This window comes from Polynucleobacter sp. MWH-Adler-W8 (genome assembly GCF_001889925.1).
GTDB lineage: Bacteria > Pseudomonadota > Gammaproteobacteria > Burkholderiales > Burkholderiaceae > Polynucleobacter.
In genome coordinates, this window is sequence record NZ_LZFI01000001.1 from 98,995 (window position 1) to 152,236 (window position 53,242).

The 53,242-nt window shown below is 45.9% G+C and carries 73 protein-coding genes (1 of these 73 cut by a window edge); 62 read left to right on the forward strand and 11 right to left on the reverse strand.

The features are described from left to right. Positions 1 to 104: 104 nt before the first annotated feature. The 31 genes from rpsJ to dsbD all read left to right on the forward strand — a co-directional run bounded on the left by rpsJ (position 105) and on the right by dsbD (position 16,517). The gene (gene rpsJ / locus AOC28_RS00495; protein ID WP_011901899.1) at positions 105 to 416 is read left to right on the forward strand and encodes a 30S ribosomal protein S10; all 312 of its coding nucleotides are present in this window, start codon (positions 105 to 107) and stop codon (positions 414 to 416) included. Positions 417 to 613: 197 nt separating this feature from the next. After that, on the forward strand, positions 614 to 1,270 hold the full coding sequence (rplC, locus tag AOC28_RS00500) for a 50S ribosomal protein L3 (protein ID WP_072582122.1): 657 nt from the start codon (positions 614 to 616) through the stop codon (positions 1,268 to 1,270). Positions 1,271 to 1,281: 11 nt separating this feature from the next. Continuing rightward, positions 1,282 to 1,902 (forward strand): 50S ribosomal protein L4, encoded by a 621-nt coding sequence (gene rplD, locus AOC28_RS00505; protein WP_011901901.1) that lies wholly within the window; start codon positions 1,282 to 1,284, stop codon positions 1,900 to 1,902. Beyond that, complete coding sequence (gene rplW, locus AOC28_RS00510; RefSeq protein WP_072582065.1) at positions 1,899 to 2,213, forward strand: 50S ribosomal protein L23; 315 nt, start codon at positions 1,899 to 1,901, stop codon at positions 2,211 to 2,213. Before rplD ends, rplW begins: the two co-directional genes overlap by 4 nt. 2 nt (positions 2,214 to 2,215) lie before the next feature. Further along, positions 2,216 to 3,046 carry a 50S ribosomal protein L2 gene (gene rplB / locus AOC28_RS00515; RefSeq protein WP_072582066.1) on the forward strand — a complete coding sequence of 277 codons (831 nt, stop codon included), beginning with the start codon at positions 2,216 to 2,218 and terminating at the stop codon, positions 3,044 to 3,046. A 20-nt stretch (positions 3,047 to 3,066) separates the two neighbouring features. Continuing rightward, positions 3,067 to 3,345, forward strand: coding sequence for a 30S ribosomal protein S19 (rpsS, locus tag AOC28_RS00520; protein WP_046329379.1), 279 nt, complete (start codon positions 3,067 to 3,069; stop codon positions 3,343 to 3,345). 7 nt (positions 3,346 to 3,352) lie between these two features. Then, on the forward strand, positions 3,353 to 3,685 hold the full coding sequence (rplV, locus tag AOC28_RS00525; protein WP_202816811.1) for a 50S ribosomal protein L22: 333 nt from the start codon (positions 3,353 to 3,355) through the stop codon (positions 3,683 to 3,685). 8 nt (positions 3,686 to 3,693) lie between these two features. After that, positions 3,694 to 4,521: a 30S ribosomal protein S3 gene (gene rpsC / locus AOC28_RS00530; RefSeq protein ID WP_072582068.1), complete on the forward strand. Its 828-nt coding sequence runs from the start codon at positions 3,694 to 3,696 to the stop codon at positions 4,519 to 4,521. Positions 4,522 to 4,523: 2 nt separating this feature from the next. Further along, complete coding sequence (gene rplP, locus AOC28_RS00535; RefSeq protein WP_011901907.1) at positions 4,524 to 4,937, forward strand: 50S ribosomal protein L16; 414 nt, start codon at positions 4,524 to 4,526, stop codon at positions 4,935 to 4,937. Positions 4,938 to 4,951: 14 nt separating this feature from the next. Next, a complete protein-coding gene (gene rpmC / locus AOC28_RS00540) occupies positions 4,952 to 5,146 on the forward strand; it encodes a 50S ribosomal protein L29 (protein ID WP_068320118.1) in 195 nt (64 codons plus the stop codon). Between the two features lie 12 nt (positions 5,147 to 5,158). Further along, positions 5,159 to 5,428, forward strand: a complete 270-nt coding sequence (gene rpsQ, locus AOC28_RS00545; RefSeq protein WP_011901909.1) for a 30S ribosomal protein S17 — start codon at positions 5,159 to 5,161, stop codon at positions 5,426 to 5,428. A gap of 183 nt (positions 5,429 to 5,611) precedes the next feature. Next, the gene (gene rplN / locus AOC28_RS00550; RefSeq protein ID WP_072582069.1) at positions 5,612 to 5,980 is read left to right on the forward strand and encodes a 50S ribosomal protein L14; all 369 of its coding nucleotides are present in this window, start codon (positions 5,612 to 5,614) and stop codon (positions 5,978 to 5,980) included. 9 nt (positions 5,981 to 5,989) lie between these two features. Beyond that, positions 5,990 to 6,298 (forward strand): 50S ribosomal protein L24, encoded by a 309-nt coding sequence (rplX, locus tag AOC28_RS00555; protein WP_011901911.1) that lies wholly within the window; start codon positions 5,990 to 5,992, stop codon positions 6,296 to 6,298. Positions 6,299 to 6,314: 16 nt separating this feature from the next. Further along, the gene (rplE, locus tag AOC28_RS00560; RefSeq protein WP_046329383.1) at positions 6,315 to 6,857 is read left to right on the forward strand and encodes a 50S ribosomal protein L5; all 543 of its coding nucleotides are present in this window, start codon (positions 6,315 to 6,317) and stop codon (positions 6,855 to 6,857) included. Positions 6,858 to 6,866: 9 nt separating this feature from the next. Further along, positions 6,867 to 7,172, forward strand: coding sequence for a 30S ribosomal protein S14 (gene rpsN, locus AOC28_RS00565; RefSeq protein ID WP_011901913.1), 306 nt, complete (start codon positions 6,867 to 6,869; stop codon positions 7,170 to 7,172). Positions 7,173 to 7,196: 24 nt separating this feature from the next. Continuing rightward, positions 7,197 to 7,592 carry a 30S ribosomal protein S8 gene (gene rpsH, locus AOC28_RS00570; protein WP_011901914.1) on the forward strand — a complete coding sequence of 132 codons (396 nt, stop codon included), beginning with the start codon at positions 7,197 to 7,199 and terminating at the stop codon, positions 7,590 to 7,592. A 10-nt stretch (positions 7,593 to 7,602) separates the two neighbouring features. Then, complete coding sequence (gene rplF, locus AOC28_RS00575; RefSeq protein ID WP_071464447.1) at positions 7,603 to 8,136, forward strand: 50S ribosomal protein L6; 534 nt, start codon at positions 7,603 to 7,605, stop codon at positions 8,134 to 8,136. Between the two features lie 13 nt (positions 8,137 to 8,149). Next, positions 8,150 to 8,503 carry a 50S ribosomal protein L18 gene (rplR, locus tag AOC28_RS00580; protein WP_046329386.1) on the forward strand — a complete coding sequence of 118 codons (354 nt, stop codon included), beginning with the start codon at positions 8,150 to 8,152 and terminating at the stop codon, positions 8,501 to 8,503. An 18-nt stretch (positions 8,504 to 8,521) separates the two neighbouring features. Further along, positions 8,522 to 9,040: a 30S ribosomal protein S5 gene (gene rpsE, locus AOC28_RS00585; RefSeq protein WP_011901917.1), complete on the forward strand. Its 519-nt coding sequence runs from the start codon at positions 8,522 to 8,524 to the stop codon at positions 9,038 to 9,040. Between the two features lie 23 nt (positions 9,041 to 9,063). Further along, the gene (rpmD, locus tag AOC28_RS00590) at positions 9,064 to 9,252 is read left to right on the forward strand and encodes a 50S ribosomal protein L30 (RefSeq protein WP_046329387.1); all 189 of its coding nucleotides are present in this window, start codon (positions 9,064 to 9,066) and stop codon (positions 9,250 to 9,252) included. Between the two features lie 27 nt (positions 9,253 to 9,279). Next, the gene (gene rplO / locus AOC28_RS00595; protein ID WP_071464448.1) at positions 9,280 to 9,720 is read left to right on the forward strand and encodes a 50S ribosomal protein L15; all 441 of its coding nucleotides are present in this window, start codon (positions 9,280 to 9,282) and stop codon (positions 9,718 to 9,720) included. A gap of 17 nt (positions 9,721 to 9,737) precedes the next feature. Next, the gene (gene secY / locus AOC28_RS00600; RefSeq protein ID WP_072582070.1) at positions 9,738 to 11,075 is read left to right on the forward strand and encodes a preprotein translocase subunit SecY; all 1,338 of its coding nucleotides are present in this window, start codon (positions 9,738 to 9,740) and stop codon (positions 11,073 to 11,075) included. A 4-nt stretch (positions 11,076 to 11,079) separates the two neighbouring features. Next, entirely contained in the window at positions 11,080 to 11,298 is a 219-nt protein-coding gene (gene infA / locus AOC28_RS00605; protein WP_068320132.1) for a translation initiation factor IF-1, read from the forward strand. Positions 11,299 to 11,333: 35 nt separating this feature from the next. Next, positions 11,334 to 11,450, forward strand: a complete 117-nt coding sequence (gene rpmJ / locus AOC28_RS00610) for a 50S ribosomal protein L36 (protein WP_012357167.1) — start codon at positions 11,334 to 11,336, stop codon at positions 11,448 to 11,450. A gap of 24 nt (positions 11,451 to 11,474) precedes the next feature. Then, positions 11,475 to 11,840, forward strand: coding sequence for a 30S ribosomal protein S13 (rpsM, locus tag AOC28_RS00615; protein ID WP_071464450.1), 366 nt, complete (start codon positions 11,475 to 11,477; stop codon positions 11,838 to 11,840). A gap of 18 nt (positions 11,841 to 11,858) precedes the next feature. After that, complete coding sequence (rpsK, locus tag AOC28_RS00620) at positions 11,859 to 12,266, forward strand: 30S ribosomal protein S11 (protein WP_011901923.1); 408 nt, start codon at positions 11,859 to 11,861, stop codon at positions 12,264 to 12,266. Positions 12,267 to 12,384: 118 nt separating this feature from the next. Further along, positions 12,385 to 13,008: a 30S ribosomal protein S4 gene (gene rpsD, locus AOC28_RS00625; protein WP_072582071.1), complete on the forward strand. Its 624-nt coding sequence runs from the start codon at positions 12,385 to 12,387 to the stop codon at positions 13,006 to 13,008. 23 nt (positions 13,009 to 13,031) lie between these two features. After that, entirely contained in the window at positions 13,032 to 14,012 is a 981-nt protein-coding gene (gene rpoA / locus AOC28_RS00630) for a DNA-directed RNA polymerase subunit alpha (RefSeq protein WP_072582072.1), read from the forward strand. Between the two features lie 16 nt (positions 14,013 to 14,028). Continuing rightward, positions 14,029 to 14,421 carry a 50S ribosomal protein L17 gene (rplQ, locus tag AOC28_RS00635; protein ID WP_072582073.1) on the forward strand — a complete coding sequence of 131 codons (393 nt, stop codon included), beginning with the start codon at positions 14,029 to 14,031 and terminating at the stop codon, positions 14,419 to 14,421. Positions 14,422 to 14,490: 69 nt separating this feature from the next. Beyond that, complete coding sequence (gene cutA / locus AOC28_RS00640) at positions 14,491 to 14,841, forward strand: divalent-cation tolerance protein CutA (RefSeq protein ID WP_072582074.1); 351 nt, start codon at positions 14,491 to 14,493, stop codon at positions 14,839 to 14,841. Then, positions 14,838 to 16,517: a protein-disulfide reductase DsbD gene (dsbD, locus tag AOC28_RS00645; protein WP_072582075.1), complete on the forward strand. Its 1,680-nt coding sequence runs from the start codon at positions 14,838 to 14,840 to the stop codon at positions 16,515 to 16,517. Before cutA ends, dsbD begins: the two co-directional genes overlap by 4 nt. A 17-nt stretch (positions 16,518 to 16,534) precedes the next feature. On the opposite strand, the gene hemB is transcribed toward dsbD, so the two are convergent. Both hemB and yihA read right to left on the reverse strand, forming a co-directional pair. Continuing rightward, positions 16,535 to 17,569 (reverse strand): porphobilinogen synthase, encoded by a 1,035-nt coding sequence (hemB, locus tag AOC28_RS00650; RefSeq protein WP_072582076.1) that lies wholly within the window; start codon positions 17,567 to 17,569, stop codon positions 16,535 to 16,537. Continuing rightward, complete coding sequence (yihA, locus tag AOC28_RS00655) at positions 17,547 to 18,212, reverse strand: ribosome biogenesis GTP-binding protein YihA/YsxC (RefSeq protein WP_072582077.1); 666 nt, start codon at positions 18,210 to 18,212, stop codon at positions 17,547 to 17,549. Before yihA ends, hemB begins: the two co-directional genes overlap by 23 nt. Positions 18,213 to 18,326: 114 nt before the next feature. Between yihA and AOC28_RS00660 the strand changes: the two genes are divergently transcribed. Further along, positions 18,327 to 19,052, forward strand: coding sequence for a c-type cytochrome (locus AOC28_RS00660; protein WP_083564188.1), 726 nt, complete (start codon positions 18,327 to 18,329; stop codon positions 19,050 to 19,052). 74 nt (positions 19,053 to 19,126) lie between these two features. On the opposite strand, the gene lysA is transcribed toward AOC28_RS00660, so the two are convergent. Beyond that, positions 19,127 to 20,425 carry a diaminopimelate decarboxylase gene (lysA, locus tag AOC28_RS00665; RefSeq protein WP_072582078.1) on the reverse strand — a complete coding sequence of 433 codons (1,299 nt, stop codon included), beginning with the start codon at positions 20,423 to 20,425 and terminating at the stop codon, positions 19,127 to 19,129. Beyond that, the gene (locus tag AOC28_RS11630; protein ID WP_072582079.1) at positions 20,425 to 20,616 is read right to left on the reverse strand and encodes a lipoprotein; all 192 of its coding nucleotides are present in this window, start codon (positions 20,614 to 20,616) and stop codon (positions 20,425 to 20,427) included. The genes lysA and AOC28_RS11630 overlap by 1 nt, the downstream gene beginning before the upstream one ends. Before the next feature lie 47 nt (positions 20,617 to 20,663). On the opposite strand from AOC28_RS11630, the gene cyaY reads away from it, so the two are divergent. Beyond that, positions 20,664 to 21,041, forward strand: coding sequence for an iron donor protein CyaY (gene cyaY / locus AOC28_RS00675; protein ID WP_083564192.1), 378 nt, complete (start codon positions 20,664 to 20,666; stop codon positions 21,039 to 21,041). On the opposite strand, the gene aroB is transcribed toward cyaY, so the two are convergent. From aroB to AOC28_RS00695, 4 genes are all read right to left on the reverse strand, one after another. Then, entirely contained in the window at positions 21,038 to 22,120 is a 1,083-nt protein-coding gene (aroB, locus tag AOC28_RS00680) for a 3-dehydroquinate synthase (protein ID WP_237767701.1), read from the reverse strand. The genes cyaY and aroB overlap by 4 nt on opposite strands. A gap of 16 nt (positions 22,121 to 22,136) precedes the next feature. Next, positions 22,137 to 22,661 carry a shikimate kinase gene (locus AOC28_RS00685; RefSeq protein ID WP_072582081.1) on the reverse strand — a complete coding sequence of 175 codons (525 nt, stop codon included), beginning with the start codon at positions 22,659 to 22,661 and terminating at the stop codon, positions 22,137 to 22,139. Positions 22,662 to 22,673: 12 nt separating this feature from the next. Beyond that, positions 22,674 to 23,675, reverse strand: a complete 1,002-nt coding sequence (locus AOC28_RS00690; protein ID WP_237767699.1) for a secretin and TonB N-terminal domain-containing protein — start codon at positions 23,673 to 23,675, stop codon at positions 22,674 to 22,676. Between the two features lie 116 nt (positions 23,676 to 23,791). Next, positions 23,792 to 24,520 (reverse strand): hypothetical protein, encoded by a 729-nt coding sequence (locus AOC28_RS00695; protein WP_072582082.1) that lies wholly within the window; start codon positions 24,518 to 24,520, stop codon positions 23,792 to 23,794. 105 nt (positions 24,521 to 24,625) lie between these two features. On the opposite strand from AOC28_RS00695, the gene AOC28_RS00700 reads away from it, so the two are divergent. From AOC28_RS00700 to hisD, 16 genes are all read left to right on the forward strand, one after another. Further along, complete coding sequence (locus tag AOC28_RS00700; RefSeq protein ID WP_072582083.1) at positions 24,626 to 26,962, forward strand: penicillin-binding protein 1A; 2,337 nt, start codon at positions 24,626 to 24,628, stop codon at positions 26,960 to 26,962. A 12-nt stretch (positions 26,963 to 26,974) separates the two neighbouring features. Then, the gene (locus AOC28_RS00705) at positions 26,975 to 27,679 is read left to right on the forward strand and encodes a transposase (RefSeq protein ID WP_072582084.1); all 705 of its coding nucleotides are present in this window, start codon (positions 26,975 to 26,977) and stop codon (positions 27,677 to 27,679) included. A gap of 194 nt (positions 27,680 to 27,873) precedes the next feature. Beyond that, positions 27,874 to 32,619 (forward strand): glutamate synthase-related protein, encoded by a 4,746-nt coding sequence (locus tag AOC28_RS00710; RefSeq protein ID WP_072582085.1) that lies wholly within the window; start codon positions 27,874 to 27,876, stop codon positions 32,617 to 32,619. A 47-nt stretch (positions 32,620 to 32,666) separates the two neighbouring features. Further along, positions 32,667 to 34,130, forward strand: a complete 1,464-nt coding sequence (locus AOC28_RS00715) for a glutamate synthase subunit beta (RefSeq protein WP_072582086.1) — start codon at positions 32,667 to 32,669, stop codon at positions 34,128 to 34,130. 10 nt (positions 34,131 to 34,140) lie between these two features. Next, positions 34,141 to 34,995 (forward strand): ABC transporter ATP-binding protein, encoded by an 855-nt coding sequence (locus tag AOC28_RS00720; protein ID WP_072582087.1) that lies wholly within the window; start codon positions 34,141 to 34,143, stop codon positions 34,993 to 34,995. Further along, the gene (mlaE, locus tag AOC28_RS00725; protein WP_072582088.1) at positions 34,992 to 35,780 is read left to right on the forward strand and encodes a lipid asymmetry maintenance ABC transporter permease subunit MlaE; all 789 of its coding nucleotides are present in this window, start codon (positions 34,992 to 34,994) and stop codon (positions 35,778 to 35,780) included. The genes AOC28_RS00720 and mlaE overlap by 4 nt, the downstream gene beginning before the upstream one ends. Before the next feature lie 21 nt (positions 35,781 to 35,801). After that, a complete protein-coding gene (gene mlaD / locus AOC28_RS00730) occupies positions 35,802 to 36,284 on the forward strand; it encodes an outer membrane lipid asymmetry maintenance protein MlaD (RefSeq protein WP_072582089.1) in 483 nt (160 codons plus the stop codon). Then, positions 36,281 to 37,033, forward strand: coding sequence for a VacJ family lipoprotein (locus AOC28_RS00735; protein WP_072582090.1), 753 nt, complete (start codon positions 36,281 to 36,283; stop codon positions 37,031 to 37,033). The genes mlaD and AOC28_RS00735 overlap by 4 nt, the downstream gene beginning before the upstream one ends. 53 nt (positions 37,034 to 37,086) lie before the next feature. After that, on the forward strand, positions 37,087 to 37,728 hold the full coding sequence (locus AOC28_RS00740) for an ABC transporter substrate-binding protein (RefSeq protein WP_072582091.1): 642 nt from the start codon (positions 37,087 to 37,089) through the stop codon (positions 37,726 to 37,728). Positions 37,729 to 37,746: 18 nt separating this feature from the next. Further along, complete coding sequence (locus tag AOC28_RS00745) at positions 37,747 to 38,004, forward strand: STAS domain-containing protein (protein WP_072582092.1); 258 nt, start codon at positions 37,747 to 37,749, stop codon at positions 38,002 to 38,004. Positions 38,005 to 38,009: 5 nt separating this feature from the next. After that, positions 38,010 to 38,762, forward strand: a complete 753-nt coding sequence (locus tag AOC28_RS00750; protein ID WP_072582126.1) for an ABC transporter ATP-binding protein — start codon at positions 38,010 to 38,012, stop codon at positions 38,760 to 38,762. After that, positions 38,759 to 39,547, forward strand: a complete 789-nt coding sequence (locus AOC28_RS00755) for an ABC transporter permease (RefSeq protein ID WP_072582093.1) — start codon at positions 38,759 to 38,761, stop codon at positions 39,545 to 39,547. Before AOC28_RS00750 ends, AOC28_RS00755 begins: the two co-directional genes overlap by 4 nt. 33 nt (positions 39,548 to 39,580) lie before the next feature. Next, positions 39,581 to 39,829, forward strand: a complete 249-nt coding sequence (locus tag AOC28_RS00760) for a BolA family protein (protein WP_072582094.1) — start codon at positions 39,581 to 39,583, stop codon at positions 39,827 to 39,829. Positions 39,830 to 39,885: 56 nt separating this feature from the next. After that, a complete protein-coding gene (gene murA / locus AOC28_RS00765; RefSeq protein WP_072582095.1) occupies positions 39,886 to 41,160 on the forward strand; it encodes a UDP-N-acetylglucosamine 1-carboxyvinyltransferase in 1,275 nt (424 codons plus the stop codon). 20 nt (positions 41,161 to 41,180) lie between these two features. After that, positions 41,181 to 41,807 carry an ATP phosphoribosyltransferase gene (gene hisG, locus AOC28_RS00770; protein ID WP_072582096.1) on the forward strand — a complete coding sequence of 209 codons (627 nt, stop codon included), beginning with the start codon at positions 41,181 to 41,183 and terminating at the stop codon, positions 41,805 to 41,807. A gap of 27 nt (positions 41,808 to 41,834) precedes the next feature. After that, positions 41,835 to 43,157 carry a histidinol dehydrogenase gene (gene hisD / locus AOC28_RS00775; RefSeq protein ID WP_072582097.1) on the forward strand — a complete coding sequence of 441 codons (1,323 nt, stop codon included), beginning with the start codon at positions 41,835 to 41,837 and terminating at the stop codon, positions 43,155 to 43,157. Between the two features lie 35 nt (positions 43,158 to 43,192). Here the strand turns inward: hisD and hisC are convergent, their stop codons facing one another. Next, positions 43,193 to 44,260: a histidinol-phosphate transaminase gene (hisC, locus tag AOC28_RS00780; protein ID WP_072582098.1), complete on the reverse strand. Its 1,068-nt coding sequence runs from the start codon at positions 44,258 to 44,260 to the stop codon at positions 43,193 to 43,195. Between the two features lie 116 nt (positions 44,261 to 44,376). Between hisC and hisB the strand changes: the two genes are divergently transcribed. The 4 genes from hisB (at position 44,377) to hisF (ending at position 47,220) form a co-directional block, all read left to right on the forward strand. After that, on the forward strand, positions 44,377 to 44,964 hold the full coding sequence (hisB, locus tag AOC28_RS00785) for an imidazoleglycerol-phosphate dehydratase HisB (RefSeq protein ID WP_072582099.1): 588 nt from the start codon (positions 44,377 to 44,379) through the stop codon (positions 44,962 to 44,964). 61 nt (positions 44,965 to 45,025) lie between these two features. Further along, positions 45,026 to 45,682 carry an imidazole glycerol phosphate synthase subunit HisH gene (gene hisH, locus AOC28_RS00790; protein ID WP_072582100.1) on the forward strand — a complete coding sequence of 219 codons (657 nt, stop codon included), beginning with the start codon at positions 45,026 to 45,028 and terminating at the stop codon, positions 45,680 to 45,682. 18 nt (positions 45,683 to 45,700) lie between these two features. Beyond that, a complete protein-coding gene (hisA, locus tag AOC28_RS00795; RefSeq protein WP_072582101.1) occupies positions 45,701 to 46,462 on the forward strand; it encodes a 1-(5-phosphoribosyl)-5-[(5-phosphoribosylamino)methylideneamino]imidazole-4-carboxamide isomerase in 762 nt (253 codons plus the stop codon). Then, positions 46,462 to 47,220, forward strand: coding sequence for an imidazole glycerol phosphate synthase subunit HisF (gene hisF, locus AOC28_RS00800; RefSeq protein ID WP_072582102.1), 759 nt, complete (start codon positions 46,462 to 46,464; stop codon positions 47,218 to 47,220). Before hisA ends, hisF begins: the two co-directional genes overlap by 1 nt. 9 nt (positions 47,221 to 47,229) lie before the next feature. Here hisF and AOC28_RS00805 read toward each other — a convergent pair whose 3' ends face one another. Next, positions 47,230 to 47,622: a type II toxin-antitoxin system HicB family antitoxin gene (locus AOC28_RS00805; RefSeq protein WP_072582127.1), complete on the reverse strand. Its 393-nt coding sequence runs from the start codon at positions 47,620 to 47,622 to the stop codon at positions 47,230 to 47,232. 149 nt (positions 47,623 to 47,771) lie between these two features. Here AOC28_RS00805 and hisI point away from each other — a divergent pair, with 149 nt between their 5' ends. The 8 genes from hisI (at position 47,772) to tatC (ending at position 51,305) form a co-directional block, all read left to right on the forward strand. Further along, a complete protein-coding gene (gene hisI, locus AOC28_RS00810; protein WP_072582103.1) occupies positions 47,772 to 48,161 on the forward strand; it encodes a phosphoribosyl-AMP cyclohydrolase in 390 nt (129 codons plus the stop codon). An 86-nt stretch (positions 48,162 to 48,247) separates the two neighbouring features. Further along, positions 48,248 to 48,508, forward strand: a complete 261-nt coding sequence (vapB, locus tag AOC28_RS00815) for a type II toxin-antitoxin system VapB family antitoxin (RefSeq protein ID WP_192846838.1) — start codon at positions 48,248 to 48,250, stop codon at positions 48,506 to 48,508. 8 nt (positions 48,509 to 48,516) lie between these two features. Beyond that, a complete protein-coding gene (locus AOC28_RS00820) occupies positions 48,517 to 48,903 on the forward strand; it encodes a type II toxin-antitoxin system VapC family toxin (RefSeq protein ID WP_237767700.1) in 387 nt (128 codons plus the stop codon). Between the two features lie 16 nt (positions 48,904 to 48,919). After that, on the forward strand, positions 48,920 to 49,321 hold the full coding sequence (locus tag AOC28_RS00825) for a phosphoribosyl-ATP diphosphatase (RefSeq protein WP_072582106.1): 402 nt from the start codon (positions 48,920 to 48,922) through the stop codon (positions 49,319 to 49,321). Positions 49,322 to 49,345: 24 nt separating this feature from the next. Continuing rightward, positions 49,346 to 49,702: a histidine triad nucleotide-binding protein gene (locus AOC28_RS00830; RefSeq protein ID WP_072582107.1), complete on the forward strand. Its 357-nt coding sequence runs from the start codon at positions 49,346 to 49,348 to the stop codon at positions 49,700 to 49,702. 16 nt (positions 49,703 to 49,718) lie between these two features. Next, on the forward strand, positions 49,719 to 49,940 hold the full coding sequence (gene tatA / locus AOC28_RS00835; protein WP_072582108.1) for a Sec-independent protein translocase subunit TatA: 222 nt from the start codon (positions 49,719 to 49,721) through the stop codon (positions 49,938 to 49,940). Positions 49,941 to 49,997: 57 nt separating this feature from the next. Beyond that, positions 49,998 to 50,474: a Sec-independent protein translocase protein TatB gene (gene tatB, locus AOC28_RS00840; protein WP_072582109.1), complete on the forward strand. Its 477-nt coding sequence runs from the start codon at positions 49,998 to 50,000 to the stop codon at positions 50,472 to 50,474. A 39-nt stretch (positions 50,475 to 50,513) separates the two neighbouring features. Next, on the forward strand, positions 50,514 to 51,305 hold the full coding sequence (gene tatC, locus AOC28_RS00845; RefSeq protein WP_072582110.1) for a twin-arginine translocase subunit TatC: 792 nt from the start codon (positions 50,514 to 50,516) through the stop codon (positions 51,303 to 51,305). Here tatC and AOC28_RS00850 read toward each other — a convergent pair. Continuing rightward, positions 51,281 to 52,738 carry a sel1 repeat family protein gene (locus tag AOC28_RS00850; protein ID WP_072582111.1) on the reverse strand — a complete coding sequence of 486 codons (1,458 nt, stop codon included), beginning with the start codon at positions 52,736 to 52,738 and terminating at the stop codon, positions 51,281 to 51,283. The two genes, tatC and AOC28_RS00850, sit on opposite strands and share 25 nt — an antisense overlap. A 208-nt stretch (positions 52,739 to 52,946) precedes the next feature. On the opposite strand from AOC28_RS00850, the gene AOC28_RS00855 reads away from it, so the two are divergent. After that, a protein-coding gene (locus tag AOC28_RS00855) for a porin (protein WP_072582112.1) crosses the window boundary here: on the forward strand, positions 52,947 to 53,242 show its start. The gene runs 1,033 nt beyond the window's last position; 296 of the gene's 1,329 nt are visible here — the first part of the coding sequence; the start codon lies at positions 52,947 to 52,949; its stop codon lies beyond the right edge, outside the window.

Genomic DNA, 53,242 nt, shown 5'->3' on the forward strand with positions numbered 1-53,242 from the left:
AAAAATATTTAGCGGTTTGCTAACCGGTGACATCAGTGCTGCTGATGTCACCGAGCTCTTTAGATGTATAACGTGGCAGCACCACAACGCTCTTTGGAATTAATATGCAAAACCAAAAAATTCGTATTCGCCTTAAAGCATTTGATTACCGTTTAATCGACCAGTCTGCAGCTGAAATCGTTGATACAGCTAAGCGTACTGGTGCAGTTGTTAAGGGTCCAGTACCTTTGCCAACCCGTATTGAGCGTTTTGATATCTTGCGTTCACCACACGTGAACAAGACATCCCGTGATCAGTTAGAGATCCGCACCCATCTCCGTTTGATGGATATCGTTGATCCTACAGAGAAAACTGTAGATGCTTTGATGAAATTAGACCTCCCAGCAGGTGTGGACGTCGAAATTAAGTTGCAATAATTTGTTGTTTCCGGTCTTTTTGCTTGTCAAGACTGGGTTTTCGGGATAGAATCTAAGGCTTCGCTCAATTATTTGGGTGAAAATCTTAGTTTTATCAGCACTAAAAACGTTGTAAGTTATTGATTTAGAAGTACTTTTACTTGTAAATCACTTAAATTAATTTTGCCGACCAATCGAAGTCGGCGTGGAGCATGAATATGAGCTTAGGCTTAATCGGCCGCAAGGTCGGCATGACCCGTCTATTTACGGACGAAGGGGATTCAATCCCTGTGACCGTAATTGACGTGAGCGACAACAGAATCGCTCAAATCAAGACCCAGGCAACTGATGGCTATGATGCTATCCAGTTAGCACATGGCACACGTAGAGCTACTCGCGTTACTAAGGCAATGGCTGGTCACTTCGCCAAAGCTGGTGTGATGGCAGGTAACGGCCTCAACGAATTCCAATTAGACGCAGCAAAAATCGCAGAAATGACGCCAGGACAAGTAATTCCTGCTGACACTGCATTTACTGCTGGTCAAAAAGTGGACGTTCAGGGCGTGTCTATCGGTAAGGGCTACGCAGGTACCATCAAGCGTTATCACTTCGCTTCTGGTCGTGCATCCCACGGTAACTCACGTTCACATAACGTACCAGGCTCAATCGGTATGGCGCAAGATCCAGGTCGTGTTTTCCCTGGTAAGCGTATGACCGGTCACTTGGGTGACGTTACACGTACAGTTCAAAATTTAGTCATCGCACGCATTGATTCAGAACGTAATCTGATCATGGTTAAAGGCGCTATTCCAGGTGCCCCAGGCGGTAAAGTTATTGTTACTCCAGCGGTTAAAACACCGTTGAAGAAGAAATAAGGAGAGCGAATATGGAACTTAAGCTTCTCCAAGACAACGGTACTTTAGGTGCAGGCGTACAAGCTTCACCAGAAGTATTCGAACGTGAATATAACGAAGCATTGGTACACCAAGTTGTAGTGGCTTACCAAGCTAATGCACGTAGCGGTAACCGTGCACAAAAAGACCGTGAGCAAGTTAAGCACACAACCAAGAAACCTTGGCGTCAAAAAGGTACTGGTCGTGCACGTGCTGGTATGAGCTCTTCCCCGCTGTGGCGTGGAGGTGGCCGTATATTCCCGAATTCTCCAGAAGAGAATTTCAGCCAAAAAGTAAACAAGAAAATGTACCGCGCTGGTATGAGATCTATTTTGTCTCAGTTAGCTCGCGAAGGTCGTTTGAATGTTGTTGATCAATTTTCTCTTGACGCTCCAAAGACTAAAGTTTTAGCTGACAAAGTTAAAGCAATGGGCTTGGATTCAGTCTTGATTATTGTTGATCAGGTTAGCGAGAATTTGTACTTGGCTTCACGTAACTTGCATAAAGTTGCTGTATGTGAGCCACAGCACGCTGATCCATTAGCTTTGGTCCAATACAAAAAAGTATTGGTTAGCAAAGCTGCGATCGCAAAAATTGAGGAGTTGCTGAAATGAGCCAAGTCCGTAAAAATGATCACAATCTAATGAGGGTTCTGCTTGGACCGGTTATCTCTGAAAAAGCCACTATGGTTGCAGAGAAAAACGAACAAGTAGTTTTCCAAGTAGCTCGCGACGCAAATAAGCTCGATGTAAAACAAGCAGTTGAATTGCTCTTCAAAGTGCAAGTTGACTCTGTTCAGATCGTGAATCAAAAGGGTAAGCCTAAGCGCTATGGCCGTTTTGAGGGTCGTCGTGACCACACTAAGAAGGCCTACGTAAGCTTGAAGCCAGGTCAAGAAATTAACTTTGAAGCGGAGGCGAATTAATCATGCCTTTGATGAAGACAAAACCGACCTCACCAGGTCGTCGTTCAATGGTCAAGGTGGTAAATCCTGACCTGCACAAGGGCAAACCTTTTGCAGCGTTGATAGAGCCACAATTCCAAAAAGCGGGTCGTAACAATAATGGTCACATCACTACCCGTCATAAAGGTGGTGGTCATAAGCATCACTATCGTGTGGTTGATTTCAAACGCAATGACAAAGACGGTATTCCAGCAAAAGTTGAACGCTTGGAATACGATCCAAACCGTAGTGCAAATATTGCATTGATCGTGTTTGCTGATGGTGAGCGCCGCTACATTCTGGCAGCTAAAGGAATGACTGTTGGTCAAGCCTTGATGAGTGGTTCAGAGGCTCCAATTAAGTCTGGCAATAACTTGCCAATCCGTAATATTCCTGTTGGTAGCACAATTCACTGTGTAGAAATCATGCCAGGTAAGGGTGCTCAAGTAGCGCGCTCAGCCGGTGGTTCAGCAGTGTTGCTAGCCCGTGAAGGCGTATACGCTCAAGTGCGTTTGCGCTCAGGCGAAGTGCGTCGTGTTCTGATTGAGTGCCGCGCCACTATTGGTGAAGTTGGTAACGAAGAGCACAGCTTGCGTGTTATCGGTAAAGCTGGTGCAAATCGCTGGCGTGGTATTCGCCCAACCGTTCGCGGTGTGGCAATGAACCCAGTAGATCACCCACATGGTGGTGGTGAAGGTAAAACTGGCGAAGGCCGTGTACCAGTATCTCCATGGGGCACTCCAACCAAAGGTTATCGTACACGTCGTAACAAGCGTACAACATCGATGATCGTTCAACGTCGTCAAAAGCGTTAAGCGATTAAGGAAAAATAGATATGACACGTTCAGCTAAAAAAGGCCCATTTTGCGAAGCCAGCTTGGTAAACAAGGTTGAAGTCGCACAAGCCAACAAAGACAAAAAGCCGATCAAAACTTGGTCACGCCGTTCAACAATCCTCCCAGACTTCATTGGTCTGACGATTGCTGTGCATAACGGTCGTCAACACGTTCCGGTTTATGTATCAGAAAACATGGTGGGTCATAAGTTAGGCGAATTTGCCTTGACCCGTACTTTCAAAGGTCACGCCGCTGACAAGAAAGTAACGAAGAAGTAAGGGGATGATGATGGAAGTTAAAGCTATTCACAAGAGCGCCCGCATTTCTGCGCAAAAGACACGTTTGGTCGCAGACCAAATTCGTGGTTTGCCAATTGCACGCGCATTAAACATTTTGAATTTCAGCCCCAAGAAAGCTGCCTTCATTGTGAAAAAAGTTGTTGAGTCTGCAGTGGCCAACGCTGAACACAATAAAGGTGCTGATATTGATGAGCTCAAGGTTTCAACAATTATTGTTGATAAAGGCACTTCCTTGAAGCGCTTCACAGCACGCGCTAAGGGTCGTGGTAATCAAATTGAAAAACAAACATGTCACATTACCGTGACCTTGAGTAACTAAGGAAAGATATGGGACAAAAGATAAACCCAACCGGATTCCGACTCGCGGTTACGAAGAATTGGACATCACGTTGGTATGCAAACAATACTGATTTCGCAAAGATGCTGAAAGAAGACGTAGATGTCCGCATCTATTTGAAGAAGAAGCTGAAGAATGCATCCGTAAGCAAAGTCGTGATCGAGCGTCCTGCTAAGAACGCACGCATCACAATCTATAGCTCACGTCCAGGCGTTGTAATCGGTAAAAAAGGTGAAGATATTGAAGTTCTCCGCCGCGAATTGCAAAAGCGTATGGGCGTTCCAGTTCACGTGAACATCGAAGAAATTCGTAAGCCAGAAGTTGATGCGCAATTAATTGCTGACTCAATTACTCAGCAGCTCGAAAAACGTATCATGTTCCGTCGTGCGATGAAGCGTGCAATGCAAAATGCAATGCGTCTTGGCGCACAAGGCATCAAGATCATGTCATCAGGTCGTTTAAATGGTGCTGAGATTGCTCGTCGCGAATGGTATCGCGAAGGTCGCGTTCCACTTCATACATTGAAGGCTGATATTGATTACGCTACATCAGAAGCTGAAACAACCTACGGCATCATTGGTGTAAAAGTTTGGGTATACAAAGGCGACACATTGGGTCGTGGTGCAGAAGCTCAAGTAGCTGCTCCATCCGCTGAACCAGCTGCCGAAGAAAAGAAAACTCGTCGTGCCCCAAGCAAGACAGCTGCTCGTAAACCAGCCGCTGGCACAGACAAGCCATTAGTTGCTGCTAAGCCAGCAGTAAAGCGTGTGCGTAAGGTTGAAACACCTGCCGCAGATACGCAGAAGTCAGGAGAGTAAGCATGCTACAACCAAAGCGTCGCAAGTATCGTAAGGAACAAAAAGGTCGTAACACTGGCGTGGCAACACGTGGTAGTTCCGTAGCCTTTGGTGACTTTGGATTGAAGGCCGTTGGCCGTGGTCGTTTGACTGCTCGTCAAATCGAGTCAGCACGTCGTGCAATGACTCGTCACATTAAACGTGGTGGCCGTATTTGGATTCGTATTTTCCCAGATAAGCCAATTTCACAAAAACCTGCTGAAGTACGTATGGGTAACGGTAAAGGTAATCCAGAGTACTACGTAGCTGAAATTCAACCAGGCAAAGTGCTCTACGAGATGGACGGTGTTGACGAGCAATTGGCGCGCGAAGCTTTCAAGCTTGCTGCTGCTAAGTTGCCTTTACAGACCACTTTCGTGATTCGCCACTTAGGTTGATCGGGATAGAGATTATGAAAAATACAGAATTAGCGTCAAAAGATCTGAATGCATTGAATGCAGAGTTAACCGAGTTGCTAAAGACCGGTTTCAAGCTCCGTATGCAAAAAGGCACTCAGCAACTCACAAATACCAGCCAATTGGGTAAAAATAAGCGCGACATCGCTCGTGTGAAGACTTTTATCGCCCAAAAGACTGCACAGAAATAAGGAAAAAGGGATATGACAGAATTATCTAAACCCTTGCGCCGCACCCTCGTGGGACGCGTTGTTAGCGACAAAATGCAAAAAACTGTGACGGTGTTGGTTGAGCGTCAAGTTAAGCATCCAGTGATTGGTAAATACGTTGGCCAATCTAAAAAGTACCACGCTCATGACGAAGCTGGCACATACAAGATGGGTGATACCGTTGAAATTGCTGAATCTAAGCCAATTTCACGCACTAAATCTTGGGTTGTGACCCGTTTGGTTGAGGCTTCAAAGGGTATTTAAAGAAATATTGGGGATTTTGGTGAAGATTCTTCCCAAATCCCTTTTTTACGTAGTAGAATAGAAGGCTTCTCTGGTTTTATTGGAGAAGCAGTGTTTTTCATTAATTCCGGGTTTTAACTCTCGTTAAAGCCCATAGACGGAACCAAGACTGTTTGCCTTTGGCCAATAAGTTGGGGATTAGAAATGATACAAACCGAAAGTAGATTACAGGTTGCCGATAACACAGGCGCCAGTGAAGTGTTGTGCATCAAGGTATTGGGCGGCTCTAAGCGTCGTTACGCCAGTATCGGTGATGTCATCAAAGTCAGCGTTAAGTCTGCTGCTCCACGTGGCCGTGTTAAAAAAGGTGACATTTATAACGCCGTAGTAGTGAGAACTGCTAAGGGTGTTCGCCGTCCAGATGGTTCATTGATTAAGTTTGATGGCAACGCTGCGGTATTGCTCAACGCTAAGTTAGAGCCAATTGGCACACGTATCTTTGGACCAGTGACGCGCGAGTTGCGTACTGAAAAGTTCATGAAGATCGTTTCTCTCGCCCCCGAAGTTATTTAAGAGGCTGATATGAAAAAGATTCGTAAAGGTGATTCCGTAGTTCTGTTGACTGGTCGCGATAAGGGCAAGCAAGGAACTGTTACAGCCGTTCTCGAGAACAAGTTAGTGATCGAAGGCGTAAACATTTATAAAAAGAGCGTTAAGCCAAATCCAGCGGCCGGTGTTACTGGCGGCATGATTGACAAGACGATGCCTGTTCACATTTCTAATGTGGCTGTGGTTGACGGTAACGGCAAGCCATCACGTGTTGGTATCAAACTCGTTGATGGTAAAAAGCAGCGTTTCCTCAAAACCACTGGCGCAACTTTAAGCGCATAAGGGGCACGGAGAAATTATGAGCACACGTTTTCAAGAACACTATCAAGCTAAAGTTGTTGCAGATTTGATCGCCAAATTTGGTTACAAATCTGTAATGGAAGTTCCACGTATCACCAAAGTTACCCTGAACATGGGCTTGGGTGATGCAGTGAACGATAAGAAAATTATCGAAAATGCAGTTGGCGATTTAACTAAAGTTGCGGGCCAAAAGCCAGTTGTAACTAAAGCCAAAAAAGCGATTGCAGGTTTCAAAATTCGTCAAGGCTACCCAATCGGTGCCATGGTGACATTGCGTGGTGCACGCATGTACGAATTCTTGGATCGTTTCGTTACTGTTGCATTGCCACGAGTACGTGACTTCCGCGGTATCTCTGGTAAAGCATTTGACGGCCGTGGTAACTACAACATCGGCGTTAAAGAACAAATCATTTTCCCTGAAATCGAATACGACAAGATTGATGCCCTCCGCGGTCTCAATATCAGTATTACGACGACTGCTAAAACCGACGAAGAAGCAAAAGCTTTGTTGGCAGCATTCAAATTCCCTTTCCGCAATTAAGAGGCTAACGTGGCAAAACTATCCCTAATTGAGCGCGAGAATAAGCGCGCAAAAACTGTAGAGAAGTACGCTGTAAAGCGTGCCGAACTCAAAGCGATCATTGCTGATCAGTCACGCAGCGATGAAGAGCGCTATGAAGCTCGCTTGAAGCTACAGGCACTTCCACGTAACGCAAGCCCGATTCGTCAAAGAAATCGTTGTTCATTAACCGGTCGACCACGTGGCACATTCCGTAAATTCGGTTTGGCTCGTAGCAAGATTCGTGAAATCGCCTTCCGTGGCGAAATCCCCGGTTTAACCAAGGCCAGCTGGTAAGCGGCGAAAGAATTAGGAGAACTCATGAGTATCAGCGATCCAATCGCCGACATGTTGACAAGGATCCGCAATGCGCAAGCAGTGCAGAAACCCGTAGTCTTGATGCCGTCGTCAAAAGTAAAAGTAGCCATCGCAAAAGTTTTGCAAGATGAAGGCTATATCGAAAGTTTTGAAATCAAAGGTGAAGCAGCTAAGCCAGTGCTCCACATCGATCTCAAATATTATGCAGGCCGTCCTGTTATTGAGCGTATTGACCGTGTATCAACACCAAGTCTACGTATCTATAAAGGCCGTCATGACATTCCAGAGGTAATGAATGGCTTGGGCATTGCAATTATTTCAACCCCTCAAGGCGTAATGACAGACCGTAAAGCACGTGCAACAGGCGTGGGCGGCGAAGTTATTTGCTACGTAGCTTAAGGAGCGAAATATGTCCCGCGTAGGTAAATCACCAATTACAGTTCCCAAGGGCGCTGAAATCAGCATCAACGGTGCAAACGTTACTGTTAAAGGCCCATTGGGTACTTTGACACACAACTTGCATCCTTCTGTTGGTTTGAAACAAGAAGATGGCGTATTGACAGTTGTTTTAAATAACGACTCACCAGAAGCTGGTGCACAGTCAGGTACAGCCCGTGCTTTGGTTAACAACATGGTTGTTGGCGTAACTGCTGGCTTTGAGCGCAAGCTCAGCTTGGTAGGCGTTGGTTATCGTGCTGCTGCTCAAGGCGAAACATTGAAATTGCAGTTAGGTTTCTCACACGACATTATTTACAACCTGCCAAAGGGTGTGAAGGCTGAGACTCCAACTCAAACTGAAATCATTATCAAAGGTTCCAACAAGCAGCAAGTTGGCCAGGTCGCAGCTGAAGTTCGCGCATACCGTTCACCAGAGCCATACAAAGGCAAAGGCGTTCGCTACGTGGATGAGGTTGTGCATCTGAAAGAAACTAAGAAGAAGTAAGCGAGATTAAAAAATGAATAAAGACGAATCCAGACAAAGACGCGCTAGGCAGACTCGTATTCGCATTGCCGAAGCTTTGGCAAATCGCTTAACAGTTATCCGTAGCAATACTCATATTTCTGCCCAGGTTTATAGCCCATGCGGAACCAAAGTTGTAGCAGCTGCTTCAACAATGGAAAAAGATTTGCGCCAAGCAATCAAAAACGGCGGCAACGCTGAAGCGGCAAAACAAATCGGCAAGTTAGTTGCTGAGCGTGCTGTTAAGGCAGGCATTGTTGATGTTGCATTTGATCGCTCCGGTCATCGTTACCACGGCCGTATTAAGGCCTTAGCTGAAGCTGCGCGTGAAGCCGGCCTGAAGTTCTAATAGGGTTTAGGAAAAAACATGGCAAAAATGCAAACTAAGATGCAAAACGAAGAGCGTGATGATGGTCTTCGCGAGAAGATGATTGCTGTTAATCGTGTAACTAAAGTGGTTAAGGGTGGTCGTATTCTCGGCTTCGCTGCACTCACTGTAGTTGGCGATGGCGATGGCCGCATCGGCATGGGTAAAGGCAAATCAAAAGAAGTTCCAGTTGCAGTTCAAAAAGCAATGGACGAAGCTCGTCGCAAGATGATCAAGGTAACTTTGCGTAAAGGTACTTTGCAGCACACTGTTACTGGCCAACATGGCGCATCACGCGTTTTGATTTCTCCAGCTAAAGACGGTACTGGAATTATCGCTGGTGGCCCAATGCGCGCAATTTTCGACGTAATGGGCGTAACAAACGTGGTTGCTAAGTCACTTGGCTCTACAAACCCATACAACTTGGTTCGTGCAACCATTGATGGTTTGAGCAAAATGAGTACTCCTGCTGAGATTGCTGCTAAGCGCGGTAAGTCAGTTGAAGAGATTCTCGGCTAAGACCAAAAATTAGGAATCTACAAATGACAACAACTAACTCCAAAGTCAAACTGCAATTAGTACGCAGCTTGATCGGTACACGCGAAAGCCACCGTGCAACTGTACGAGGCTTAGGCCTTCGTCGCATCAATTCAGTTTCTGAATTGGAAGACACTCCAGCTGTTCGCGGCATGATTAATAAAGTTTCTTATCTAGTTAAAGTCGTTGGCTAATAACTAGCAAGTAAATAGGCGAAGAATATGCAACTCAACACAATTAAACCTGCAGAAGGCTCCAAGAAAAACCGTCGTCGCGTTGGACGCGGCATTGGTTCTGGTCTTGGTAAAACTGCTGGCCGTGGTCACAAAGGTCAAAAATCCCGTTCTGGTGGTTTCCACAAGGTTGGATTTGAAGGCGGTCAGATGCCTATGTATCGTCGTTTGCCTAAACGCGGTTTCGTGTCTTTGACACGTCGTCACGTTGGTCAAATTACATTGAACGATTTAGCAAAAATCAATTTGCCAGAAGTGGACTTATTGGTATTGAAGGCACACGGCTTTGCTGGTGAGCAAATCAATGCAGTTAAGGTTATCAAGACTGGCGAACTCAAGATTGCTGTAACCCTCAAGGGTATTACAGCAACTGCCGGCGCAAAAGCAGCTATCGAAGCAGCCGGCGGCAAATTGGTTGAATTAGTTTAATAGGTCTTTTAGTAGATATGGCATTAGCACCTACCAATAACGCAAGCACTGCAGCAACAGGTGGTAAGTTTGGCGAATTACGCCAACGCTTAGTCTTTCTGGTGTTGGCTTTGCTCGTGTTCCGTTTGGGTGCTCATATTCCAGTCCCTGGAATCGATCCAGATCAATTGGCACAGTTGTTTTCTGGTCAAAAAGACGGCATCTTGGGAATGTTCAACTTGTTCTCTGGTGGCGCCTTATCTCGCTTCACGGTATTTGCTTTGGGAATCATGCCGTACATTTCTGCATCGATCATCATGCAGTTAATGACGATTGTTGTGCCTTCTCTAGAGTCTTTGAAAAAAGAAGGCCAAGCAGGTCAACGGAAGATTACTCAGTACACGCGCTACGGCACTGTATTCTTGGCTACATTCCAAGCATTAGGTATTTCCGTTGCTTTGCAGGCTCAACCAGGTTTAGTGATTAACCCAGGTTTGATGTTTGAATTGAATACAGTAGTTACTTTGGTAACAGGCACAATGTTCTTAATGTGGTTGGGTGAGCAAATTACTGAGCGTGGCTTGGGTAATGGTATCTCCATCATCATTTTTGGCGGTATTGTTTCTGGTTTACCAAATGCATTGGCAAGCTTGTTAGAGTTGGTACGTACTGGCTCAATGAATATTATTTCTGCTCTCTTGATCGTTGTGATCGTAGTAGCGGTAACTTATTTTGTGGTGTTTGTAGAGCGTGGTCAGCGCCGGATCTTGGTGAACTACGCCAAGCGTCAAGTTGGTAATAAGATTTACGGCGGCCAATCTTCTTACTTCCCATTGAAGTTAAACATGGCAGGTGTTATTCCTCCGATTTTTGCTTCATCGATTATTTTGTTCCCCGCAACGATTGCTGGCTGGTTTACATCAGGTGAGCCAACCAATATGTTCAGCAGAATTATTAAAGACTTAGCAGCGACTTTAGCTCCCGGTCAACCTGTGTACACCATTTTGTACGCAGCAGCGATTATTTTCTTCTGTTTCTTCTATACCGCATTGGTATTTAACAGCCGTGAAACTGCTGAGAACTTGAAGAAAAGTGGCGCATTTGTTCCTGGTATTCGTCCGGGCGACCAAACAGCGCGTTATATCGATAAGATCTTGGTGCGCTTAACTTTGGCCGGTGCAATTTATATGGTTTTGGTTTGCTTGTTGCCAGAATTCTTAGTATTGAAGTACAACGTGCCGTTCTATTTCGGCGGTACTTCATTGTTGATTATTGTTGTTGTTGCAATGGATTTCATGGCTCAAGTCCAGTCATTCGTGATGCAGCAGCAGTACGGCTCTTTGATGAAGAAAGCCAACTTTAAGATGGGCGCTTAACTGAATGTCTAAAGACGATGTAATTCAGATGGCGGGAGAAGTTGTAGAGAATTTGCCGAACGCGATGTTTCGCGTAAAGCTGGAAAACGGACATGTGGTTCTAGGGCACATTTCCGGAAAGATGCGGATGCATTACATCCGTATTTTGCCGGGAGACAAGGTGACGGTGGAGATGACTCCTTACGACCTAACGCGCGCCAGAATCATTTTCCGTGCGAAGTAAAGATTAAGAAGTACCAATTTTTTTAGAGGTGAGTTATGAAAGTTTTAGCATCCGTTAAGTGTATTTGCAGAAATTGCAAGATCATTAAGCGCAAACGCGTTGTTCGCGTGATCTGTTCTTCAGACGCACGTCATAAGCAGCGTCAAGGCTGATCTGGTTAATTAAGAGGAAATCTCATGGCACGTATCGCTGGGGTAAACATCCCAAATCATCAACATACTGTTATCGGTTTAACAGCTATTTTTGGCATTGGCACAACTCGTGCTAACAAAATTTGTCAAACCACAGGTGTTGCAATCAATAAAAAAGTTAAAGACCTTACTGACGCTGACTTGGAAAAGTTGCGTGATGAAGTAGGTAAGTTCATCACTGAAGGTGACCTTCGTCGTGAAGTAACTATGAGCATCAAGCGTTTGATGGACTTAGGTTGCTACCGTGGCGTACGTCATCGTAAGGGCTTGCCTGTACGTGGTCAACGTACTAAGACAAACGCTCGTACCCGTAAGGGCCCGCGTAAGTCTGGCGTGCAACTGAAGAAATAATCAAGAAAGTTTATTGACATGGCAAAACAACAATCCGCTTCCGCCGCTTCACAGCGCGCTCGTAAGAAGGTTAAAAAGAACGTTGCTGACGGTATTGCACACGTTCACGCTTCTTTTAATAACACCATTATTACGATCACTGATCGTCAAGGAAATGCGCTTTCATGGGCAACTTCTGGCGGCCAGGGTTTCAAGGGCTCACGTAAATCAACACCTTTTGCTGCTCAGGTAGCTGCAGAAGTTGCTGGTAAAGCAGCTGTTGAATGCGGCATCAAGAACTTGGAAGTTCAGATCAAAGGCCCAGGCCCAGGTCGTGAATCAGCAGTTCGTGCATTGAACTCATTAGGTATCAAGATCACTGAGATTCAAGACGTAACTCCAGTTCCACATAATGGTTGCCGTCCTCCTAAGCGTCGTCGTATTTAAGCTTGGAAGTTGGCAGTACAACAGTTTCAGTAGTTTTTTATTAAAGCCCACTGTTCGCCTGTTTTAAAAGGCGAACTCACCGTCGGTCGTAAGACTGCGGCAAAGAAAGGAAAGCATCGTGGCACGTTACTTAGGGCCTAAGGCCAAATTAGCACGTCGGGAAGGTACCGATTTATTTTTAAAGAGCGCACGTCGCGCCCTGTCAGACAAGTGCAAGTTAGATACTAAGCCTGGTCAACATGGCCGTACATCTGGCTCAAGAACATCTGATTACGGCAATCAATTGCGTGAAAAGCAAAAGGTTAAGCGTATGTACGGAATTTTGGAGCGTCAGTTCCGCCGTTACTTCGCCGAGGCTGAGCGTCGCAAGGGCAATACTGGCTCTACTTTGCTTCAGTTGTTGGAATCACGCCTGGATAACGTTGTTTATCGTATGGGCTTTGGTTCTACCCGTGCTGAAGCACGTCAGTTGGTTTCTCACTGTGCGATTTTGCTCAATGGTAGCCCTGTCAATATTCCATCAATTCAGGTTAAGCCTGGTGATGTAGTTGCGATTCGTGAAAAAGCGAAGAAGCAAGCGCGTATTACAGAATCACTCAATTTGGTTGGACAAATGGCAGCTGTTACTTGGGTTTCAGTTGACGCAGCTAAGCTCGAGGGAACATTTAAGCAAGTGCCTGACCGTGAAGATATTAGTGGTGAAATTAATGAAAGTTTGATCGTCGAATTGTATTCACGCTAATTAGGCACTCTCAAGGAAAAAATATGCAAACAAATTTGCTCAAGCCAAAGATTATTTCTGTTGAAGCGCTTACCGCCAACCAAGCTAAGGTTGTTATGGAGCCGTTCGAGCGTGGCTATGGCCACACACTCGGAAATGCATTACGTCGCGTACTCTTGTCCTCGATGGTTGGTTATGCGCCAACTGAAGTAGCTATTGCCGGTGTTGTTCATGAGTACTCCACATTGGATGGAGTTCAAGAGGACGTAGTAAACCTCTTGTTGAACCTCAAAGGTATCGTATTTAAATTGCAGTCACGTGATGAAGTTACTATCAATTTGCGTAAAGAAGGCCCAGGCGTTGTTACAGCAAAAGATATCGACTTGCCACATGATGTAGAAATCATGAACCCTGATCATGTGATCGCTCACTTGTCAGCTGGTGGTAAGTTGGACATGCAGATCAAGGTTGAAAAAGGCCGTGGTTATGTACCTGGTAACGTTCGTCAGTACAGCGACGAAGCTACTAAGATCATTGGTCGTATTGTGTTGGATGCCTCATTCAGCCCTGTAAGTCGTGTTAGCTATGCTGTTGAGTCTGCTCGTGTTGAGCAACGTACCGACCTCGATCGTTTAGTAATGACGATTGAAACTAACGGTGTGTTGTCTCCTGAAGAAGCAATTCGTCAAGCAGCTAGCATCTTGGTTGATCAATTGGTTGTATTCGCGGCTCTTGAGAGCAGCGAAGTTTCTGGTGATTTAGCACCAAGCCGCTCAACAATGGTTGATCCAATGTTGATGCGTCCGGTTGATGATCTCGAGCTCACAGTTCGCTCTGCAAACTGCTTGAAGGCTGAGAACATTTACTACATCGGTGACTTGATTCAACGTACTGAGAATGAATTGTTGAAGACGCCTAATCTGGGTCGCAAATCTTTGAATGAAATCAAAGATGTATTGGCTGCTCGTGGCTTAAGTCTTGGCATGAAACTCGAAAGCTGGCCTCCAGCGAACCTCGAGAAATAATTAGAAAGGAAGCATCATGCGTCACGGAAACGGCTTACGCAAACTAAACAGAACATCATCACATCGCCTAGCGATGCTGCGCAACATGTCCAATTCACTTTTGGAGCACGAAGTCATTAAAACGACTTTGCCAAAAGCAAAAGAATTGCGCATGGTTGTTGAGCCATTGATTACCTTAGGTAAAAAAGACAACTTAGCAAACCGTCGCTTAGCATTCAATCGCACACGTGATCGCGATATCGTAGCTAAACTCTTCACAGAGCTCGGCCCACGTTACGCAACACGTCCAGGTGGCTACCTTCGTATTTTGAAGTTTGGCTTCCGTCATGGCGACAATGCACCAATGGCTTTGGTTGAGTTGGTAGATCGCCCAGAAGTTGAAGAAACAGCAGTAACTGAAGAGGCTTAAGTCTCGGTGTTACGGTAAAAAGCCAGGCTTCGGTCTGGCTTTTTTCATTTATCAGGTTATAAATACACAATGTCTGAAAACTCTCCAGCCAATTCCAGTAAGCTTTTGGTAGTGCTTACGAGTCTTCCCAATCTGGAGGCTGCCACAGCCTTGGCAAGAGCCTTGGTGGAGAGAAAATTCGCCGCTTGTGTGCAGCTTACAAACGGCATTCAATCGATTTATCGCTGGGAGGGTAAAGTTTGCGAGGAGCATGAAGTATTGCTTTCTGCAAAAACGACTGAATCAAAGTGGTCTGAAATTTCAGCCTTTATTCAAAGCGCGCATCCTTATGACTTACCAGAAATATTGGCCTTTTTTCCAGAGCAATATGAAAAGCAATACGGCAAGTGGGTACAGTCTGAGGTAAATTCGAAGTCATGAGAATGCATTCCTTTGTAGCAAAGATCTTTGCCCTATTTTTATTCCTGTCCGCGCAAGTTTTTGCTGCGCCGGATTTCTTGCCCCCAGAGAAAGCGTTCCGAGTGGAGGCTACTTGGTTGGAAAATTCCAATCAAGTGGAGCTGGAATTTTTGCCTACTAAAGGCTATTACATCTATCAAGAATCTTTAAAGTTTCAAGCGGGCACGCAGGCCGAGAAGCTAATCAATATAAGGCCTTCATTGCCAACGGGTGTGGTGAAGTTTGATGAGACTTTTCAGAAAAAACTGCAAGTTTATAAAGAATCCTTCCTAGTACTTTTAGATATAAAGCCTGCCGATGGCAAGCCGATCCATGCAGCTGTAACACTGCAAGGTTGCGCGGAAGCAGGCATTTGCTATCCACCTATGACCCTGAAATTTTTACTCGCAGGTCCCGGGGTTAAAGTAGCCCCTATTCCAGATGCTTTAGATGGCATGCCTTTATCTAGCCCCCAGGCTAGTGGCGAATTCAGCTTGGCTGATTTATGGCGTGAGCGTGATGACGTCAATGCTATTGCTCGCTTTTTAGAAAGCACTTCAACTGCTTATTTATTGCTAGCTTTCTTTGTATTGGGGCTTGCGCTCGCTTTTACACCCTGCGTCCTTCCCATGTTGCCTATTTTGTCGAGCGTTATCTTTGGCACTCAAGACGGTAAGGCTGTAACCAAGGGGCGTGCCAGCATCTTAGCGCTGGCCTATGTTTTTGGTATGGCATTGGTATACGCCTTGGCAGGAGTGCTTATGGCAGCCCTTGGTGGGAGCGTACAGCGGGCTTTGCAGAGTCCCTTCGCATTAGCTGCTTTTGCCCTATTACTTTTAGCCCTTTCAGGCAGTTTATTTGGCTTATATGACCTTCGGTTGCCGCAATCATGGCATCACCATGTAGATCGGTTGGCAGGGCGTCAAAAGGGCGGCAATGTGTTTGGCGCTTTTGCTTTGGGGGGTATTTCTACTTTAGTGGCCAGCCCCTGTATTACTGCGCCCCTAGCGGGCGTTTTGGCCTTTATTGCGCAAACCGGCTCTATGAGCCTAGGCGCAGGACTCCTTTTTGTAATGGCCCTAGGAATGGGTTTGCCACTATTTTTTATTGCGATTGAGGCCCGTATTCTGATTCCATCCACGGGTATTTGGATGGTTTATTTGCAGCGTACCTTGGGAGTTCTTCTGGTCGCCACGGCAGTATGGATTGCCTCGCCATTGATCCAGAAAAATGATCTTGCGGGAACCACAAAAACAGTCAATGGCCAGAGTATTCATCAAGTAGGTGATTTATCTTTTGTGGTGATTCATTCGCCTGCGGAGTTGGATGCGCAATTAAGCAAAGCCAAAGAGGAGAAGAAAGCGGTCCTCCTAGATTTTTATGCGGACTGGTGTATTAGCTGTAAGGAGATGGAAGTAAGTACCTTTACAAATCCAGAGGTAAGTAAAGAGCTAAAACAGTTTGTCTTATTGCAAGCGGACGTTACTGCAAACAGCCCGGAGAACCAGGTATTACTGAAGCGCTTCGGTTTATTTGGTCCCCCAGGAATTCTGATCTTTAATCAAAATTCAGAAGAGCTAAAAGACCAACGTGTGATTGGCTACATGCCACCCCAGCGTTTTATTGAACGATTAAAACAAGCAGCAAGCACTCAATAAAAAATCAAATTTGTTTTTTATTTGCCTGCTGCGTTTCTTTTAAGTAGGCGCGCTGCTTCGAGTGCAAAGTAAGTCAAAATACCATCAGCACCTGCGCGTTTAAATGCGAGCAGCGATTCCATCATCACAGCATCGTGATCTAGCCAGCCATTTTGTGCGGCAGCCTTGAGCATGGCATATTCACCGCTTACTTGATAGGCATAGGTGGGGTAGTCAAACTCTTCACGGACGCGACGCACGATATCCAAATAAGGCATACCGGGCTTCACCATGACCATATCTGCTCCTTCGCTGATATCAAGAGCAACCTCCCGCAAAGCCTCGTCGCTATTGGCGCAATCCATTTGATATGTTTTTTTATCGGCCTTACCTAGGTTTTTTGCAGAACCAACTGCATCTCTAAAGGGGCCATAAAAGGCAGAGGCATATTTAGCTGAGTAAGCCATGATTCGGGTGTGAATTAAATTCTTTTGCTCGAGCGCTTCACGAATTTTTCCGATGCGCCCATCCATCATGTCTGATGGTGCAACAATATCAACACCAGCTTCTGCTTGTGTGAGCGCTTGCTGAACTAAGATCGCGGTTGTTTCATCATTCAGAATACGACCTTGCTCATCGAGCACGCCATCTTGACCATGGCTTGTATATGGATCAAGTGCTACATCAGTCATGATGCCTAAATTGGGGAAACGTTTTTTGAGTTCGCGAACAGCCGTAGGAATAAGCCCTTTTGGATTAAAGGCCTCCTTGCCATCGGGCGTTTTTAACGCCGCATCAATGACAGGAAAAAGCGCAAGTACCGGAATGCCTAAATCTACACATTCTTGAGCGACCGACATGAGTAAGTCTAATGAAAGGCGGTTAACACCAGGCATAGAGGCAACTGCTTCGGATTTGCCTTGACCTTCAAGTAGAAAGACGGGGTAGATTAAATCATTGGCCGAAACATTGTTCTCTTGCATGAGGCGACGTGACCAATCATCACGACGCATGCGGCGAGGACGATGTCCAGGAAAATTAAGCAATGAGTTAGCTGGTGATTTCATCTTCATGAGTTTCTGCTTCAAATAGCCATTTAATAATTAAATTATCTGCCTCTTCTAGGCCAATCCGTTTGGTGCTTGAAAATAATTGTGCCGTAAGTTGCTTGGAGTCACCTGTTCCATCCGGTAGGGCTGGGTCATACTGCTGCAGTCGCTTAGTGACCGCCTCAAGAGCATGCTTACACTCGCTTTTATTCAATTTGTCGCACTTACTCAGCAAAACATGAATTGGTTTGCCGGTAGGTACAAACCATTGAATCATTTGCTCATCCAGGTCGGTTATTCCGCGTCTAGAGTCCACAATCAGGATCATGCCTACTAACTGCTCCCGCTCTTGTAGATAGTCACTTAGAAGGGCATTCCAGTGGTATTTGGTCTCGTGATTGACTGCTGCATAACCATAGCCTGGTAAGTCAACCAAATAAGCCAGCAGGTCATCTTTTGCAAAAACACCGAAATAGTTGATATGTTGGGTGCGTCCAGGCGTTTTACTGGCAAAAGCTAGCCTTTTTTGGTTGCAAAGGATGTTAAGGGCGCTAGATTTGCCCGCATTTGAGCGGCCGGCGAAGGCCACCTCTCGCAGCGGGGTGGCAGGCAGACAATGGGTGTCATTGACTGTAGTGGCGAATCGGGCTTGAAAGAGTTTAGACATGTCCAGAAGCTATTGTAAAATCACGCAAAATCATGAAATATCTCATGGTGTTGGGTAAAAGGTTGTAAATGCAGGGCCCAAACACTTTTAGGAATTTTTGCCAAGGTAAACATAATGCGTCAAACCTCTCAAATCTCCAAATTAACTAGCTTACGGGCTGGTTTTGCGGTTCTCTCCATTTTCGCTCTGATCGGCGTATCTGGTGCAGCTTTTGCTGCCGATGCTGCTCCTATGGCAGCCGCTCCAGAAGCTAAAGCAGAAGTTCCAGGTAAGCCTAAGGTTGATCCGGCCGCGGGTGAAGCACTGTATTCAAATGGCGATGCAACTCGTGGCGTAACCGCCTGTATCACTTGCCATGGCCCTAAAGGTCAAAGTGCGATTGGTACATGGCCAAAGCTTTCCGCACAGCATGCTGCGTACCTCACAAAGCAGTTGAAAAACTTTAAAGAAGGCACTCGCGCAAATCCAATCATGATGGGTATGGCAGCTACTTTGACTCAAGAAGATATGCAAAATATCTCCGCTTTTTTATCTAAGCAGCCAATCTCCCAGGGTGTTGCTCAAGATAAAGAAACAATCGCATTAGGCCAAAGTATTTATCGTGGCGGTATTGCAGCAAAAGGCGTTCCAGCTTGTGCTGCCTGCCACAGCCCAACAGGCGCTGGTATTCCTGCTCAGTACCCGCTCCTAGGTGGTCAATGGGCTGAATACAGTAATGCCCAGTTGCTAGCGTTCCGTGAAGGCGTGCGCACCAACAGTAGTCAAATGACAACGATTGCTTCAAAGCTTTCGGATAAAGAAATGAAAGCGGTGGCCGATTACATCGCAGGTTTGCATTAATAAGCTAAAGCATTAAAACAAAAAACCCCGCTACTTCAGCGGGGTTTTTTATTGTCTAAAACTTTTGCGGATTATTAATTTGGCAAAACTGTTTCCGATGAAAACAAGTCAGTAGTTTTTTCACGGGCACGAATCACGTAAGCATTTTTTCCGTCAACCATAATCTCTGCGGGTTTAGGGCGTGTGTTGTAGTTGGACGCCATTACAAAACCATAAGCGCCAGCAGACAGAATAGCCAGAAGGTCACCCTCTTCTACTGCAAGATGGCGATCTCTTCCCAGCCAGTCGCCAGATTCGCAAACAGGACCAACGATGTCATAGGTCAATGCTTTTGCTACCTTCTTTTGTACGGGCACTATTCCATGATGTGCTTCATATAGGGCGGGGCGCATCAGTTCGGTCATAGCGGCATCAACAATGCAGAAGTTCTTTTCAGCGCCAGGCTTTAAATACTCCACGGTGGTTAGTAACACGCCAGCATTGCCCACCAATGATCTGCCTGGCTCAAGCACAACGTCTAGGTGACCAAAACCACGCTCAGCCACTCGATTCAACAGGGTGTTCGTAAAGTCAGTAATGTCTGGCGGAGTTTCATCGCTATAAGAAATGCCAAGACCACCACCGAGATCAAGATGGTGAATGACAATGCCTTCCTTCTTTAACTGCGCGACAAGATCTAAGACTTTATCCAGCGCGTCTAAATAGGGGGCGGTAGTAGTGATCTGTGAACCAATATGACAATCAATACCCACAACATCAATTTGAGAGAGTTGCGATGCTTCGCGATAGGTTTTTAAAACCTCGTGATAGGCGATACCAAATTTATTGCCCTTAAGTCCAGTAGAAATATAGGGATGGGTTTGTGCATCTACATCAGGATTAACACGCAAAGAAATTGGGGCGCGGCAATTGAGTTCAGTGGCTACGCGATTAATTTTGTGTAGTTCAGCAATCGATTCTACGTTGATGCATTTGACGCCAGCCTTGAGGGCAGTGGCGATCTCGGCGGCAGATTTACCTACGCCGGCAAATACCAAGCTCTTTGGATCTGCGCCAATTGCTAATGCACGAGCTAACTCACCGCCACTCACTAAGTCGAATCCGGCGCCCAGTTTTTTAAAGCAATCAATCACCGCTAAATTGCTATTGGCTTTCATGGCGTAGTGCACGCGAGCACGACGTTTACCACTGCCATCAACACAGGCCTTATCGTAGGCCTGGTAGGCTTCAGTCAATGCTTTTTTGCTATAGATATACAGCGGCGTACCAAATGCTTGTGCTAAATCTGCGAGCGGAATTTCTTCGGCGTACCAATTGCCATCGCGTTCAGTAAACCCAGATAACTTAGGAAGGGGAATTGCTTTGCTTGTCATTACTTGGCCGATGAAGAGTTGCTTGGGCTAGCAGAGGTTTGAGGTGGGTATAGCTTGCCTTTGGGTTCTGGCTCTGAAGGAGCAGGCGGAACTGGCGGCACATTTGGCATATATAGAGGTCCCCTTACCCCACACCCAAAAAGGGATATTAGAAGGCTAAAGCAGAGGGTTCTATTAAGAATCGCTATCATGAATGTCTCTAAAACGAATGATTGAATATAGCATGCAGGACTCCGGTATGAATCCAAATAATCCAGGCGTAGAAACCATTGATGACAAGCAGTTTTATCAGCTAGGAAGCAATTTATTGCAATCTATAGAGGTGGCATTGGAGGCTGCTGATGATGCGTTGGATCTCGACTTGGATATCGAGCGCCAGGGTGGGAATGTGATCAATATTCGTTTTAAGGATAAAAGTGTCATTGTGATCAATACCCAACCACCTTTGCATGAGATTTGGGTTGCTGCCAAATCTGGCGGTTATCACTATCGCTGGGCTGGCACGATGGCACAACCCTTGTGGCTGGATACCAAGACAGGGAAAGAGTTATTGAGCGACTTGACTGAGTTTGCGAGCGCTCAAGCTGGTCAAGCACTCAAAATTGGCTTGATTTAAGCTGCGCCAGTAGCACTTAGAGTTTCAATCACTTGCGCATCCGCTACGCTTTTAATCTGGGCTTTACCAATTTTTTCTAAAACGACGTAACGGATTTGCCCGCCCTCAGTTTTTTTATCAACTTGCATGAGCTCCATATAGCGCCCCGCACCAAACTTTGGCGGTGTAATGGGTAAATTCATAGATTGGATGATTTTGGTGAGGCGCTGAACATCAGCGTCGCTAATGTAATTGAGTCGACGCGATAGATCTGCTCCCATCACCATGCCGCATCCAACAGCTTCACCATGTAACCATTCTCCGTAGCCCATACCCGCTTCAATTGCGTGACCAAAGGTATGACCAAAATTGAGAGTTGCACGGATACCGCCCTCTCTTTCATCGGCAGAAACCACTGCCGATTTAATTTCACAGGAACGTAAAACGGCATGCCCCATTGCTTCTGTGTCGCAGGCAAGCAGTGGGGCTGCATTGGATTCAATCCATTCTAAGAATTGGGCATCGGCAATAGCACCATGCTTTACAACTTCAGCAAGACCAGCAGACAGCTCTCTCGGAGGTAGAGTCTTTAAAGTATTTAGATCGGCAATCACAGCGGCCGGCTGATGAAAGGCGCCAATCATATTTTTACCTAGCGGATGATTGATACCAGTCTTGCCCCCAACGGAAGAGTCCACCTGAGCAAGCAAGGTAGTGGGAACTTGGATAAAGCGAATGCCGCGCATAAAGCTAGCGGCAGCAAATCCAGTCATATCGCCTATTACGCCACCACCCAAAGCAACCAACATGGTATGGCGATCAGCGCCAAATTTTAAAAGGTCATCAAAAATCAACTGCAGATTTTTCCAGTCTTTATATGACTCGCCATCAGGTAGAACAATTGTTCTAACAGGCTTCCCAAAAGTGCTGAGCGTTTCAGTCAGGCGCTCGGCATAGAGAGGAGCAACCGTAGTGTTACTTACGATGTAAATAGAAGTTGCTTTTTCGCAGGCCTTAAATAAGCTTGCTTGATCAATCAGATCTTTGCCAATATAAATTGGGTAACTGCGATTGCCAAGATCAACTTCAAGTGTTTTCATCATAGTGCCAATGTATTTAAGCGGAAAGTTCAAGCTGCATGATTAAGGTGTTGACTAGTTGATTAACGCTGGGCTTGCCAGTCTCAATCACATGGTCAGCGATTTGACGATACAAAGGATCGCGAACGGCATACAGGTTTTCTAAAATCTTTTTGGCATCCCCATTTTTTAATAAGGGGCGACCCTCGCCACCTTTGGTGCGATGCCAAAGTTCAATTGGGTTTGCGTGAAGATAAATCACGGTGCCACCTTCACTTAATGCCTGCCGATTTTCTGGTGAGAGAACAGCGCCACCGCCGGTTGCCAAAATAATATCTTGCTCGGCAGTAATTTCACGGATGGCTTGCGTCTCTCTTTTGCGAAATCCTTCCTCACCTTCCATTTCAAAGATGACCGGGATTTTTACGCCACAGCGCTCTTCAATGACATGGTCGGCATCTAGAAAGCGACGACCTAATTTTTTTGCCAAGACTTTACCGACGGTCGACTTCCCAGCGCCCATGAGGCCGATTAGAAAGATATTGTTTGTCGAGGAGTTCACCCTCCGATTTTATTAGGGTTTGTCGAGAACGGTCGGAGTTAAAAAGACAAGTAGCTCGGTTTTATCTTGTAATTTAGATTTATGGCGAAAAAAATGACCAATGAGGGGTATATCGCCTAAGAGTGGGATTTTGACTTCGTCTTCCCGTTCGGTAGTTTGGAAAATGCCGCCAATGATGGCTGTCCCGCCATTTTCAACGGTGACCTCTGAGCTCAGGCTTTTGGTGTCAATGGCATATCCCTGTTCTGTTTTCATGCCTACAGTGTCCTTATTAATGCCCACTAGCATTGATATCTTTCCGTCTGGATGGATTTTTGGCAAAACCTCTAGACGAAGGTTTGCCTTTCTAAATTGCAACTTGCTGCCATTTTGATTCGAGGTTTGATAGGGCAGTTCTGTGCCTTGCTCAATGGTTGCCTTTACTTGGTCGCCAGTCATGATGCGAGGGTTGGAAAGAATCTTTCCCTGACCTTCAGATTCAAGCGCAGATAGTTCTGCCTGCAGAATACGGCTCCCATTTCTGGAGACTAAGGTTGCGGCCATGGTTGCTGGATTAAAACCACTCAAACCAGCGCCACCCAGATCCATGCTGCCAATCAATTTTTGATCTGCTTTATCCCCAACACCATTAGCTTGATATCCCAGCTTGACCCCTAGCTCACGGGCAAAGCGTTCATCAGCCTCAACTATTCGAGCTTCTATGAGGATTTGCCTTGGACTATTAATGTGGTCTCCACCAAAAGGAAGGGCGGCATCTTCACGCCGGAACTTCTGAAAGGCTTGGATTTCTGCGTGAGGCCCAATCCAGTAGATTTCTCCGTTGCGCACCAGTCTTAAGCCGCGGCTCGCCAGAATGGAGTGAAGGGCTGTTTGCCAGGGTGTATTTCTAAGGTCTATAGAGATCTTCCCCTTAATGGATTCGCTTAATAAGAAATTGGTATTACCCAATTTCGCCATAGTTTCTAAAAGTTCAGTTAATTCAATATCGGTAAATTGCAGGCTAATAGGGGTCATGAAATGATTTTGTGAGGGCGTATTACTCATTGCTGTATTGCTGGATAAAAGCATCAATACAGCTAACCAACAGGTGAGCAGTTTGAAGTATTTCTGGGGGTTATTTAGGCTGAGCTTCATTCGCTTTTTGAAGCCCTCAGAACCACAGATTTGCCTTGGGGATGCATTAGGGTCACTAGTGATTTTTCGATAGAACTTAGGCGCCATTCCCCTAAAACCTGCGCCCCCTTCTCAAAGGCAAGATGGCTTTTCCCTGTATGAAAATAGGCTTGCTGGGCATTGCCTATTTGGGACGTGCCAAGGTAGCGCCAGCGGTGTAGCTCCGACTCATGGGTTGGTGCTTGCGGCCTGTTCGGGGCTCTTGTTTCAGTCTTTCTTTCATTTAAAGAGTGAATACTTACTTCTATTTCATCAATTGCTAGATATAGCTCATCCTGATTTTGGTTAATTTGATCGCGCGTTAATAGTATCTCTTTTTTCAATTCCAAAAGCTGTTGTTGGGATGCCTCCAAAGCATCTTGGGATTGCTTATTCAGTGAGGTGTAGGTCACAAAAAATCCCATAATTGCTGCCAGCAAGACGCCAATCAAGGCGATTGGAAGTGCAATTCCTTGGAGTGAATTGCGGATCTGAATAGGATTTAAGGACTCCGTAAAGGGATTGCTTTTGCCTTCGCTTGGAGCTCTATGGGGTGCGCCTTGTTGGGGAGGGGGCTTGCGTATTCCATGGGGGTCGGGGATGGCTGGATCATCGCCGAGATCACTCAGAATTTCATCAAAAGATTGGCTGGAAATATGGCGCGCAGGCATTCCCATATTCTTCTGTTTTGGGTGCTGAAAATCCATCAGCCTAGATTGAACCCACCGTCAGAAATTAGATCTTGTCTATGGGCCGGACGGGGGTTTTGGAGCTTTTAAGGAATTTGCCTAAGCGCCCTATAATTTGGACATATGGCCTTACCTCCAAAAGACAAGCCGCCGCTGAATCAGCGCCCCATTCGTCCATCCGATAGACGCCCTCGGAATTCACGAGTTGAGCCTGGCTTGCCAAGAAATTCATTAGGAAGTCCTCTAATAAAGGCTTTACTCATTGTTGCCGCTGTAGGCGCGATAGCCCTATCACTGCTCCTTGGTTATGCTTTTTTAATTGCCAAGCCGAATTTGCCAAAAATTTCCGCTTTAACTGATTACAACCCAAAAACACCTCTGCGGATTTACACCGCCGACAAGGTATTGATTGGTGAGTTTGGTGAAGAGCGTCGCAAAGTCATCCCGCTAAATCAAATTCCGATGGCAATGCGAAACGCCGTTATTGCTACAGAGGACGATCGTTTCTATTCCCATGGCGGGGTTGACTACGTTGGGGTTCTTAGAGCGGGGGTTGCCAATCTCCGCGGACATTTGGCTCAGGGCGCTTCAACCATCACAATGCAGGTGGCAAGAAATTTCTTCTTAAGTAACGAGAAGACATTTAGCCGCAAGATTTACGAAATTCTTTTGGCGTGGGAGATTGAATCTCAACTGACTAAAGACAAGATTTTAGAGATTTATATGAACCAAATTTTCTTGGGTCAAAGAGCTTTTGGTTTCTCAAGCGCAGCGCAAATTTACTTTGGCATTGAATTGAAGGACATCAGCATTGCTCAAGCCGCAATGCTGGCTGGACTGCCTAAGGCGCCTTCGGCTTATAACCCAGTGACTAACTACCGCCGCGCCAAGATTCGTCAAGAGTACATTCTTCAGCGCATGCGCGATCTGGGTTACATCACGCCAGAGGAATACCAAAAAGCGATGATTGAAGAATTGCATATTCGCGGCTTGGGCAATGAGTTCGCGGTTCGCGCTGACTTCCCCGCTGAAATGGTTCGTCAATTACTTTTCACGCAGTATGGCGAGGCAATCTATTCACAAGGGATCGAAGTCTATACGACCATCTTGAAGGCCGATCAAGATGCCGCTTACAAAGCAGTGCGACGTGGAATTTTTGAATACGATTTACGGCATGCTTATCGTGGCCCAGAGGGTTTTATCGATCTTCCTGAAGACTCTGTGAAACGCCAGCGCGCGATTGACGAGGCATTACTTGCTTACCCGCAGTTAGATGATTTGCAGTCTGGTGTCGTGCTCGATGTGAAGCCAAAAGAAATGCAAGTCATGATTTCGACTGGTGACACCATCACTATTAAAGGTGAAGGCATGAAGTTGGCGGCTGCCTCTATTACTGATAGTACTCAGCCCAAAAAACGCTTACGCCCAGGTGCTATAGTTCGTTTGTTATCGGATGGGGGAGTCTGGAAGTTGGCTCAACTCCCGCAAGTTGAAGCTGCTTTTGTCTCCATGAATGCAGAGACCGGTGCAATTTTGTCCTTAGTAGGCGGCTTTGATTTCCGTCGTAATCAGTTCAATCACGTGACGCAAGCATTGCGTCAGCCCGGTTCCTCATTCAAGCCTTTTATCTATGCTGCCGCCATTGAAAAAGGCTTTACCCCAAGCACGATGGTGAACGATGCACCTTTATCCATTGGCGGTATGGAGACTGGTAGTCAGGCTTGGGAGCCAAAAAACTACGATGGTAAATACGACGGCATGATGCGCTTGCGCAATGCCTTGGCAAAATCAAAGAACTTAGTCTCGGTTCGCATTATTCGCGCCATCGGCCCTTCTTATGCGCAAGAATATATTCAGCGTTTTGGCTTTGAGCCAGAAAAGCACCCCCCTTACTTAACAATGGCTTTGGGCGCGGGTTCTGTAACGCCGTTGCAGATGGCCTCTGCTTATAGTGTGTTTGCCAATGGCGGTTATCGTGTAGATCCATTCTTGATTGACAAGATGGTGGACTCTAAAGGCACCGTCATGTTCGAAGCAAAGCCTACGCATGCGGGTGAAGATGCGCCTCGTGTATTGGATGCGCGCACTGCATTTGTGATGGATAGCATGCTGCAAGAAGTCACCAAGACGGGTACTGCAGCCTCTGCGCGTGGTAAGTTGGGGCGAAGCGACATTGCAGGTAAAACAGGTACAACGAATGATTCGCACGATGCCTGGTTTGCTGGCTATAACCCTAAGGTAGTTGCGATTGCATGGATTGGCTTTGATAAGCCTGCGAGTTTGGGGGATCGAGAGACTGGTGGCGGACTTGCTTTGCCAATGTGGATTTCTTATATGGCGACTGCGTTAAAAGATAGCCCTCAGATCTCCCGCGAAGTGCCAAGCGGCGTAACGCAAGTTGATGGTGACTGGTTTATCCCGGACTTCTCTACTAACGGCGGTGTGCGCGAACTGCAATAGTTCGTTTTCAACATGGCACGGCAAGCTCGCACAGTAATACCAGGCCAAGCAATGCATGTGATGGTCCGCGGCAATAATCGTGAAACCATTTTCTTTGCCGATGAAGATCGTCGTACTTATCTAGAGTGGTTGCGTGAAGCAGCGAGGCAGTTTGGTTGTGCTGTGCATGCGTTTGCTTTAATGCCTAACCATGTGCATTTGCTCATGACTCCCCAAAGCGAAGATTCGCTTGCTAAAACAATGCAGTCTCTTGGCCGTCGTTATGCCCAGTACTTCAATCAACAGCACCGCCGCTCTGGAACTATTTGGGAGGGGCGCTATCGCTCGTCTTTGATTGACCCGGATTATTTTTTACGCTGCCAGCGTTATATAGAGCTCAATCCGGTGAGATCTGGATATGAATCCACCCCCCAAAGCTCTACATGGACGAGTTTTGTAACCCACGTTGGTGGTAATGCAGAGCCTTGGTTGGTAGATCATCAGCATTTTTGGAGGTTGGGTAATACCCCTTTTGAGAGGCAGATGAGCTGGTCGAACTTTGTAAAAGAGGGCGCACCTCACTGGGAAGACCGCCAAATCACAGAATCTCTATTGCGATCCAAACCTTGGGTCAGTGATATTTATGCCAAAAAGCTCTTTAAAGACGCTCCAGAGCTTGCATTAATTCGCCACCGTGGGCGCCCTAGAAAAATTAATTCTTTAAATTCAATTACTTAGGTAATTAATAGTTTCCCTATACTTCAAATAGGGTATTGAATATTACGACTCTGTCCCCATATACAAAATTCATATTGGTGCGACATCTAAATAAATGTGACAGACTCATTTTATTTCTATTGCATCGGTGTGGGTATTCACCTATATTGGATCCTCCAAAAGTAATTAGGCCTTTGTCGCCCCTCGGAAATACTATGACTACAAAATTAAATACAGATCTTCGCCCTATCGCTCAAGGTTTATATGACCCTAGTAATGAGCATGACGCTTGCGGCGTAGGATTCGTTGCACATATCAAAGGTAAGAAATCTCATGAGATCGTTTCTCAGGGTTTACAGATTCTTGAGAATCTAGATCACCGGGGAGCGGTAGGTGCCGATCCTCTAATGGGTGATGGTGCCGGTATCTTGATTCAGATTCCAGATACTTTGTATCGCGAAGAAATGGCAAAGCAAGGCGTGACCTTGCCACCCTTAGGTGAGTATGGCGTTGGCATGATTTTCTTGCCGAAAGAGCATGCTTCACGTTTAGCTTGCGAACAAGAATTAGAGCGCACTGTTCGTCTAGAAGGTCAGGTAGTCTTAGGTTGGAGAGATGTTCCGGTAGATGTGAAATTACCGATGTCACCAACAGTGCAAATGACCGAGCCATTTATCCGTCAAATTTTTATTGGCCGTGGCCGCGACATCATGACAACCGATGCGCTCGAGCGTAAGTTGTATGTGATTCGTAAAACAGCAAGTCATGCAATTCAAGATTTGCATTTGAAGCACGGTAAAGAATATTTCGTTGCATCAATGTCCGCTAGAACCATTGTTTACAAGGGTTTGCTGTTGGCGAATCAAGTCGGTGCTTATTACCAAGACTTGCAAGACAAGCGCACTGTATCCGCGCTTGCTTTAGTGCATCAACGTTTCTCTACTAATACTTTCCCTGCATGGGAATTAGCGCATCCGTATCGCATGATTGCGCACAATGGTGAGATCAACACTGTTAAAGGTAACGTCAATTGGGTCAATGCACGTGAGGGCGCGATTAGCTCCCCAGTGCTTGGCGATGATTTGCAAAAACTCTGGCCATTGATTTACCCAGGTCAGTCAGACACTGCGTGCTTTGATAACTGCTTGGAGTTGCTGGTGATGTCTGGCTACCCATTAGCTCAAGCCATGATGATGATGATTCCTGAGGCATGGGAACAGCATGCATTGATGGATGACAATCGTCGTGCCTTCTACGAATATCACGCGGCAATGATGGAGCCATGGGATGGACCTGCGGCGATGGCATTTACTGATGGTCGTCAAATTGGCGCAACCTTGGACCGCAATGGTTTGCGTCCAGCACGTTATTACGTAACCGACGATGACTTGGTCATCATGGGCTCTGAAGCAGGTGTGTTGCCGATTCCTGAAAGCAAGATCGTTCAAAAATGGCGTTTGCAGCCAGGCAAGATGTTTATGATCGACATGGAGCAAGGTCGCATCATTGATGACGTTGAACTGAAGAATGCCGTTTCTAAAGCCAAGCCATATAAGAGCTGGATCGATGCGGTTCGTGTGAAGTTAGATGAAGTCGATGCCAGCAAGGCAGACTTAATTGACGAGAAAACGACTATTCGTCCAGCAGCTAAATTATTAGACCGTCAACAGGCATTTGGTTATACGCAAGAAGACATTAAATTCTTGATGGCTCCAATGGCCATGAATGGTGAAGAAGCTATTGGTTCAATGGGTAATGACAGCCCATTGGCTGTTCTTTCCAATAAGGACAAGCCTCTCTATAACTACTTTAAGCAATTATTTGCACAGGTGACTAATCCTCCAATCGACTCTATTCGCGAGAATATGGTGATGTCTTTAGTTTCTTTTATTGGGCCCAAGCCTAATCTATTAGATACCAATAACATTAACCCGCCAATGCGTTTAGAAGTTAGTCAGCCAATTTTGGATTTTGATGACATCACCAAGATTCGCCACATTGGTCACTACACTAACGGCAAGTTCCGCTCTTACGAATTGGATATTTGCTATCCAGCGTCATGGGGCAAAGCTGGCATTGAAGCTCGCTTAGCTTCTTTGTGTGCTGAAGCTGCAGATGCCGTACGTTCTGGCTACAACATTTTGATCGTGAGCGATCGTCAGGTTGACGAGAAGCATGTCGCCATTCCGGCTTTGTTGGCAACTTCTGCTATCCATCAGCATTTGGTGCAAAAAGGTTTGCGCACCAGCGTTGGCTTAGTAGTTGAAACTGGCAGTGCACGTGAGACTCATCACTTTGCACTCTTGGCTGGTTATGGTGCAGAAGCCATTCATCCATACCTCGCTATGGAAACGTTGGCTGAAATGGCTAAAGGATTGTCTGGAGATTTATCTGCTGAAAAAGCAGTGAAGAACTTTGTAAAAGCTGTAGGCAAGGGTCTGCAAAAGGTCATGTCCAAAATGGGCATCTCCACTTACATGTCCTACACCGGTTCACAGATTTTTGAAGCGATTGGTTTAAATCACGACATCATTGATCAGTACTTCAAAGGCACCCCATCAAATGTGGGTGGTATCGGGGTATTTGAGGTGGCTGAAGAAGCTTTACGTATGCATACAGCTGCATTTGGTAACGATCCAGTTTTAACCAATATGCTTGATGCTGGTGGCGAATATGCTTTCCGTATTCGTGGCGAGAATCATATGTGGACCCCAGACACGATTGCTAAGTTGCAACACTCCACACGCATTGGTGCTGAGAAGGGCTATCAGACTTATAAAGAGTACGCCAACATCATCAATGATCAAACCAAGCGTCAAATGACTTTGCGTGGTTTGTTTGAATTCAAGCTCGATCCAGCAAAAGCGATTCCATTGGATGAAGTGGAATCTGCAAAAGAAATCGTTAAACGTTTTGCAACTGGCGCGATGTCTTTGGGCTCGATTTCTACAGAGGCCCATGCCACTTTAGCAATCGCCATGAACCGTATTGGCGGTAAGTCTAATACTGGTGAGGGTGGCGAAGATCCAAATCGTTATGTGAACGAGCTCAAGGGCATTCCAATTAAGAAGGGCGAGACTTTAGCTAGCATCTTGGGTAGCGATGTGGTTGAAGCCAATATTCCATTGTTGGATGGCGACTCATTGCGCTCCAAAATTAAGCAGGTTGCTTCTGGTCGTTTTGGTGTGACTACTGAGTATTTACGCTCTGCAGATCAGATTCAGATAAAAATGGCCCAAGGCGCTAAGCCTGGTGAAGGTGGTCAGTTGCCTGGTGGAAAAGTATCTGATTACATCGGTAAGTTACGTTTCTCTGTGCCGGGTGTTGGTTTGATTTCTCCTCCTCCGCACCATGATATTTATTCGATTGAGGATATTGCTCAATTGATTCATGACTTGAAGAATGTTAATCCAAAGGCTGACGTTTCTGTGAAGTTGGTATCTGAGGTCGGTGTTGGAACTATTGCTGCTGGTGTGGCAAAAGCTAAGGCAGACCACGTTGTGATCGCTGGTCATGATGGCGGTACTGGTGCATCTCCATTGTCTTCAATCAAGCACGCCGGCTCCCCATGGGAGCTCGGCTTGGCTGAAACCCAGCAAACATTGGTTCTCAATGGTTTGCGCAGCCGTATTCGTGTTCAGGCTGATGGTCAGATGAAAACAGGCCGTGACGTAGTGATTGGCGCTTTGTTAGGTGCAGACGAGTTTGGTTTTGCGACAGCGCCATTGGTGGTTGAGGGTTGCATCATGATGCGTAAGTGTCATTTGAATACCTGCCCAGTTGGTGTTGCAACTCAAGATCCGGAACTGCGTAAGAAATTCTCCGGCAAACCTGAGCATGTGGTGAATTTCTTCTTCTTTATCGCTGAAGAAGCTCGCGAGATCATGGCGCAACTTGGCATTCGTAAGTTTGATGACTTAATTGGTCGCGTTGATTTGTTGGATACCCGTAAAGGTATTGAAAACTGGAAAGTGCATGGCTTGGATTTCAGCAAGATATTTGTTGAACCACAAGTAGCAAGCGAAGTCCCACGTTACCAAGTGTTAATTCAAGATCATGGCCTAGCTAGTGCGCTTGACAATATCTTGATCGAGAAGAGTGAGCCTGCATTAGAGCGTGGCGAGAAGGTTTCCTTCATTGTTCCGGTGAAGAACGTGAACCGTACCGTTGGCGCAATGCTTTCAGGAGAGGTTGCCCAGCGTTATGGTCATGCAGGTTTACCGGATGACACGATTCATATTCAATTGAATGGCACGGCTGGTCAAAGCTTTGCAGCCTTTTTAGCGCGTGGCATCACATTGGATTTAGTGGGTGATGGCAATGACTACGTTGGTAAAGGTTTATCAGGGGGGCGTGTGATTGTTCGTGCTCCTCATGAGTTCCGTGGAGATACCGCTAAGAACATCATCGTTGGCAATACCGTTCTTTACGGCGCAATTGCAGGTGAAGCCTTCTTTAATGGTGTAGCTGGTGAGCGTTTCGCAGTCCGTAACTCTGGTGCTACAACAGTTGTTGAAGGCACTGGTGACCACGGTTGTGAGTACATGACTGGTGGAACGGTGGTTGTATTGGGCGCGACAGGCCGTAACTTTGCTGCAGGTATGAGTGGTGGCATTGCTTACGTTTACGACGAGGATGGATTGTTCGATAAGCGTTGCAATACCAGCATGGCAACGCTAGAAAAAGTGCTGCCTTCTGCTGAGCAAATTGCCAAGATGCCGAAGTCTGAATGGCATGCCCCTATCGATGTCAAAGATGGCGGTGAGCGTTTGACGGACGAGCAAATTTTGAAGGGCTTGATTGAACTTCATTTCCGTCACACTGGCTCTGAGCGAGCTAAGGCAATCTTGGCTGATTGGGAAAATACCCGCAGTCGCTTTGTGAAGGTTCTTCCAACTGAGTACAAGCGTGCTCTAGGTGAATTGTGGGAAAAGGCTCAGAACAAAACTGTTGCGGCATAAGCCACTTAATTAATAAAGACATTAAGAAAAGATACTAAGGATTCGATATGGGTAAGGTCACTGGATTTATGGAGTTTGAGCGCGTCGGCGAGACGTACGAAGCGCCGGTTAAACGCCTCCATCATTACAAAGAGTTTGTGGCGGCATTAACTGATGAAGAGGCGAAGATTCAAGGCGCACGTTGTATGGATTGCGGTATCCCGTTTTGTAATAACGGCTGCCCAGTTAATAACATCATTCCTGATTTCAATGACTTGGTATTTCATAATGATTGGAAGAACGCATTAGATGTTTTGCAATCAACCAATAACTTCCCAGAATTTACTGGTCGTATTTGCCCGGCTCCTTGTGAAGCTGCTTGTACTTTAGGGATCAATAGCACTGCAGTCGGTATCAAGTCTATTGAGCACGCCATTATTGATAAAGGTTGGGAAAATGGTTGGGTTAAGCCGCAACCTTCTAAAACGAAGACTGGTAAAAAAATCGCAGTTGTTGGTGGTGGCCCAGCGGGTATGGCGGCTGCACAGCAATTGGCGCGCGTTGGTCACGACGTAACTGTATTTGAAAAGAATGATCGTGTTGGGGGCTTACTGCGTTACGGTATTCCTGATTTCAAGATGGAAAAGTGGTTGATTGATCGTCGTGTTGAGCAGATGCAAGCTGAAGGCGTTAAATTTGAGACCGGTGTTTTCGTTGGTAAAGAGGCGATTGGTGCCGAAGTAAAAAATTACTCCAATAAGACAGTTTCTCCTGAGCAGTTGATGAAAGACTTTGATGCGGTAGTAATCACCGGTGGTGCAGAGCAGCCACGTGATTTACCGGTTCCAGGTCGTGAGTTGGCTGGCGTGCACTATGCGTTGGAATTCCTGATTCCGCAAAATAAAGAAAATGCTGGCGATTTCAAAAATGAAATTCGTGCAACTGATAAGCATGTAGTGGTTATTGGCGGTGGTGACACGGGTTCAGATTGCGTTGGAACATCAAATCGTCACGGCGCAACCAAGATTACTCAGTTTGAATTGCTCCCTCAGCCTCCAGAAGTTGAGAACACCCCGTTAGTTTGGCCATATTGGCCAACAAAATTACGTACATCCTCTTCGCATGAAGAAGGTTGTAATCGTGACTGGTCTGTTGGAACCAAGCGTTTTGAGGGCAAAAACGGCAAAGTTGAGAAATTGATTGGTGTTCGTCTGGAGTGGAAAGACGGCAAGATGGCAGAAGTACCAAACTCAGAATTCGAAATTAAGGCAGATTTAGTGCTCTTGGCCATGGGTTTTGTATCTCCAGTTCAGCAGGTATTGAATGCGTTTGGCGTTGAGAAAGATGCTCGCGGCAATGCAAAAGCAACTGTTGATGGTCAAAATGCCTATCAAACGAACGTTCCCAAGGTATTTGCTGCTGGTGACATGCGTCGCGGACAGTCTTTGGTAGTTTGGGCAATTCGTGAGGGTCGTCAGTGCGCCCAAGCAGTAGACCAGTATTTAATGGGGTCATCTGTTTTACCCCGATAATATCGGGGATATGAACAGTGACCAGCCAAACTCTTTGGATGTAAACAAGCAAGCTGCAGGAGAAGTTGTCGTCTCTATTAAAGACGTCAACTTTTCCTATGCTCCAGGTGAGCGGCAGATTCTGTCTGGACTCAATATGGAGTTTCGACGTGGCCAGGTAGTGGCTGTCATGGGTGGTTCCGGCTGTGGCAAGACCACTATCCTTCGTTTGATCGGCGGGCAATTTAATGCTCAATCAGGTCAAGTTCTATTTGAAGGTCAAGACATTGGCAAGATGAATGGTGCTGAGTTGATGGCTGCCCGTCGTCGCATGGGAATGCTTTTTCAGTTTGGCGCTTTGTTCACCGACCTGAGTGTTTTTGAAAACGTTGCCTTTCCTCTGCGCGAACATACAAATCTCAGTGAAGAGCTATTGCACTCCTTGGTGCTCATGAAATTGAATGCAGTTGGTTTGCGCGGCGCAAGAGACTTAATGCCTTCACAAATTTCTGGTGGTATGGCAAGGCGTGTTGCCCTCGCTAGAGCAATTGCTTTAGATCCACCCCTTATCATGTATGACGAGCCATTTGCTGGTCTGGATCCTATCTCTCTTGGCATTACAGCGCGCTTAATTCGTGATCTGAATAATGCCTTGGGAGCCACGAGTTTATTGGTGACGCACGATGTTGAAGAGACTTTTGCCATTGCTGATTACGTATATTTCATTGCGAATGGTCGCATTGGCGCAGAAGGCACCCCCGATGAGTTGAGTCGCTCAACCGATCCTTTTGTCAGACAATTTTTGGACGCAGCTCCTGATGGCCCTGTGCCTTTCCACTATCCAGGCATAAGCTTGGAAGAGGATTTTGGAGTGAGTGCCTCATGACCACTTTTCTGAACCTGTTTGGTGATCTTGGCTTCTTTGTACGTCGCAACTTAAGTAGTCTGGGTTTGGCTGCTCGTATGTTTGCGGCAGTGATCGCACGCTCTGGATTATTACTCAAAAGACCTCGTTTAGTGATTGATCAAATTTTATTTGTTGGTAATCATTCTTTTGTGATCATTGCAGTCTCAGGGTTATTTGTTGGATTCGTTTTAGGTTTGCAGGGTTACTACACCTTAAATCGTTATGGTTCGGAGCAAGCGCTTGGGCTATTGGTTGCCCTCTCTTTAACTCGTGAGTTGGGTCCTGTCATTACCGCTTTATTGTTTGCCGGTAGGGCTGGCACTTCCTTAACTGCGGAGATTGGCCTCATGAAGGCTGGTGAACAATTAACTGCCATGGAAATGATGGCAGTCGATCCCTTGGGCCGCGTGATTGCGCCACGGCTTTGGGCCGGCATTATTTCTATGCCAATCTTGGCAACGATTTTTACGACGGTCGGCGTTCTGGGGGGCTACCTAGTTGGCGTGCCTTTGATTGGGGTCGACTCAGGCGCCTTCTGGTCGCAGATGCAAGGCGGAGTTGATCTGTTTTCGGATATTGGCAATGGCTTAATTAAAAGCATGGTGTTTGGTGTAGCTGTCACCTTTATTGCCCTATATCAGGGCTATGAATCTAAGCCCACACCTGAAGGTGTTTCGCAAGCCACTACTCGTACGGTGGTTATCTCTTCTTTATCGGTTTTAGCATTAGATTTCTTGCTAACCGCGATGATGTTCTCAAATTAGAAAGAATAAACTGGGGCTCTTATGAGAAAAAGTGCAATTGATGTCTGGGTGGGAATTTTTGTTGGCATTGGTTTGCTGGCTGCTCTATTTCTTGCACTGAAGGTTGGCAATATGAATGCAGTGTCATTTGCGCCAACATACAAAATTTCTGCACGCTTTGACAATATCGGCGGCCTCAAGCCTCGTGCACCAGTGAAAAGTGCCGGTGTGGTGGTTGGCAGAATTGCCAATATTTCCTTCGATGACAAAACTTATCAAGCAACGGTGGTGATGACTATTGAAGACTCCTATAAGTTTCCGAAGGACTCTTCCGCCAAGATTTTGACATCCGGTTTATTGGGCGAGCAATACATTGGTCTTGAGGCGGGCGGGTCAGATGATATGTTGACCAATGGCGAAAAGATTGCGCAGACACAATCAGCTATTGTTTTAGAAAATTTGATTAGCCAGTTCCTTTACAACAAAGCAGCAGATAGCGGCCAAGAAAAGGGCGCAGCAAAATGATGTTGCTCTTTATGCGCAAAGCCAAGATGGCAATCTTGCTTGGTTTGATGGCCTCTTTAATTGGCTGCGCATCCATTCCTGCTGGCGTAGAGCGCTCTCCCCAGGATCCTTGGGAGCCATTCAATCGCTCAGTTTTTGAATTTAATGAAGGCTTGGATGCTTATCTACTCAAGCCGGTAGTTGCAGGCTATCGCTTTGTGCTACCCGAATTCGTGCGTGATGGAGTTTATAACTTCTTTAGTAATTACAACGACATCTACACCGCCCTATTTAACTTGTTACAGGGTAAGCCAGACTATGCCTTTAATGACTTCATGCGAGTAGTGGTAAATACAACTATGGGATTAGGCGGACTCTTGGATTTGGCTACTCCTGGAGGTCTTGAGAAGCACAAAGAAGATTGGGGTCAAACCTTAGGTGTTTGGGGCGTGCCCTCAGGCCCTTATGTAGTTCTTCCGTTCTTTGGCCCAAGTAATGTGCGCGATACTTTTGGCACGGTAGCCGACTTAGAGTCAGACTATCTATTTAAGTATGTGAAGGATGTGGGCCTGCGAAATAGCATTACTGGCTTACGTGTAGTGAACGCACGTAATACCTATTACGAGGCCGGTGATTTGTTGGATGGCGCTGCAATTGATAAGTACAGCTTCTTACGAGATGCTTATATACAAAGACGTGCCTATCAGATTAACGAGGGCAAAGACGACGAGGAGCCTAGGATGCCTCCTTACGAGAACGGATATCAGTAAGTCTGAGTAGCACAATCAAATCGCATTGATGTATAGATAACGAAATAGAACCTATGAAAATTCAAAAAATACTTACTCAATATTTAGTGACAAGCTTGCTTTTAGTTTCTGGTGCGCTTTTTGCACAAGCTCCTGATCAAACAACTCCCCCGGATGTCTTAATTAAGATGGTCGTTACTGACGTAATGACAACGGTCAAGTCTGATCCCGACATTCAAAAGGGCAATATCCCCAAGATCGTAGATTTAGTTGAGAAGAAAATTGTTCCGTATACCGACATGCGTCGCACTACAGAAATGGCGATGGGTCCTAACTGGAAAAAGGCAACGCCTGAGCAACAGGCTCAACTGACTTCCGAGTTTAAGAATCTGCTGATTCGCACTTACTCAGGCGCTTTGAGCCAGCTACGTGACCAAACTGTGCAATTCAAGGCTTTGCGTGCCGCGCCTGACGATAAAGAGGTGGTTGTTAAAACTGTAGTGCTTGGTCGTGGTGATCCAGTGCCTTTAGATTACCGCCTTGAGAAAACTGCCGGTGGTTGGAAGGTCTATGACATGAATATTATGGGCGTTTGGTTGGTTGAGGCTTACCGCAATCAGTTTTCTAACCAAATCAGTCAAAACGGCATTGAAGGCTTGGTGAAGTTTTTGCAAGATCGCAATAAGCAATTAGCCACAGCTAAACCAGCCAATTAATTGATAAGCATAGACATCATGCCCTTTCTTTTGCCAAAAAAAGTGACGCAAGAAAATGCATTGCAGTTGCAAAAAGAAGGCCTATTAAATAGTCCAAACTTACGCTCGATTGATTGCTCCGAATTGAAAGATTTTGATTCCACCGTACTCACCGTTTTATTGGCATGGCAAAAAAAGCTTATGGCTGATGGACAATCCATTTCAGTAGAGCATGCACCAGCAAAGCTCAAGGTTTTGGCAGGTGTTTATGGTGTTTCTACATTGCTGGGCTTGTAATGACGATGCATCCTGCAATTTCTATCCAAAATATATCCAAGCAATACGGAGCACTTCAGGCTTTAGATAATGTTTCATTGAGCATTGAGCCAGGGGAATTTTTCGGTTTATTGGGGCCCAATGGTGCCGGCAAAACTACCTTGATTTCTATATTGGCTGGCCTGGTGAGGCCGAGCCAAGGTCATGCAGCCATTATGGGTGCTGATGTTCAGAAGGGGTTTCGTGAGGCACGCCGGATGCTGGGTGTGGTTCCTCAAGAGCTGGTCTTTGATCCCTTCTTTACTGTGCGTGAGACCTTACGTTTTCAATCCGGGTATTTCGGGATTAAAAATAACGATGCGTGGATTGATGAGATTATGGCTAATCTTGATCTCACCTCCAAAGCGGATAGCAATATGCGCTCCTTGTCTGGCGGAATGAAGCGTCGAGTGCTTGTCGCACAGGCTTTAGTTCATAGGCCGCCTGTCATTATTTTGGATGAACCGACTGCTGGCGTGGATGTTGAGTTACGTCAATCCTTATGGCAATTTATTAGTCGGTTGAATCAAGATGGTCATACGATTGTTCTGACTACTCATTACCTGGAAGAGGCGGAAGCTTTGTGTCAGCGTATTGCCATGCTGAAACAAGGCAAGATTGTGGCTCTAGATACCACTGCCAATTTATTAAGTCGTTACGGATCTGTCAAAAAAGATGGTGAAGGTAAAACGGACTTAGAAGAAGTCTTCGTGAACATCATGTCGGGGAGTGCGCAATGAAACATGGCCTCAATCGACCTGCTCTAGAGTACGGCAGTGGTTTTCCTACCCTTTTGTTTAAAGAGGTAAAGCGCTTTTATAAAGTAGCTTTCCAGACGGTGGCAGCACCGGTACTTACAGCTGTGCTCTACCTGATGATCTTTGGCCATGTTCTTGAGGGCAGAGAGGTCTACGGACGTTTAAGTTACACAGCCTTTTTAATTCCTGGTCTTGTGATGATGAGTGTTTTGCAAAATGCTTTTGCAAATACTTCATCTTCTTTGATTCAATCTAAGGTCACTGGTAACTTAGTGTTTGTTTTGTTGGCTCCCCTAAGCCATTTTGAGTTTTACTCTGCTTATATTTTGGCTGCAGTATTTCGGGGAATTGTTGTGGGACTGGGCGTTCTATTAATTACCATCTGGTTCGCAACACCCACTTTGGAATACCCATTATGGATTTTGACGTTTGCTTTCTTGGGTGCAGCAATTTTGGGAAGTCTTGGTTTGATAGCAGGTATTTGGGCTGATAAATATGACCAGTTAGCTGCTTTTCAGAACTTCATCATCATGCCCGCAACGATGCTGTCAGGTGTCTTTTACTCCATTCATTCCTTACCGCCAGCGTGGCAAGCAGTGTCACATTTCAATCCGTTCTTTTACATGATTGATGGTTTCCGTTACGGCTTTTTTGGGGTTTCAGATAACTCCCCTTGGAGCAGCTTAGTAATTGTGTTCTGTTTTTTTGTGGTGGTGTCGGTCATTGCTTTACGCCTATTACAAAAGGGCTATAAGCTTCGTTATTAATTGTTGAAAACTCGAGTTTGATTAGGAAAAGAAATGCTACCCACCCCAGAACAGATTGAAGGCTATATCAAGCAAGGGCTAGCCTGCACCCATATTCAGGTTGAAGGTGATGGCCAGCACTTTTTTGCAACCATCGTGAGCCCTCAGTTTGAAGGTAAGCGTTTGGTGCAACGCCACCAATTGGTATACGGTGCAATGGGTGATCGCATGAAGGCGGAAGTCCATGCCTTATCAATCAAAGCATTTACACCTGAAGAATTTGCACAAAATTCAGCAGTATAAAAATTACATCATTACGCATTACAAATTAATAAATCAGTTTTTACTGGAATCGTTTCATGGATAAATTACGAATGGTTGGCGGCACTCCTCTCAATGGAGAGGTAGTCATTGCTGGCGCTAAAAATGCTGCATTGCCCATTCTGTGCGCTTGTCTATTGACTGATCAACCAGTTGTATTGCGCAATGTTCCTGATTTGCAAGATGTGCGTACTATGCTCAAGCTTTTGCAAGAGATTGGTGTAATGGTTGATTTCCCAAGTGCTGGTGATCGTAGTCACATGGTGTTGAATGCAGCGGTTATTAAAAGTTCAGAAGCGACTTATGAGATGGTGAAAACTATGCGCGCCTCCATCTTGGTACTTGGCCCACTTTTGGCCAGAATGCATAGCGCAAAGGTTTCATTGCCGGGTGGTTGCGCAATTGGCGCACGTCCAGTAGATCAGCACATCAAAGGCTTGAAGGCGATGGGCGCGAGTATCAAGATTAAGAGTGGCTACATTCAGGCTGAAACCAAGCCACAGTCAGATCGCCTAAAGGGCGCCTCCATCTTGACTGACATGATTACCGTAACCGGTACTGAGAATTTGTTAATGGCTGCCACTTTGGCATCGGGTACAACCATCTTAGAAAATGCTGCACGCGAGCCTGAGGTTGGTGACTTGGCTGAATTGTTGGTCAAGATGGGTGCGAAGATTTCAGGCATTGGTAGTGATCGGCTAGTGATTGAGGGAGCAGAAAAACTTCATGGTGCTGAGCATTCGGTTATTCCGGATCGTATTGAAGCGGGCACATTCTTATGTGCGGTTGCTGCCACTGGTGGGGAAATTACAGTCAAGCACTGCCGCCCAGACACTTTGGATGCTGTGATTGTTAAGTTAAAAGAGGTCGGCCTGGAAATGGAGATTGGCTCTGACTGGATTAAGGCTTCCATGCAGGGTCGTCCTAAAGCAGTCAACTTCCGCACCTCTGAGTACCCCGCTTTCCCGACAGATATGCAAGCGCAACTGATGACGGTCAATGCAATTGCATCGGGCAACTCAACGATTACAGAAACGATTTTTGAAAATCGCTTTATGCATGTTCAAGAGCTCAATCGTTTGGGTGCGGACATTGCTATTGAAGGTAATACTGCTATTGCGCAGGGAGTAGAAAAGCTCTCCGGTGCGATTGTGATGGCTACGGATTTGCGGGCCTCAGCTAGTTTGGTGATTGCTGGATTAGCTGCCCAAGGCGAAACCCAGGTAGACCGGATTTACCACTTAGATCGTGGCTATGACCGCATGGAGCAGAAGTTAACCCTCTTAGGTGCCAATATTGAGCGCGTGAAGTAAGGCTGATGGATAATTAGTCCATGAAATTGACTTTAGCCCTCTCCAAAGGGCGCATCTTCGAAGAAACTGCAGAGATCTTGTCCAAGGTTGGCATAGTGCCGCTGGAGGATCCTGAGAAGTCACGCAAACTCATTATTGAGACATCTAATCCAGATGTTCGTCTCATTATTGTTCGTGCCTCAGATGTGCCTACTTATGTGCAATTTGGTGGTGCTGATTTTGGAGTTGCTGGTTTGGATGTATTGATGGAAAAAGGGAGTGATGGTTTGTACGTTCCTTACGACTTAGATATTGCCAAGTGCCGCATGTCTGTCGCGGTCCGCGAAGGTTTTGATTACGCTGCTGCTGTAAAGCAAGGTTCCCGCTTAAAAGTGGCCACGAAGTACGTCAATTGCGCGCGCGAACACTTTGCCAATAAAGGTGTGCACATTGATACGATTCAACTGTATGGCTCAATGGAGCTCGCACCTTTGGTGGGCTTGGCAGATGCGATTGTGGATCTAGTCTCTACTGGCAATACGCTCAAAGCGAATGGCTTAGTTGAAGTTGAGCCGATTGCCGATATTAGCGCGCGCCTAGTCGTCAATCAAGCTTCATACAAGCGCAAGCGAGCTCAGCTACAACCTATTTTTGAGCTACTGAAGTAATAGTAGCTAGAAGAGAAGTCTTCCCTCATGCCTTCAAACATTAACGTAAAACGCCTCAATAGCAAGGATGCAGGCTTCAGAGAAATTCTGTTGTCGAGCTTGTCCTTGCCGTCTGCTGATGATGAGGCGATAGATGCTGCAGTAGTGAAGATTTTGGCAACTGTTAAAGACAAGGGTGATGAAGCGGTTCTAGGCTTTACAAAACAGTTTGATCGCTTGAGTGTGGCCAGCGTTTCTGATTTAGAGATTCCTCGCAAAGATTTGGAGCTGGCTTATCAGTCTTTATCTGCTGAACAAAAAAATGCTCTCGATATTGCTGCCCAAAGAGTGCGCGCTTATCACGAGAAGCAAAAGATTGAAGCAGGTTGCCACTCTTGGGAGTACGAAGAGAAAGATGGAACACGTCTCGGTCAAAAAGTAACTCCATTAGATCGTGTTGGTATTTATGTGCCAGGCGGTAAGGCAGCTTATCCATCATCCGTGCTGATGAACGCTATTCCCGCAAAGGTGGCGGGTGTTGCCGAAGTGATTATGGTGGTGCCTACTCCTGATGGTGCGCGCAATCCTTTAGTTTTGGCGGCAGCTTATCTTGCTGGTGTAGATCGTGTCTTTACGATCGGTGGTGCTCAGGCAGTTGGCGCTTTAGCCTACGGCACTAAAACTATTCCGTCGGTTGATAAGATTGTTGGACCTGGCAATGCCTATGTGGCTGCAGCCAAGCGCAGAGTCTTTGGTACTGTTGGCATCGATATGATCGCTGGCCCATCAGAAATCTTGGTTCTTTGTGATGGATCTACTCCTCCGGATTGGGTTGCAATGGATCTGTTTTCTCAGGCTGAGCATGATGAGCAGGCTCAATCGATCCTGCTCTGTCCAGATGCTCAATATATTGAGCAAGTGCAAGCAAGCATCAACAAGCTCCTCCCAGAAATGCCAAGAGCAAAAGTGATTGAAGCTTCACTCACAAATCGCGCTTTGTTAATTCAGGTAAAAGATATGTCTGAGGCCTGTGAGATTGCTAATGCAATTGCCGCTGAGCACTTAGAGATTTGCGCTGCTGATCCACGTCAGTGGGCTGACCAAATTCGTCATGCGGGCGCCATCTTTATGGGTAACTACACCAGCGAATCCTTAGGCGATTACTGCGCCGGACCTAATCACGTTTTACCGACTGCACGCACGGCACGCTTTTCTTCACCATTGGGTGTGTATGACTTTATCAAGCGCTCGAGCATGATTGAAGTTAGTGAAGCTGGAGCTCAGACCTTAGGTGCTGTTGCTAGTACGCTAGCTCACGGTGAGGGCTTACAAGCCCATGCACGTGCAGCTGAAATGCGCCTGAATAAGTAAGTGCGCAATAAGCCTGCGCTTACTTCTTAAAAAATCTAACTCAGAATTTCTTTTAAAGCAGCGACAAGTTCATTGCTTTGTTCGTCTGTGCCAATCGTAATGCGCAAGAACTCTTCGATGCGTGGTGATTTGAAGTGACGCACGATGATGCCGCGATCCCGTAATGCTTGATATAGCTTGGCACCAGCATGTTTCGGATGGCGACTGAAAATAAAGTTTGCAGTCGAAGGCAGGGTTGCAAATCCCAATGCATCGAGTTGCTCAATTAACTTTGTACGAGTTTGAATCACTTTGGCTGAAGTTGCTTCCAGATGCGCTTGGTCCTCAATGGCTGCAACCGCACCAGCTTGAGCAAGGCGTCCCAAGGGGTAGGAGTTAAAACTATTTTTGACTCGTTCTAAGCCCTCAATTAATGCTGGATGACCAACCGCAAAGCCGACGCGCAGACCAGCTAGAGCACGTGATTTTGAAAGCGTGTGTACTACTAACAAATTTTCTTGACAGTTGGCGCCACGCAATAGCGGAATACAAGATTCAGTCCCGTAATCTACATAGGCTTCATCAATAACAACTACTGAATCTTTGTTGCGCAAGACTAGCGCTTCAATTTCTGAGCGAGGAATTGATCTACCCGTTGGGGCATTGGGGTTTGGGAAAATAATTCCGCCGTTAGGAGTTTGGTAATCAGCAGTTTTTATCTCAAAATTTTCGTTCAGGGGAACTATTTGGGCATTAATTCCAAAGAGCTTGCAGTAGACGGGATAGAAGCTATAGGTTATATCTGGAAAGTGCACTGGCTTATTTTGCTTGAGTAAACCAGCAAAGACGTGCGCCAACACTTCATCAGAGCCATTGCCTACAAAAACTTGATTTGCGTCTAAGCCATGTAATTTAGCGATAGCTTGTTTTAGGGCTGCGCCTTCCGGATCGGGATAGAGGCGTAAATCGGCAGTATTTTGACCTTCAATAGCAGCAAGCGCTTTGGGCGATGGGCCATAGGGGCTCTCATTGGTATTGAGTTTTACCAGCCGCTGCATTTGCGGTTGCTCCCCTGGAACATAAGGGGTTAGGGTTTGAACAACAGGGCTCCAAAAACGGCTCATGAGGGTTCTCAGGTCAAAAATCGGGATAAAAGTGCAGTGATATCGGTATTTAAATCTCTTCTAGGAATGATATTATGAGGCTTCAATCAACACTTCGCCTCGCGGCGCAATGAAGCATGCGGCAAGCCGACGTCACCCGAAACACTTCGGAAACCAAAATTCAGATTTCCATCAATTTAGATGGAACCGGTAAGGCTGAGCTAGCCTCCGGGGTTCCTTTTCTAGATCACATGCTCGATCAGATTGCCCGTCACGGCATGATTGACCTCAAAGTGGTTGCAAATGGCGACACCCATATTGATGACCACCACACTGTTGAGGATGTGGGAATCACGCTAGGGCAGGCCTTCGCCAAGGCAGTGGGTGATAAAGCGGGTATTACTCGTTACGGTCACTCCTATGTGCCGCTTGATGAGACCCTTTCTCGTGTAGTGATTGATTTTTCTGGCCGCCCAGGTTTGGAATTTAATGTTCCATTTACGCGTGCACGTGTAGGCGACTTTGATGTGGATCTCAGTATTGAGTTCTTCCGTGGTTTTGTGAATCACGCTGGAGTCACTTTGCACATCGATAATTTGCGCGGTATTAATGCGCATCATCAGATTGAAACTGTGTTCAAGGCTTTTGGTCGCGCTTTGCGTATGGCTTTAGAGCTTGATCCACGTGCTTCAGGCGCCATTCCTTCAACTAAAGGAAGTCTGTAATCTAGACTCCCCACGGTTGCTCAGAAGACAACAGTAGATAACAATAGACAGCAGGTAAATTTTGGCGCAAACCATTGCGATCGTCGACTATGGAATGGGTAATCTCCGTTCTGTATATCAAGCATTTCATCATGTTGCACCCGATGACAATGTATTGATTGCTCATCAGCCAGAAGAGATCCACTCTGCAGATCGCGTCGTTTTGCCCGGTCAAGGTGCTATGCCAGATTGCATGAAGCATCTAGAGGAATCCGGATTATTGGATGCCTTACTGGAGGCTTCTAAAAGTAAGCCGCTGTTAGGGGTCTGTGTCGGAGAACAAATGCTCTTTGATAGAAGTGCAGAGGTACGTGCCGCCGAGCAATGGACGCCTTGCTTGGGTTTGATTCCCGGGGAAGTGCGTCGTTTTGAGCTGGTTGGTCAAAAGCAGCCAGATGGCTCCTCATATAAAGTCCCTCATATGGGCTGGAACCAAGTGCGCCAAGACCGAAAACACCCGCTTTGGGATGGCATACCTGATTTAACGAGCTTCTATTTTGTGCATAGCTACTATGTTGTGCCGCAGCGTAATGAAGATACAGCTGGCTCTACTGAATATGGCGATTGGTTTACTTCTGCGGTGGCGCGAGATAATATTTTTGCAACTCAATTTCATCCAGAAAAAAGTGCAGAATACGGTTTAAAGCTTTATCAAAATTTTGTTTCTTGGCAACCTTAATACTCCTAACCATTCGCTATGCTGCTGATTCCCGCAATTGATCTTAAAGACGGCCACTGTGTTCGACTCGAACAGGGTGATATGGATAAAGCTACAGTGTTTTCAGAAGACCCTGGCGCAATGGCGGCGCATTGGATTAGCAAGGGTGCTCGACGCTTACATTTAGTAGATCTCAATGGCGCATTTGCTGGCAAGCTCAAAAATGAGTCTGCGATTAAATCGATTCTCAAAGCAGTTGGCAATGAAATTCCCGTGCAGCTCGGCGGTGGTATTCGTGATCTTGAAACGATTGAACGCTTATTGGATGATGGTATTAGCACTGTCATTATTGGAACAGCAGCCGTGAAGAATCCTGGCTTTGTTCAGGATGCCTGCACAGCATTTCCAGGTCATGTGATGGTTGGTTTGGATGCGCGTGATGGCAAAGTAGCTACTGATGGTTGGAGCAAGATTACCGGTCATGAGGTGATTGATCTTGCCAAAAAGTTTGAAGATTGGGGTGTAGAGGCAATTATCTATACCGATATTGGGCGGGATGGCATGCTCAAGGGCGTCAACATCGAAGCCACAATCAAGCTGGCGCAAGCCATTCGTATTCCGGTAATTGCCAGTGGCGGCCTCTCTAATAATCAAGATATTGAAGCGCTTTGTAAGGCTGAAGAAGAGGGTGTCATGGGAGTGATTGCGGGGCGCTCAATCTACGCTGGCGATCTTGATCTTGCAGTCGCTCAAAAATATGCCGATGAGTTAACCCTCAAGTACGCAAAGAAAATCATCTAGTGTTAACGAAGCGAATTATTCCTTGTTTGGATGTCACTGCAGGGCGCGTAGTTAAGGGTGTGAACTTTGTAGGCTTGCGTGATGCAGGCGATCCCGTGGAAATCGCTAAACGGTATGACACCCAAGGCGCCGACGAGCTGACATTCTTAGACATTACTGCAACATCTGATGGTCGCGATTTAATCTTACACATCATTGAAGATGTGGCATCACAGGTTTTTATTCCCTTGACTGTTGGTGGTGGTGTTCGTGCAGTTGCGGATGTTCGGCGCTTGCTCAATGCCGGCGCAGATAAAGTGAGCATGAATTCTTCTGCGGTAGCCAACCCTGATTTAGTTTCCGATGCTGCTGCTCATTACGGCTCCCAATGTATTGTGGTGGCGATTGATGCCAAGCAAACTGAAGCGGGCAATTGGGAAGTGTTTACCCAGGGTGGTAGAACTGCGACCGGAATGGATGTAGTCACATGGGCTGCTGAAGTGGCTAAACGTGGTGCAGGCGAGATTCTTTTAACTAGCATGAACCGCGATGGCAGCAAGGATGGCTTTGACTTGGCCTTAACTGCCGCAGTAAGTGATGCAGTTTCTGTTCCCGTGATTGCCTCTGGCGGCGTTGGTAATTTGCAGCATTTAGTGGATGGCATTACTAAGGGCCATGCAGATGCCGTATTGGCAGCTAGCATTTTTCACTATGGCGATTACACAGTCGGTCAGGCAAAAGAATACATGGCAGCCCAAGGTATTCCGGTTCGGATTTAAGTGGGTTTTTTAAGCGCTAATCGCCATATGCGCGATAAATGCTGAGCGGTTTTCACCAGCGGACTTGGCCTTAGCATCTAATCTTGCCAGCACTCTTTTTGGTAAAGAGATATTTACTCTTTCGATATCGTCGGACAGTAATACCGGGTCAATCTCAGCAATTGCCCAGATATATCCTTTGAACTCTTTCTTCTTTTGAAGATCGGTAATAGAGCTGGGCTTTGGGATATCTTCGCCCGCGTCTAATGCAGTTTCAATCCAAAGTTCAATTGCTTCTTTGGCATTCTCAATAGCCTCATCAATTCCACTGTCAGCCGCAGAAAAGCAGCCTGGCATATCGGGAATAATCACACCCCAGGCTAAGTTATCTCCACCCGGTTCAATAGCAATTGGATATTTCATCATAGCCCTTCTGTAAACATACGAATTTTAATTTATACACACAGTACACACAAATGAGAGAAGTGTCCATGAAATAGTGGGGTCTTTTTGGCAGGCCCTAGAAACTCGTTATTTGCTTGGCGCAAAACAATTCTGTCAAAATTGGACAAATGTCAGATACGAATAAAAACTCACAAGACCAGGCCTTATTAGAGGCAGTGACTTGGAATGATCAGGGCCTAGTACCCGTTATTGCACAAGAAGTGGGTAGTGGCGATGTATTAATGATGGCCTGGATGAATCGCGATGCTCTTTTGGAAACCATCCGCTTGGGTGAGGCTGTCTACTGGACTCGTTCTAGACAAAAGCTGTGGCACAAAGGTGAAGAATCTGGCCACACTCAAAAGGTGAAAGAAATTCGCTTGGATTGTGATGGGGATACGATTTTGCTGATGGTTGAGCAAAAAGATGGGATTGCTTGTCATACGGGTGAGCATAGTTGCTTCTTTAGGCAATGGGATTCTGTAAGCTCAAGTTGGATCAAAGTCAGAAAAACCTGACCCAAGACATAATTTTGGGGCTTTATTTCCAGTTTGCTCTAGTTTAGAATGGTATATACTTTGATATATACCAAGGGGCTAGGATGATGGGTCTAACAGCAAAAATCTTTATGAATGGACGTAGCCAGGCCATACGCTTACCTGCGGCATTTCGTTTCGAGGAAAAAGAGGTTTTTATTCGGCGCGATGCTAATACTGGGGATTTAATTCTTTCCAGAAGACCTGAAAACTGGGATAGTTTTTTCTTGGCGCTTAATAATGCAGATGTGCCGACGGATTTTTTAAATCCCGAAGATCGTAATCAAGGTTCGCAAGATCGAGATCCTTTTGCTGGAGTCAATGAGTGATGAGATATATGCTCGATACCAATACCATCAGCAGCCTCATTAAGAAAAACCCAGTAGTAAGCAGAAAAATCGCCAGTGTTCCTATGGAAAGACTATGCTTGTCAGTTATATCTGAAGGTGAAATTCTTTATGGTTTGGCAAAAAAGCCAAATGCAAGGAGCTTACATTTGGCTGTACAAGAGTTTTTGAAGCGAGTGGATGTTTTGGTTTGGGATACTGATGTAGCGGAGCATTATGGGGTTTTAAGGGCCCAGTTAGAGAGTAGTGGAAATTTACTAGGCCCTCTTGACATGCAAATTGCAGCACATGCTTCTCAGCTCGGGGCAGTTTTAGTAACGAATGACCAAGCTTTTAAAAGGGTTCAGAAGCTAAAGGTAGAGGATTGGACTGTATAGTCTGAAAAACTTATTTATGGACAAAATATTGAATTCAGACAAAAAAATCGAATCGGGTTTAACCCATTTAGCCGATGTAGTTGATCAACGTCGTGATGCATTTAAGGCGGGTCAAGCAGACCCCAAAATTTCATATACCGCTTTGCTCTTTTCAAAGGGTGATGACGGGATCTTGAAAAAAATTGGCGAAGAAGCGACTGAGGCTGTGATGGCGGCAAAAGATGCGCGCAATTCTAATTTGGCAGCTGACCAGCAAAAGCGCTTAGTTGGGGAAATGGCCGATTTGTGGTTTCACTGCTTGATTGCTTTGTCTCAATTTAATCTGCGCCCGGAAGATGTGATTACCGAACTTGATCGTCGCTTGGGAACGTCCGGTATCGAAGAGAAGGCTGCTAGAAAAGCTGCTGATAAAGAGTAAGTACGGATAAATACAAGAAAAAGTATGTCACACGACCCTAATTGCCTATTTTGTAAGATTACTCAAGGTTTAATACCTTCTCAGAAAGTCTATGAGGACGAGGAAATCTATGCTTTTAAAGATATCAACCCGGCAGCACCCATCCATTTTCTGATCATTCCTAAAAAACATATACCCATGTTGGAGTCATCTGAAAGCATAGATACCCCTTTGCTGGGTAAAATGATGGAATTAGCACCGCGTCTTGCCAAAGAGCAAGGCTGTCGTCCCGGTAAGGATGGCGGCTTTAGGTTGATGGTGAACAATGGTGCGGATGGTGGGCAGGAGGTTTATCACTTGCACTTACATGTGATGGGCGGTCCCCGCCCCTGGAAAAAATAATCCAAGGAGATTAAAGATGGGTTCATTTAGCATTTGGCATTGGTTAATTGTTTTGGTGATCGTGATGTTGGTATTCGGTACCAAAAAATTGCGCAATATCGGCCAAGATTTGGGCGGCGCTGTAAAAGGCTTTAAAGATGGCATGAAATCTGCTGAAGAGCCTAAAGAGCAAATTCAACAAAGTTCTGCAACAGCAGACACGACTGTTGATGTTCACGCTAAAGACGTAAACAAATAACTAACTAATAACTGAAGCGCAATTGAAACTCATGCTGCAATTAAATAACTGCGTTAAATGATTGATCTCGGAGTTTCAAAACTTGCGCTGATTGCTGTAGTTGCTCTGGTGGTGGTTGGACCAGAGCGTCTGCCTAAAGTGGCTCGCATGGCTGGTAACCTGTTTGGACGTGCTCAGCGGTATATGGCTGACGTCAAGTCTGAAGTGAGCCGTCAGATGGAGGTGGAAGAATTTAAAAAGTTTCGAGAAGAAACTGCTGCCACTCTCAAGGAGGTTGAAAACAGTATTGGCTCTACGGTTCAAGAGGCTAGCGCTAACTTAAGCGATCAAGCGGATATTTTTGAAACGAGCTTTGATAAGCCGCCCTTAGATGAAAAAGAAGTGCTTCGCAAAACTAAGCGCCAAGGGCGCAATAGCTGGGGTGTGCGCCGTGCTGCAAGGCCCCTTTGGTTCAAGCGTTCCGCAGGCATTCGTACTCGAGTGCAGTCTGGCGCTGCCAGGATGAAGCGCTTTCATCACAGTGCCGGCAAATAAAAATAATAGTAAAAAGCAAAAGAATAAAAATACTTACGCATGACTGAAAACAATTCAACTCAAGACTCGGGATTACAAGAAACCTTTCTTTCCCACTTATTTGAATTACGTGATCGCGTAATTAAAGCAGCACTTGCAATTATTGTTGTCTTCGTATGTCTAGTCTATTGGGCGCCTGATATTTTCCATTTGTTTGCACAGCCTTTACTAAAGGCTTTGCCTGCCGGTGGCAAGATGATTGTGACGGACGTCACAGGTTCATTCTTTGTGCCGATGAAGGTCACCATGCTAGTCGCATTTATCATCGCTTTACCAGTGGTGATGTATCAACTTTGGGCTTTCATTGCGCCTGGTTTGTATTTGCATGAAAGAAAACTCATTTTGCCTTTGGTCGTGAGTAGCTACACCTTGTTCATTGCTGGTATGGCATTTGCTTACTTTTTAGTATTTCCAACGGTATTTAAGTTCATGGCAAGTTACAACGCACCTTTGGGTGCGGAGATGTCGACCGACATTGATAACTATTTAAGTTTTGCCATGACAACCTTCTTGGCATTTGGTATTACTTTTGAAGTGCCTGTGGTGGTGGTTGTCTTGGTGCGGATGGGTATGGTGCCACTAGCTAAGCTGAAGGAAATTCGCCCTTATGTGATTGTGGGTGCTTTTGTAATTTCAGCCGTGGTTACTCCCCCTGATGTACTGTCTCAATTATTGCTAGCCGTACCCATGACCTTGCTCTATGAATTGGGTTTATTAGTTGCTCGCTTTTACGTGCCAAGACCCTCCGATGAGGATGCCGCAACTGATCAATCGACTTCTGCGTCAGCTTGATTCTTAGAAAAAGTAGTTGTAAGCCAGTTGGTAACGCGATCAAAGCGATAGCGTCTTTGGCGTAAATTGCCCTCCAGATCCATCTCCGAACCAGCAAAGGCTTTGCCAGCCGCCAAAAGAGCGCGACGCTGTTGAATCGTTTCAATCTGAATCAATCTAGGCAGGATCTTTGGCAATTCCCAGCGAATATCTACCACTACGCAATGCTCATGTTGTAGTTGGCCTACTTCACATAGCAATAGCTCTGCTTTAGTGAAGTTGAATTGGTTGGCAATGATGATGCGATGGCAAAGTAATAGCCAATCTTCATCCACCTTATGTTCAGCATGGTGATTAATCGCCACTTCAGCACATTGAGCTAATTCGAGCCATTCATTATCTTTAGGGTTGGGGCAGCTCTCCAAAATCTTACTCAGTAATTCTTTTGCTTCTGGCACGCCTTGTTGATGGGCCTGCCATACCCAATAGGATGCTTGCAGTCCACGCACCTTCTCTTCATTCTTTTCACGCTTGCGCCACAGATTCGCGCCTTTGCGAAGTTGTGCCTGTGGATGACCCAGATCAGCAGCACGATCGATGCAGCGATCGCTCTCTGTGGCGTTGTAACCAGAGAATTGTGGGCGACGATAAATTTCACCGAGTGCATACCAAGCATCTCGATCACCATCTTTGGCAGCAAGCTCTAACCAATGAGCCGCTTTCTTTAGAGAGGCATTTGATTTGTTCTGTTCTGAATGGGCGCTTCCATCTAATTGCGCAAGACGCAAACCCAGAGTGAGTTTTGCAATAGTTAATCCAAGTTCTGCGGCTTGGCTTAAGGCATCTTCATTTTGTTCATCAAGCCAAACTTGCCATAGAGAGGACAGGGCTTCATTTTTTGGCTGAAGCTTAATCAGCAATTCTTTTGCATTGTTTGCAAAAAGAGATTCGCCATCTGCAAGCTCATGCAAATATTGCTTGGCGATCTTTTGCATGCCAGCAAAATCTAAAGAAGAAATTTTTTCCAGCGTCGCTGAATTCTTTTTTACCCAATCAAGCAATTGGGATTGAACTTCTTGATTTGCAGGATTAATTAATAGATTAACAAGCTGCCATTTGGCGGCAAGATTCGAATCAGAAACATCCCTGGCTTCAGCTAACTGCCAAAAAGAGTCCCAGCCAAACCGAAAGGCAGGGGAGTTAAAGGTTTCAGCAAGCGGAATATTGGCAATCTGGCTTAAAAGATCAAAAATTTCAGCGTCACTTGAGCTTTTATTCTCAAGTGATTGATTCATAATAGAAAAATACGATTTTTCTAGCCAAATCAGAGCGTTAGCAGGTTGGATTGGGGTTTTGAAGGCCCCAGTAAGGTAGGCGGAGGCCAGCTTTTGTTGCGCGGAAACATCACCCAAACGGGCTGAACTGAGGATTTTTAGGAATTCGCGACTTGCCATATGACAATTTTGGCATCTAGAGCCCATAAAAGACAGAAAACAAAGGTCTTGTTGTCGAGATACAACGAAGAAAGCCAAAAAACTACCTTTTGACAAGCAAAAAGAGCTCCTAAATACCCTGACCTCCAGTCTGGTGAGGCAAAAGAAGCAAAATTCGTAGGTCCCAGTTTTATTTGGGCATTACTTTTAATTTTTGGAGATTTAAAGAATGAAAAAATCGCTATTAGCACTCGCAGCATTGTCAGCTATTGCTGGCGCTGCTCAAGCTCAGTCCAGCGTAACCGTTTACGGTATCTTGGACGTTGGTTACATCGGTTCTAACGCTAAAGAAGGTACTGTTACTTCTCCGGCTACTGGCACACAAACAAACAAGATTCAAAAGTCTGCTTTCGGTCAATCTGCTGAGCAAACTTCACGTTTGGGTTTCAAAGGTACTGAAGACTTAGGCGGCGGCGCTTCTGCTTTCTTTACTGTTGAACTCGGCTTGACACCAGCTAACTCCGA

Coding starts and splice junctions, on each gene's coding strand:
- rpsJ (WP_011901899.1), top strand. CDS start 105: ATGCAAAACCAAAAAATTCGTATTCGCCTTAAAGCATTTGATTACCGT.
- rplC (WP_072582122.1), top strand. CDS start 614: ATGAGCTTAGGCTTAATCGGCCGCAAGGTCGGCATGACCCGTCTATTT.
- rplD (WP_011901901.1), top strand. CDS start 1,282: ATGGAACTTAAGCTTCTCCAAGACAACGGTACTTTAGGTGCAGGCGTA.
- rplW (WP_072582065.1), top strand. CDS start 1,899: ATGAGCCAAGTCCGTAAAAATGATCACAATCTAATGAGGGTTCTGCTT.
- rplB (WP_072582066.1), top strand. CDS start 2,216: ATGCCTTTGATGAAGACAAAACCGACCTCACCAGGTCGTCGTTCAATG.
- rpsS (WP_046329379.1), top strand. CDS start 3,067: ATGACACGTTCAGCTAAAAAAGGCCCATTTTGCGAAGCCAGCTTGGTA.
- rplV (WP_202816811.1), top strand. CDS start 3,353: ATGATGGAAGTTAAAGCTATTCACAAGAGCGCCCGCATTTCTGCGCAA.
- rpsC (WP_072582068.1), top strand. CDS start 3,694: ATGGGACAAAAGATAAACCCAACCGGATTCCGACTCGCGGTTACGAAG.
- rplP (WP_011901907.1), top strand. CDS start 4,524: ATGCTACAACCAAAGCGTCGCAAGTATCGTAAGGAACAAAAAGGTCGT.
- rpmC (WP_068320118.1), top strand. CDS start 4,952: ATGAAAAATACAGAATTAGCGTCAAAAGATCTGAATGCATTGAATGCA.
- rpsQ (WP_011901909.1), top strand. CDS start 5,159: ATGACAGAATTATCTAAACCCTTGCGCCGCACCCTCGTGGGACGCGTT.
- rplN (WP_072582069.1), top strand. CDS start 5,612: ATGATACAAACCGAAAGTAGATTACAGGTTGCCGATAACACAGGCGCC.
- rplX (WP_011901911.1), top strand. CDS start 5,990: ATGAAAAAGATTCGTAAAGGTGATTCCGTAGTTCTGTTGACTGGTCGC.
- rplE (WP_046329383.1), top strand. CDS start 6,315: ATGAGCACACGTTTTCAAGAACACTATCAAGCTAAAGTTGTTGCAGAT.
- rpsH (WP_011901914.1), top strand. CDS start 7,197: ATGAGTATCAGCGATCCAATCGCCGACATGTTGACAAGGATCCGCAAT.
- rplF (WP_071464447.1), top strand. CDS start 7,603: ATGTCCCGCGTAGGTAAATCACCAATTACAGTTCCCAAGGGCGCTGAA.
- rplR (WP_046329386.1), top strand. CDS start 8,150: ATGAATAAAGACGAATCCAGACAAAGACGCGCTAGGCAGACTCGTATT.
- rpsE (WP_011901917.1), top strand. CDS start 8,522: ATGGCAAAAATGCAAACTAAGATGCAAAACGAAGAGCGTGATGATGGT.
- rpmD (WP_046329387.1), top strand. CDS start 9,064: ATGACAACAACTAACTCCAAAGTCAAACTGCAATTAGTACGCAGCTTG.
- rplO (WP_071464448.1), top strand. CDS start 9,280: ATGCAACTCAACACAATTAAACCTGCAGAAGGCTCCAAGAAAAACCGT.
- secY (WP_072582070.1), top strand. CDS start 9,738: ATGGCATTAGCACCTACCAATAACGCAAGCACTGCAGCAACAGGTGGT.
- infA (WP_068320132.1), top strand. CDS start 11,080: ATGTCTAAAGACGATGTAATTCAGATGGCGGGAGAAGTTGTAGAGAAT.
- rpmJ (WP_012357167.1), top strand. CDS start 11,334: ATGAAAGTTTTAGCATCCGTTAAGTGTATTTGCAGAAATTGCAAGATC.
- rpsM (WP_071464450.1), top strand. CDS start 11,475: ATGGCACGTATCGCTGGGGTAAACATCCCAAATCATCAACATACTGTT.
- rpsK (WP_011901923.1), top strand. CDS start 11,859: ATGGCAAAACAACAATCCGCTTCCGCCGCTTCACAGCGCGCTCGTAAG.
- rpoA (WP_072582072.1), top strand. CDS start 13,032: ATGCAAACAAATTTGCTCAAGCCAAAGATTATTTCTGTTGAAGCGCTT.
- rplQ (WP_072582073.1), top strand. CDS start 14,029: ATGCGTCACGGAAACGGCTTACGCAAACTAAACAGAACATCATCACAT.
- cutA (WP_072582074.1), top strand. CDS start 14,491: ATGTCTGAAAACTCTCCAGCCAATTCCAGTAAGCTTTTGGTAGTGCTT.
- dsbD (WP_072582075.1), top strand. CDS start 14,838: ATGAGAATGCATTCCTTTGTAGCAAAGATCTTTGCCCTATTTTTATTC.
- hemB (WP_072582076.1), bottom strand. CDS start 17,569: ATGAAGATGAAATCACCAGCTAACTCATTGCTTAATTTTCCTGGACAT.
- yihA (WP_072582077.1), bottom strand. CDS start 18,212: ATGTCTAAACTCTTTCAAGCCCGATTCGCCACTACAGTCAATGACACC.
- AOC28_RS00660 (WP_083564188.1), top strand. CDS start 18,327: ATGCGTCAAACCTCTCAAATCTCCAAATTAACTAGCTTACGGGCTGGT.
- lysA (WP_072582078.1), bottom strand. CDS start 20,425: ATGACAAGCAAAGCAATTCCCCTTCCTAAGTTATCTGGGTTTACTGAA.
- AOC28_RS11630 (WP_072582079.1), bottom strand. CDS start 20,616: ATGATAGCGATTCTTAATAGAACCCTCTGCTTTAGCCTTCTAATATCC.
- cyaY (WP_083564192.1), top strand. CDS start 20,664: ATGAATCCAAATAATCCAGGCGTAGAAACCATTGATGACAAGCAGTTT.
- aroB (WP_237767701.1), bottom strand. CDS start 22,120: ATGAAAACACTTGAAGTTGATCTTGGCAATCGCAGTTACCCAATTTAT.
- AOC28_RS00690 (WP_237767699.1), bottom strand. CDS start 23,675: ATGACCCCTATTAGCCTGCAATTTACCGATATTGAATTAACTGAACTT.
- AOC28_RS00695 (WP_072582082.1), bottom strand. CDS start 24,520: ATGGATTTTCAGCACCCAAAACAGAAGAATATGGGAATGCCTGCGCGC.
- AOC28_RS00700 (WP_072582083.1), top strand. CDS start 24,626: ATGGCCTTACCTCCAAAAGACAAGCCGCCGCTGAATCAGCGCCCCATT.
- AOC28_RS00705 (WP_072582084.1), top strand. CDS start 26,975: ATGGCACGGCAAGCTCGCACAGTAATACCAGGCCAAGCAATGCATGTG.
- AOC28_RS00710 (WP_072582085.1), top strand. CDS start 27,874: ATGACTACAAAATTAAATACAGATCTTCGCCCTATCGCTCAAGGTTTA.
- AOC28_RS00715 (WP_072582086.1), top strand. CDS start 32,667: ATGGGTAAGGTCACTGGATTTATGGAGTTTGAGCGCGTCGGCGAGACG.
- AOC28_RS00720 (WP_072582087.1), top strand. CDS start 34,141: ATGAACAGTGACCAGCCAAACTCTTTGGATGTAAACAAGCAAGCTGCA.
- mlaE (WP_072582088.1), top strand. CDS start 34,992: ATGACCACTTTTCTGAACCTGTTTGGTGATCTTGGCTTCTTTGTACGT.
- mlaD (WP_072582089.1), top strand. CDS start 35,802: ATGAGAAAAAGTGCAATTGATGTCTGGGTGGGAATTTTTGTTGGCATT.
- AOC28_RS00735 (WP_072582090.1), top strand. CDS start 36,281: ATGATGTTGCTCTTTATGCGCAAAGCCAAGATGGCAATCTTGCTTGGT.
- AOC28_RS00740 (WP_072582091.1), top strand. CDS start 37,087: ATGAAAATTCAAAAAATACTTACTCAATATTTAGTGACAAGCTTGCTT.
- AOC28_RS00745 (WP_072582092.1), top strand. CDS start 37,747: ATGCCCTTTCTTTTGCCAAAAAAAGTGACGCAAGAAAATGCATTGCAG.
- AOC28_RS00750 (WP_072582126.1), top strand. CDS start 38,010: ATGCATCCTGCAATTTCTATCCAAAATATATCCAAGCAATACGGAGCA.
- AOC28_RS00755 (WP_072582093.1), top strand. CDS start 38,759: ATGAAACATGGCCTCAATCGACCTGCTCTAGAGTACGGCAGTGGTTTT.
- AOC28_RS00760 (WP_072582094.1), top strand. CDS start 39,581: ATGCTACCCACCCCAGAACAGATTGAAGGCTATATCAAGCAAGGGCTA.
- murA (WP_072582095.1), top strand. CDS start 39,886: ATGGATAAATTACGAATGGTTGGCGGCACTCCTCTCAATGGAGAGGTA.
- hisG (WP_072582096.1), top strand. CDS start 41,181: ATGAAATTGACTTTAGCCCTCTCCAAAGGGCGCATCTTCGAAGAAACT.
- hisD (WP_072582097.1), top strand. CDS start 41,835: ATGCCTTCAAACATTAACGTAAAACGCCTCAATAGCAAGGATGCAGGC.
- hisC (WP_072582098.1), bottom strand. CDS start 44,260: ATGAGCCGTTTTTGGAGCCCTGTTGTTCAAACCCTAACCCCTTATGTT.
- hisB (WP_072582099.1), top strand. CDS start 44,377: ATGCGGCAAGCCGACGTCACCCGAAACACTTCGGAAACCAAAATTCAG.
- hisA (WP_072582101.1), top strand. CDS start 45,701: ATGCTGCTGATTCCCGCAATTGATCTTAAAGACGGCCACTGTGTTCGA.
- AOC28_RS00805 (WP_072582127.1), bottom strand. CDS start 47,622: ATGAAATATCCAATTGCTATTGAACCGGGTGGAGATAACTTAGCCTGG.
- hisI (WP_072582103.1), top strand. CDS start 47,772: ATGTCAGATACGAATAAAAACTCACAAGACCAGGCCTTATTAGAGGCA.
- vapB (WP_192846838.1), top strand. CDS start 48,248: ATGGGTCTAACAGCAAAAATCTTTATGAATGGACGTAGCCAGGCCATA.
- AOC28_RS00820 (WP_237767700.1), top strand. CDS start 48,517: ATGCTCGATACCAATACCATCAGCAGCCTCATTAAGAAAAACCCAGTA.
- AOC28_RS00825 (WP_072582106.1), top strand. CDS start 48,920: ATGGACAAAATATTGAATTCAGACAAAAAAATCGAATCGGGTTTAACC.
- AOC28_RS00830 (WP_072582107.1), top strand. CDS start 49,346: ATGTCACACGACCCTAATTGCCTATTTTGTAAGATTACTCAAGGTTTA.
- tatA (WP_072582108.1), top strand. CDS start 49,719: ATGGGTTCATTTAGCATTTGGCATTGGTTAATTGTTTTGGTGATCGTG.
- tatB (WP_072582109.1), top strand. CDS start 49,998: ATGATTGATCTCGGAGTTTCAAAACTTGCGCTGATTGCTGTAGTTGCT.
- tatC (WP_072582110.1), top strand. CDS start 50,514: ATGACTGAAAACAATTCAACTCAAGACTCGGGATTACAAGAAACCTTT.
- AOC28_RS00850 (WP_072582111.1), bottom strand. CDS start 52,738: ATGGCAAGTCGCGAATTCCTAAAAATCCTCAGTTCAGCCCGTTTGGGT.